We start from the raw sequence: 56253 nt of genomic DNA on the forward strand, positions 1-56253 counted from the left end.
CTGATTCCCCCGGGGGGCCCCGCTTCTATATGCTTATTGGCTAAGCCACTTCTTGAACAACAGCTTCGTCGTGTCGCGGTTGATCGCGGCGATCGACGTCGTCAGCGGAATGCCCTTCGGGCAAGATTGCACGCAGTTCTGCGAGTTGCCGCAGCCTTCGATGCCACCGTCATGCATGAGCGCTTCGAGACGCTCCTCCGCGTTCATTTCGCCCGTCGGATGCGCATTGAACAAGCGCACCTGCGAGATCGGCTGCGGGCCGATGAAGTCGTTCCGGTCGTTGACGTTCGGGCACGCCTCGAGGCATACGCCGCACGTCATGCACTTGGACAGCTCGTACGCCCATTGGCGCTTCGCTTCCGCCATCCGCGGACCCGGTCCGAGATCGTACGTGCCGTCGATCGGAATCCACGCCTTCACGCGCTTCAGCGCGTTGAACATGCTGCCGCGGTCGGTGACGAGGTCCCGCATGACCGGGAACGTCTTCATCGGCGCGAGGCGCACCGGCTGCTCGAGCTGGTCGATCAGCGCGGAGCACGCCTGACGCGGCTTGCCGTTAATGACCATCGAACAAGCGCCGCACACTTCCTCCAGGCAGTTCGACTCCCAGCACACCGGGGCCGTCATCTCGCCCTTCGCGTTCACCGGGTTGCGTTGCACTTCCATCAGCCCGCTGATGACGTTCATGTTCGGGCGGTACGGAACTTCGAATTCCTCCGTGTACGAAGGGGAATCCGGCGTATCTTGACGCGTCACGATAAACTTGACCGTCTTCTTGTCGTTCGCCACAGTCGTAGACATCGCGTTAGCACCCTTCCTTTTTTATTTTTTCTTATCCGAAGTATAGTCGCGCTTCCGCGGCGCGATGAGCGAAACGTCGATATCCTCGTAGGAAATCTCCGGGCCGTTCTTCGTGTACTTCGCGATCGTCGTCTTCATGAAGTTTTCGTCGTCGCGTTCCGGGAATTCCGGCTTGTAATGCGCGCCGCGGCTTTCGTTCCGCTGCAGGGCGCCCAGCGTCATGACGCGCGCGAGCTCGAACATGTTCCACAGCTGACGCGTGAACGACACCGCTTGGTTGCTCCACTTCGCCGTATCGTTGACGTTGATGTTCTGGTAACGCTGCATAAGCTCTTGGATTTTATTGTCCGTGTCCTGCAGCTTCTTGTTGAAGCGGACGACCGTCATGTTGTCGACCATCCACTCGCCGAGCTCCTTATGCAACACGTACGGGTTCTCGTTGCCCTTCGTCATGCCGAGGATCGACTCGTATTTCTCCGTTTGGCGCTTCTTCTCGGAGCTGTATACCCGCTCGTCCACGTCCGCCGAAGCTTTCTTCAAGCCTTTGATATATTCGACCGCTTTCGGACCCGCCATCATGCCGCCGTAAATCGCCGACAGAAGCGAGTTCGCGCCGAGACGGTTCGCGCCGTGGTACTGGTACTCGCACTCGCCCGCCGCGAAGAGGCCCGGAATGTTCGTCATTTGATTGTAGTCGACCCACATGCCGCCCATGGAGTAGTGAACCGCCGGGAAAATCTTCATCGGAATTTTCCGCGGGTCGTCGCCCATGAACTTCTCGTAAATTTCGATGATGCCCCCGAGCTTCACGTCCAGCTCCTTCGGATCCTTATGCGATAGGTCGAGGTACACCATGTTCTCGCCGTTGACGCCGAGCTTCAAGTCTACGCAAACATGGAAAATTTCGCGCGTCGCGATGTCCCGAGGCACGAGGTTGCCGTACGCCGGATACTTCTCCTCAAGGAAGTACCACGGTTTGCCGTCCTTGTCGTACGTCCAGATGCGCCCGCCTTCGCCGCGCGCCGACTCGGACATGAGGCGCAGCTTGTCGTCGCCCGGAATGGCCGTCGGGTGAATCTGAATGAACTCGCCGTTCGCGTAGTGAACGCCCTGCTGATACACGGCGCTCGCCGCGGTACCGGTGTTGATGACCGAGTTCGTCGACTTGCCGAAAATGATCCCCGGGCCGCCCGTCGCGAGAATAACCGCGTCCGCCTTAAACGTGTGCACTTCCATCGAGCGCAGATCCTGCGCGGAGATGCCGCGGCAGACGCCTTCTTCGTCGACGACCGCGCCGAGGAACTCCCAGTGCTCGTACTTCGTAACGAGGCCCGCCACTTCCCAGCGGCGCACTTGCTCGTCGAGCGCGTACAGCAGCTGTTGGCCCGTCGTCGCGCCCGCGAACGCCGTCCGGTGATGCTTCGTGCCGCCGAATCGACGGAAGTCGAGCAAGCCTTCCGGCGTCCGGTTGAACATAACGCCCATCCGGTCCATCAAGTGAATGATGCCCGGCGCGGCTTCGCACATCGCCTTGACCGGAGGCTGGTTCGCGAGGAAGTCGCCGCCGTAGATCGTATCGTCGAAGTGCTCCCACGGGGAGTCTCCTTCGCCCTTCGTATTGACCGCGCCGTTGATGCCGCCCTGCGCGCACACCGAGTGCGAGCGCTTGACCGGTACGAGCGAAAACAGGTCGACGTGCTGGCCTGCCTCCGCCGCTTTAATGGTTGCCATCAGGCCGGCGAGACCGCCGCCGACGACGATGATGTTTTGGTTCGCCATAATGTTACCGTTCACTCCTCGCCGATTTTATTGGTTTAACGCAGAGGCGATCGGCTCCGCGAAAGATTCGTCCAAGAATGCGTTAAGCGACAGAATAAACATGATGCTCATGAGCACGAAGAGACCCATCGTCGCGTACGACGAGAAGCGCTGCGCGCGAGGGCCGACCGTGATGCCCCAGGACACGAGGAAGGACCATAGACCATTGCAGAAGTGGAATACCGCCGCTACGATACAGACGATGTAAATCCAGTAGTAGACCGGGTTGGACGCGATCTCGTGCATGTGAACGCCGATGGCGTCCTGCTCGACCGTGCCGAGCGAAATCTGCACGCGTGTGTTCCAGATATGCCAGACGACGAAGACGAACGTCACCACGCCGGTGACGCGCTGCGCCGCGAACGCCCAGTTGCGAACGTAGCCGTAATTGCCGACGTTGTTGCGGGACTGGTACGCGACGTACAAGCCGTACACGCCATGATACAGCAGCGGCAGCCAGATGAGCGCGATCTCGAGCAAGAGCACGAGCGGCAAGCTGTGAATCCAATGAACATGTTCTAAGAACCGTTCTTGTCCGCCTTGGAACGCCGCGTAATTCGTGAGCAAGTGCTCTACGAAAAATCCTCCGAGCGGAAGCACGCCTAATAAGGAGTGGATCTTCCGGTGCAAATACGAATTTCCTTTCATGTTCCTTGTTCCTCCCTGATTGAAATCGCCGTTCCATCCCCTTGTGACAAACCGTACACAATTCTACTCTCGCGGGATAAGCCCGTCAATACGGTCGGCACCGTCCGTTCAAAAAAGTTTCACATTGTAAATGATACAACTCCGCCTCTTATAATGGAAGTGCCGATTTATTATAATGAATAATACCTATTCTGCATAAGCTCTCTATTGGAGGTGTCTATTCGATGTACGACCAGATGATCGCACTCGCCGCCGTCGTCGAGCATCGCAGCGTCAACAAAGCGTCGCAGGCGCTCAATATTAGCCAGCCGGCGCTCTCGCGCAAAATTTCGTCGCTCGAGGAGGATCTCGGCGTCAAGCTGTTTCATCGGCGCGGCAAGCGGCTCGAGCTGACGCGCGTCGGCCAGATCAGCTACGAATTCGCCGTCGAGATGCGCCAGCTGCAGGGACGGTTTCTTCAGACGCTCGGCGAATTCAACTCGGCCAACCGAGGCCGCCTGACGCTCGGCGCGAGCCTCACCACGCTGCAATCCACGCTGCCCGATCTTATCGCCGCGTTCACGCGCCACGCGCCCGACGTCGACATTCATGCCGTCACCGGCAAAACCCACGAGATCGTCACGCTCGTGAAGGAGAAGAAGTGCGACGTCGGCCTCGTCGCCTCCGCCGTCGACACTGCGGACACCGTCTGCGTGCCGCTGTTCGACGACCACCTGTCGCTCGTTCTGCCCGCCTTCCACCCGCTCGGCGCCAAGGCCGAGCTGTCGATCGGCGACTTGGAACGGCTGCCGATGATTTTATTTTCCCAAGGGACGTGGTACCGGGTGTTGACCGACGAGCTGCTCGCCGCGAGCGGCGTCGTGCCGGACGTCAAGATGGAGATCGATTCGTTCGAGGTGATCGTTCGCCTCGTCTCCGCCTGCAATCTCGCCACGCTGCTTCCGCAGTCGTATCTCCGCAGCAGCGTCGCCGCCGACGACGCGGTCGTCGTGCGGCACATTCCCGACATCGCCCACTTCACCCGAACGACGTCGCTGCTGTATTCGAAGCACGGTCCGCTGACGCCGGCGGCCGCTCAGCTGATCGAGCTCGCGCAGCAGACGAAGCTGTGGGGCTCGGCGACCACGCATGAATCGTTCCGTGCGCCTATGATAAAATAAAACGACGTCTATCTTTCAGTATGTACATAAATGTTGGGAGCGAAATCATGCCAATTTCGAAAATCGCAAAGTCGTTATGGATCGCTTCGGCGGTCGGACTCCTCGTCTTTCTTGCGACGAACGTCGTCCCGATGGCCGCGGGCGACGATCCGAGCGCGACGACGCACGTCGTCGATCGTTCGGAAGCCGAGCGGGTCGCGGAAGCGTATGTTCGGTCGCGGGTCGGGGACGCCGGCGCGGAGTTCCGTTCGTTCGCGATGTATGCCGCCGACCGGGACGTCTTCGGGTATTTCTACGAGGCCGAGACGATCGCGGACGTGCAGCGACGGTGGTCCGGGACGCTTCCGTTAGAGGCGTACCGCGTCGAAGTGGAAGACGTCGGGAGCGGGGCGAAGCACTGGGTCGACGTTAATCCGTACACCGGTAAGGCGACCGAATGGAGTCTGGCGATCGCCGGCGAACCGGTCGCCAGGGGCGAGCTGGAAGCGATCGGCCGACGGACGCTCGCGGACCTCGGCTGGACGGGCGCCGAGCCGGAGCTGCTCCGGGCGGACGAGGACGTCGGCGAGGCGGCCTACGCGCTCTCGGACCCGGCGTTCGGCGAAGCGTCCGCGGAGGTGTCCGTGCGGGCCGACGAGCTGGGAGCGACCGCCTTCACGGTGCGTTGGATCGTGCCCGAATCGTACGCTTCCCGCATCGCGGACCAAGACGCCAAGTCGTCCGCGCTCGGTCTGATCGGGCTGCTGCTCAGCGGCGTCCTGCAATTCGCCGCCTTCATCTATGCGCTCGCGCAGGCCGGCTCCGTCCGTTGGAATCGCGGCGTCTTGATGGCGCTCGTCTTCGGCGTGTTCTATTGCGCGATGAACGTGAACATGTACCCCGGCCTCAAGGCGACGATGCTCGATCTTCTGAACGGCGGAGACTACGCCGCCCTCTCCGAGCTGGACGGCGCCGGCGCGATCGCGGGCATGATCGGCGGACTCGTCGTTACCAACGCGCTGACGCTGGCCATGGCGATCGGCCTCTACTTCAGCGCCGTCGCCGGCGATACGCTCGCCGCGCGGCAGGGCTACCGGCTGTGGCCGCAGCCCGAAGACGCCGGATACGGCTCGCACGTCGCGAACGCGGTGAAGCTCGGTTACTTGTACGCGCCGATTCTGCTCGGCGTGCAGTCGATCCTGTTTTTGTTCGCGGAGCAAGGCTTCCGCACCTGGTACACGATCGACGCGCTCAGCTCGCCCAACAACATGGCGTATCCGCTGCTCGCGCCGCTGCTCGCCTGGTGCGCGGCCGTCTCCGAAGAAGCCGTGTATCGGCTCTTCGCCATTGCGGCGCTGAAGCGGCTGTTCGCCTGGCCGCTGTCTTGGGCGTTGAAGCCGCTCGGCGCGTCCAAGCGGACCGTGGGCGCCGTCGCGCTTGTCGGCGCCATCCTGATCAGCAGCATGGTCTGGGCGCTCGGACACGTCCAGTACCCGATTTATCCGTATTACACGCGATTCGCGGAGGTGACGGCGCTCGGCTTGCTGTTCGCCTTCATCTTTCTGAGGCACGGCTTCCTGGCCGCCGTCTTCGCGCACGCGGTCGTCGACTTGATCTGGTTCGGCATTTCCGTCGTCTCCTCCGCGCCGACGGCGGGCGGCTTCGCCGCTTTCGCCTTCTACCTGACGACGCCGGCGCTTATAGCACTCTACGTGAACAGTGGTGGGGGGGCCCGCCGGGCGGCGCGGGCCGGCTAGGCAAAACCCCCCTACGTTGCCCCCGGTCGCCGCTCGGCAACCGAGCGTCGACGGCGGAAGGGACAGGAGGTTTTACTTTTTCCGCCTTCGTTCTTGAACCCATGTCAAGATCGACAAGGCGAAGGCGGCGCCGACGATCGCGCATTGCATCATCCATGGCGACTCGATCATGGCGGCGGACTCCCAAGGGAAGACGACGTTCATCGGTACGCCGCTTTCCGGAACCGCATGCCGAACCAGACGGCAGCCCCGGCGGCGGCCGGCAGAACAAGAAACATCGGAACCCATAACACGTGCGGCAGCTGCTCCAACCCCGCTTTCAGATGCTCCGAGAAATTGTCCGCCATCGTTAACGAGACGAAGAACGCGGAACCCGCCGACAACCAGACCGCGGCGCCGCTGTTCGCGGCCGCGGTTAATTCCTGGATGCACAACGCGGCCGCGATCAAGTGGACCGCCATTTTCACGAACGACGTGCATAAGAAATACATAGCGCCAAGGGCGTTCAGATTTTCTAAAAATCCCGCCACGCTGGACAAGTTCAAAATCGTAAACGTAGGGAAGATCATCTCCATAAATAGATGCTCGCCCATCGCGGCGATCCCGAGCGCGTCGAACAAGACGATAATCATGCCGGCGGACAACGTCGCCGCGATGCCGACGGCCGGAAGCCGCCCCTTCTTGTTCAGCAGATGCCAGAAGACGGCCATCTCGATGCTCTCCCCGTACGTCTGCGTAATGCCGAGCGGCCATATCCCGGCGAACACCCTGCCCCAGCCTTCGCCGAGAATCGGAAGGAAATATTCCGTATGCACGCTCTTCGAAGCGATCAGCAGCACGGCCTCCAGCAAGCTGAACACCACAAGTAAGGGGAGCAGGACGCCGGCGATGCGGCCTAACACCTCCACCCCCGAAAACATTAAATACAACGCTACCGCTAAAATCGCCGGTAGAAAAAACCAGGGAGGCGTGGCCGGCAGCAGCGTCAGCGGCACGAGAAATTCCAAATCGGTCAAAATTCGAGCGGCGTCATAGATGAACAGGAGAGGGTACAGCCATGCCAGCGGAACGCCGAGCCAGGGACCGAAGCCGCGGCGAAACCATTGCACCAGAGAGACGTAGCCGGTCAACCGCGTAATGCCCGCGTAGCCCGCGATGAGGACGCTGCCTAGAAGGGCGGAGCCGGCGGCGGTGATCCATGCGTCCCGGCCCGCCCCCGCCTCGAAGCCGAAAATCACCGTCGTGCCTAACTGGAACAACACCATGATCGAAAATAATTGGTAACCGGTCATTGCCCCCCCTCCCACATGTCCACGTTTTTCCCTACCAGGCCTGTATTCAACACTTTCACGGTTACGGAGATGTCCGCGCGTACGTTCGGGAACGTCTCCCCCCACCGTTCCGCATACGCTTGGCGCCAACGCTGCGGATCGTTCCGGTACAAACTCTGTCCGAAGCCGACGATGTCCGTATGCAGTTGCTTCTGCGCTTTGTCTACCAGAGCGCGAAGGCGCTCCTCCAGGTCGCGTTCGAAGTAAGTCTCGACGGTATCCAAATGTCGTTCGACATCCATTTTCGACGCGTTCTCCGCAATATCCAACGTCGCCTCGGTTTCGATTCGGATCCGAACCCGGCCGTCTCGAACGGACGGACGAAAGCGCGTCGAGGCGGATTTGATTTCGGCGCTGATCTTCCCGCCGCCGTAACTTTCCGGGACCTGAATCGTGATCACGCCGTCCCTCACCTCGTTCCGAAGCCAGATGAGGCCTCTCGTCGCTTCGTCGCCGAGCATACCGACGAGGCGATCGCCTCGGAAGACAGCCGTCTTCACCGTCGCCCGGAGGTTCGAACTCTCTTTCTTCTCCGTCGACCGAATCCATTCGACGACGGGCGCATACGCTTCTTGCCCCTCCGCGTGCAACATCGCAAGAAACTCTACGAGCCGCACGTTCGTCCCGACCCCTCTCACGATTTCCTCTTCTAGGATTTCGGAGGACAACTTCTCGAATTTGGGCTTGAACCGCAAAATATCGGTCGGATGTTCGGCTACGAGGACAAAGCTGTTCATCTGCGACTGCCGATTGCGCTGGAAAACGTCGAGCAAGGGATCGATCCCTTCTTTCGCCAGCCGCTCGCCTAACACGAGGACGCGGTTATGCGAGAAATAGATCGTTCGCGGCAGCTTCGCTTGAATGTTGCGGAAGGCGTCCATCACCGTCTCGCCGTCGGCCGAGACGACCCACCCCGCCGTCGTCTCCATCTTGCTTTCGCCGCCGCCCCCGGCCATGGAGGACGTGCCCACCAGTCGCGGGACCGCGAGCAGCAGCGTCACTTCGATGGCGCCGTTATCCGCGCGGTCCACGGCCGTAGCGGTCACGATCCCGATATCGTTCACCTCTTGCCGTCCCCAGCATCCCGTGATGATCGGAAGCAGCAGCAACAGCAGCCACCGCCTCCGACCTCCCGGCGAAGACGTCGGAACGTTCGAATTCACGCGCATTCCCCCATTACGGCGCTTTCCGTCCCTTGTTCCAACCGATCCAAGACCTGCGCATGAGAACGTCCTTGATGCCTTCCAAGTTCAGCGGCGCCGCCGGGGATAAATAAGGGACGCCGAACGACTTCATCTTCGCAAGATGAATAAGGAGCGCCAGCAAAAACAAGACGATCCCGTACAACCCGAGGAGCCCCGCCACGATCATAAGCGGGAATCGCAGCAGCCGAACGGCCAAGCCGAAGCTGTACGAAGGAAAAATGAACGAAGCGATTCCGGTGAACGACACGACGATGACGAGCGAAGCGGACACGAGACCGGCTTGAACGGCGGCTTGGCCGATGACGAGAGCGCCGACGATGCTGACGGCTTGGCCGACGGGCCTCGGCAGCCGCACGCCCGCCTCCCGCAGTCCTTCGAAGGCCATCTCCATAATGAACGCTTCCACGATCGCGGGGAACGGCACAGCTTCCCTGGAGGAAGCGATACTGAGCAGCAGATTCGTAGGCAGCATCTCCTGATGCATGGTCGTGATGGCGATGTACAGCGAAGGGAACACCAAGGCGCTGAACGCCAGCCAATAGCGAAGCCAGCGCGTCGCCGACGCCACGATGTAATGTTGACTGTAATCCTCGGACGCTTGGAGCATCTCCAGGGCCAGACCGGGCGCCACCAAGCCGAACGGCGAATTGTCCACCAAAATCAATACGCGCCCTTCCGCCAAAGCGGCCGACGCCCGATCCGGACGTTCGGTCGCATGCAGTTGGGGAAATACGGTCTTCCGCCGCTCCTTGATCAGCTCTTCGACCGCTCCGCTTTCCAGGATCGCGTCCAGACGAATTTCATCCAGCCGCGACTTCACCTCTTCCACGAGGGCGGACGAGGCGATCCCTTCCAGATACAATACGGAAAGCGCGGTTTTCGTCAGCTTGCCGGCATGGCGCGATTCGATCTTCAGCGCGGGCGTCTTCAGCCTTCGTCGAATGAGCGAAATGTTCGTTTGCAAGCTCTCGGTAAAGCCGTCCCGCGATCCTCGAATGGCGGGTTCGCTCGCGGGCTCCTCGACGGACCGCGCGGGGTACGCCGCCAGCCCGATGAGCAGCGCGGGGTTCACTCCATCGACGAGCAGCATGACATAGCCGGCCAAGACCGACTCCGTCGCGCGTTCCCGGTCGCTTTGCACGACGATCTCTTCCGCGGGGAGCGCCTCGGACACGAGCCATTCGAGCCGGCGGTCCGGGTCGTGCGGGGAAGGCGCGACGGTTCGCATCAACGGCAGCAGCACGTTCCTCTCGATCCGCAGATCGCTCGACATCGCTTGGGTAAAGACGATCGTCGCTTCGATCCGCCCGCCCGCGCGGACGGATCTGAATATCACGTCTTCGCATCGATCGAACACTCGGCGGAAGTAGGCTACATTGTCGGCGTATGCATTCATCGGCGACAGGCGCCTCCTCTGTTCGGACCTGATCTTACCGTATACTTTTCCCATATTCGGCGATCGATCATGCAGAGGCGAACGAGAAAATGAAAAAGCAGGAGGCCGCCGTCGAGCGGTCCCCTGCTTCTTATTCCGCTTGCTGCTCCGATTCGGCTTCCGCTTCGAGCTCCGCTTCCGCCGCCGTCTCTTCTTCGGCCGGCGTCGGTCCGCGCAGCGCGTCCACGATGCTTTGCGCCAGCTTGTCGCCGAAGCCGAGCGGGCGGAACGCCTCCACGTCGGCTTCGCGCATCGCCTTCACGCTGCCGAAGTGCTTGAGCAGCTGCTTCTTCCGCTTCTCGCCGATGCCCGGAATGTCGTCCAGCTGAGAAGCGAACGACCGCTTCGACCGCGTATCCCGATGGAACGTAATCGCGAATCGGTGCACTTCCTCCTGAATGCGCTGCAGCAGGTAAAACTCCTGGCTGTCGCGACGCATCGGCACCGGCGTCGGCGGATCGCCAACCATCAGCTGCGCCGTCTTATGCTTCGCGTCCTTCACGAGGCCGCATACCGGCACGAACAAGCCAAGCTCGTTCTCGAGCACGTCGACGGCCGCCGCGATCTGTCCCTTGCCGCCGTCGACCACGATCAGGTCCGGCAGCGTCAACCCGTCGCGCAGCACGCGCTCGTAGCGGCGGCGGATGACCTCGCGCATCGTCGCGTAATCGTCGGGACCGACGACCGTCTTGATCTTATACTTGCGGTATTCCTTGCGGTCCGGCTTGCCGTCCGTGAAGACGACCATCGCCGACACCGGATCGGCCCCCTGGATGTTCGAGTTGTCGAACGCCTCGATGCGATGGATGCGATCCGCGCCGAGCCACTCGGCAAGCCCTTCCACCGCCTTGACGGTGCGCTCCTCGTCCCGCTCGATCAAGCGGAACTTCTCCTCGAGCGTCACGCGCGCGTTGTCGGCCGCCATCTCGAGCATCTTCTTCTTGTCGCCTCGCTGCGGCAGCAGCACCTTCACCTTCAGCCAAGACTCCAGCGCGGTCGCCAAGTCGCCGCCCGCATCGCCTTGTTCGCCTGCGGACTCCGCGGCCGCGCCCTCGACGCCGGCTTCCGCGCCGACCGCTCCTTCCGCAGGGGGACCCGGCAGCAGCACTTCCTTCGGCAGCGCCGGGTTGTCGCTGTAATATTGCGTCACGTACGTCATGAAATCGTCGTACGCCTCGCCGTAATAAGGGAACGCCGAAGCGCGGCGTTCGATCATTTTCCCTTGCCGCACGTACATGATCTGCACGCACATCCAGCCCTTGTCCACGGCGTACCCGAACACGTCGCGGTCCACGCCCGCGGCGGCCGTGATCGTCTGCTTCTCCATCAGCGCGTCGATCGCCGCGATCATGTCCCGCAGCTCCCGCGCCCGCTCGAAATTGAGCTCCTCCGCCGCGGCGGCCATCTTCTCCTGCAGCTCGTCCTTGATCGCGTCGTGCCCCCCGTTCAGGAAGCGCGTAATTTCCCCGACCATGCGCTCGTATTCCGCCTTCTCGACCGGGTACTCGCAGGGCGCCACGCATTGGCCGATATGATAGTACAAGCACACTTTATCCGGCAGCGTCTTGCACTTGCGCAGCGGATACAGCCGATCGAGCAGCTTCTTCGTCTGCTGGGCGGCGAACGCGTTCGGATACGGTCCGAAATATTTCGCCTTGTCTTTGACGACGCGCCGCGTCACTTCGAGCCGCGGATGCGCTTCGTTCGTGATTTTCAAATACGGGAACGACTTGTCGTCCTTCAGCAGCACGTTGTACTTCGGACTGTGCTTCTTGATCAGATTGCACTCGAGCAGCAGCGCCTCCACGTTGTTCGCGGTGACGATATATTCGAAGTCGACGATGTCCGCGACCAGACGGTGCGTCTTCGCCGAGTGGCTGCCCGTGAAGTACGAGCGGACCCGGTTTTTCAGCACCTTCGCCTTGCCGACGTAGATGATCGTGCCTTCGTTGTTTTTCATTAAATAGCAGCCCGGTTTGTCCGGAAGCAGCGCCAGCTTATGGCGGATCGCTTCGAGCTCCTTCTCCCGGTCCCGGTTCGTACCTTGTTCCATGCGGCCGTCCATCCTCTCCTGCGCACTCCTGTTCCCCTCATACGATTGTACACGAAATCGTCCGCCGAACAAACGGGTCCGCTCAGGAAAAAAACGGCGCGAAAAACCCTCCCCCGCATAAACGGGAGAGGGTTGTAGGAACCTTACATATGACGGCTGACGACGTTCTTCAGTGCGTCCTTCGACTGGAAGCCGACGACCTTGTCGACCGGCTCGCCGTTCTTGAACACGATCAGCGTCGGAATGCTCATCACGCCGAAGCGGCCCGCGGATTCCGGATTGTCGTCGACGTTTACCTTAGCGATCTTCAAGCTGCCCAACTCTTTATCGAGCTCTTCGAGCACCGGAGCGATCATCTTGCAAGGTCCGCACCAAGGCGCCCAGAAATCTACGAGCACCGTACCCGTTCCCTCGACCTCGGTCTTGAAGGAATCGTCGCTTACGTTCACGATTGCCATACGAATTTGTACCTCCCTCATGCGAGAATAAGTCAACATGCAAAGTATACCACATTTCTTGCCGCCGTCCTAACGCCGCCGGAACCTTCTTAGTATTGTCACATCCTTGACGCTTTACAATGGACGTTCGTTTTTCTATACTGTTGACATGGAATCTAAAGGGGGATGTAAGATGAACGACCCGAGACAGCACGTGAACGAAGAACCGCGCAACGACTTGCTCGACGTCGGCGTCGGCTTCCTGGGCATGTTCGGCCTCATGCTGGTCATCGCCGTCGCAGCCACGGTCATTCAAGTGATGACGCGCTAATCGACGATACAAACAACGAACGCCTGACGCTTCGCGAATGTCGCGAAGGTCGGGCGTTTTTTCGTTGCGATCCGTTTTACATTTCGGGAAAATGTCCCTTACGTCCCTCGCTGGTTGCGCCCCGCGACCTCGATCACCTCGACGAACGGACGGATCCGGTCCATGATGCGCTGTCCCCGGTACTCGTCCTCGCCCTCGCGCGTCGTAAAGCTTAAGTGGCGCTGCAGCCCGTTCAAATCGTGGTTCGACGTGTAGAACGTCGGCTTGCGGTTCATGCGGTAATTCAAAATCGTCCCGAGCACGTGATCGCGCGTCCAAGCGTTCAGATGCTCCGCGCCGATGTCGTCGAAGACGAGCAAATCGGTTTCCTTCAGCAGGTCGATCGTATCCTTCAGCTTCTGCGGATCGCCGAACATCGACTTCAAGTCCTCGACGAAGTCCGGGGTGTAGACGATCACGCCCGTCAGACCCAGCTTCGCCAGCTCGTATAGCAGGTAACTCGCCAGGAACGTCTTGCCCGTGCCGAAGTCGCCCATCAAATACAACCCGTTCGGCTGAAGCCCTTCGTCCTTCGTACGCAGCACGTATTTCATGACCGCTTCGACCGCCGACGCCCGCCGCATATCCCGCGAGATGATCTCCGCCGGAGAATATTCGCGATTGAGCGCCTTCTCGTCGACGTAGAAGCTTTGGATGCGGGATCGGACCGAATCCTGCGCGGACTTCGTCGACTGCAAGGAACAAGGCACCTTGTAATCCGCGATGCTCGCCTCCGCTCCGGCGCCGGTGACGACGAGCTTCGTGTAATGCCCCGGCATATCGTTAGGGCATCGTTCGAGCCCCGGGCAGCGGGCGCATTCTTTCGCTTCCTTCGCGTATTGATACAGCCGCGTCACGTTCTTCGTCAACGCCTCGCGCTCCAACTCCGGATGCCCCGCCACCCACTCGGCGACGACCGCGTCGTTGAGCACCTTCATCTGCTGCCGCTTCCAGTCCGCTTCCCCGATCCCCGACGCGGCCCCGAGCCATCTCCCCATGGACTCCATCCGCTACCTCTCCTCCCGACAAGTAAGTAAATTATCCGTTCGTCAGCCGCTTGGCCATCTCCATCATTCTCATGATATCTTCTTCGGTCGCCTCCGGCGTGTCCGAAGATTTCGCGACCGGAATGACCGGCTTCGCCGTCCCGGGCGGCCGCCCGCGGCGCGCCTGCGGCGCACGCTGCGGCGCCGCGCCGGCCCCCGCGCTCCCCGCTTCGCCGGTCCGGCCGGCCGCGCCGGCGCTAGCGCGCGACTGCTCCGCCTTCCGGAAATACGTGACCGCGTTCTCGAACGAGCGAATGCGCTTGCCCGCGACGTTCCCCGCGATCGCATCCAAATAATTGCGCTTCCAATCCAAGTCGTTCGCACGAATATAGTGGATCATGACGTTAAGCACTTCGTCGGGCAGCTGGTAGTTGACCTTCATCGTGAGGAACGCTTCCTCCACCGCGGTCGGCACGGCCGACGGCTGGAAGAACATCTTCAGCACGCGCGTGTACGGCGAATTCGCGAGCATCGCGTTATACTGCCGGACATCGCATTGCCCTTGGAACTGCTCCGGCACCTCGAGCCAATACGGCGCCGAGACGTCGCGCTCCGCGGCAAGCGCCGACGCCGCGGCCGACGCCTCGCTCTCGCGCGCGACCGCCTGTTTATGCGTCGTCCGCTCCTTGCGCATCGCCTGCTCGTTCGAGCCGCGGTACACTTCCGCCGCCCGCGCTTGGAACCGATCCGCGACCCATTCCCCGTTCGCGGCGAACATGCCGTCCTCGTCGAGCAGCGACACGGTCTGCTTGAGCGTCAGCTCGAACCGGCCGGCGTGGTAGTTCAGCTCCGCCAGCCGCGCCGGATCGGCGACGAGCCGCTCCATGGCGCGGCGATGCGCATGCGAGCGCGGAAAGCGCCGCAGCAGCTCGTCGCCTCGGAAGCCGTCGCGGCCGAATTCCCCGCCGGCTTGAGACGCGGGCGGCTCGACCAGCTCCGTCGGCTCCTCGGCCAAGGCTGCGGCGCCGACGGTCATCCGGAACACCTCGTAGAACGGCGCCGAGATGTCCTCGAGCGTCTCGTGATCGGCGGGTCGCGCCATGATGCCTCCGTCCGCCGCGAACGAGCGACGGACCGCCTCGGCCCCATTCGGCCCGAGCTTCTCCTGGAGCAGCAGCCACAGGTGGTGCACCCCGAAAAATTGATCCGGCCGAAGCGGCGGCTGCAGCCGGAACTCGTACGCCGCCACCTCGTCGCCGTCCATCCGGCGGAACGTTTGCAGCAGCCCGACCGCCTCGAGCTTCGCCGTCTCGTCGACGAGCTGCTTGCGGCCGCGCTCGTTCGGCGGCAGGCCGCAGGCGAGAAACAGCTGCCCGAGCGTGCCCGCGTCGCAATCTCCGACGGCGTCGGAGGCGAGCGCGGAATAAAGCGTAGTATATAAAGCGACGGCCGTCCCCCCGATCATCGGTTGGTATGCCGTCCATAAGAGCCGTGAATCCAAGGGGCTGAGCCCGAAGCGGCGCGAGACGACGTAGCGGTGATGCTCCGTCAGCTGCAACAGATTCGTTACTTTCAAGCGGCGCTCCCCTTCCTGTTCGACAAGTTTCGATAAACTCCATTGTAGCATAATTCCGCGCCCGCCGGGCGGGCAAATATAAAAGGCCCGCCGAAGAATCCGGCGGGCCCGACGAGCGGGGCACGGCGTTAACGCATGATGCCGTGATCGGCGAGGACGTCGTCCGGGATGCGGAGATCGTAATCCATCGCCTTCTTGATCAAGTTTTTGTCCACATGAGACTCCCCGTTCGAAGCGGCGCGCAGCTCGTGCTGCATGATCCACTTCGTCACGAGATCGTGGAACGTGTCCATTCCCTTCGTCGGCACGTGATGGCGGATGTCCGGAATGCGCGCGAGCGTCGAATCCGGCATCATCTGATGCAGCTCTATGCCGTGAGCGTAAGCCGAACGGTCTCGAGCTCCGTACACGAGCAGCGTCGGCGCCTGAATGCTGCCGAGTTGCCCCGTCACCGAAAATTTCATGCCCGCTTCGTAATATTGCTGCCAGTTCCGAACATCGCCGCGGATGGCCTCGTAATACAAATTGTGGAACGTCTCCGCCATGTCCGCGTTCGCCTTCGCGATCAAGAGCGCAAGGCTCGTCTTCATCCCGAGCTTCGCGAGCGCGGAGGCGGCGGCCAGCTGCCCCCTAACCGCCCAGTTGAACGGCTCGGCCATCGCGCCTAACAGGATACCGCCCCGGATGCGATCGGGGTAGGTCAGCATCGTCTGCATCGCGACTCCGGCTCCCGCCGAATAGCCGCATAGATACGCCTTCCGAATGTTCAAATGATCGAGCAGCGACTTGATGTCTTCCGCGATGAGCGCGTACGTGAGCGGCGTCTCCGAAGCCGGACTGAAACCATGGCCGCGAATGTCGAAGGTAACGACCTGGAACGGATCCGCCAGCTGCACCTCTTGGTACCGGAATACGGCCCGATTCAGCAGCGGCGGATGAATGAAGACGATCGGCGTGCCGCGGCCATGCACGTGGTAGTGCAGGATCGTCCCGTTGACGCTTGCTTTCGGCATGAGTCCACTTCCTTCCTTAGACGTAACTGGCCAGTATGAAGGTCATACCGTTACGATGCCCTGCGGAGGAGGACCCATACGCGACACATTTTCCCGATACGTTAGAACATCTTGAAGCCTCTCACGCGAAGCGTGCGGATCGTCACGCCGCTCACGTACGCGCCCGCCAGTCCTCCGGCGACGGCCAGCCAATCGATCATGCCGTACTCGAGCAAGCTGGCGAACGGATTGCCCGTTCCCCACCCGAAATACGCGAACAGCCCGACGATGAGCGCGAGGTACAAATATACCGTCAACCAGGTCGTCTTGAGCAGCATGTTAAGAATGAAGCCGATGCCGAACATGAGCACGAACGCCAACACCGCGATCACGATGACTTGGAAAATGTTAGTTACCATCCGAATTTCACAGCCTCCTGCGCGATTCCCGAATCTTTCAATAGTGTACCGCCCGCGTTCGGCCTCGTCAAACGACCCCGTTTGCCCCGGTCCTCCCGATTCGGTAAAATAAGGACAAACCTTAAGGAGAGTGACTTCATTCATGAGCGAAGCAGCACAAACGCTGGACGGCTGGTATGCCCTCCACGATTTTCGCCATATCGATTGGACCGTGTGGAAATCGCTGACGCCGGCCGAGCAGCGCCGGGCGGAGGACGAGCTGCGTACCTATATCGCCGAGTGCGCGCAAGCGGACGAGACGAAGACGGGCAGCTTCGCCTTCTATTCGATCGTCGGGCAGAAGGCCGACTTCGTGTTCGTCCACCTGCGGGAGACGCTCGAAGAGCTGAACGAGCTGGAAACCCGGTTCAATAAGACGTCGTTCGCCGACGTGACGATCCCTGCGCACAGCTACGTCTCGATCGTCGAGTTAAGCAACTACATGGCGAAGCCCGGCACCGATCCGATGGAAAGCCCGGAAATCGTCGCGCGCTTGAAGCCGTCGATGCCGAAGGCGAAGCACATCTGCTTCTACCCGATGAACAAGCGCCGTTCCGGCAGCGACAACTGGTATATGCTCTCGATGGAGGAGCGCCGCGAGATGATGCGCAGTCACGGCATGATCGGCCGCTCCTACGCCGGCAAGGTGAAGCAGATCATTACCGGCTCGGTCGGCTTCGACGATTGGGAATGGGGCGTCACGTTGTTCGCCGACGACGCGCTCCAGTTCAAGAAGCTCGTATACGAGATGCGGTTCGACGAAGTGTCCGCGCGGTTCGGCGAGTTCGGCGACTTCTACGTCGGCAACCTGACGGATGCGGACAAGTTCGCTCAGATGTTGAAATCTTAAAGTCCGGTTCATGCGCAAAAAACCACCCGCTTCCGAGCGCAACGCTCGTACCGCGGGTGGTTTTTTTAGGTTCAGTCCTCGTCGTCGTCCTCGCCTGAACGCAGTCGTTCGATCTGGCGCATAAACTCTTCGTCCCGCCGGTCCCGTTCCCGTCCCTTCTCCTTCAGCCGTTCGATGGCCGGTTGAATGAGCCGGTCGATCTCCTTCTGGATCGTCTGCGACAAGTCGTACCGCTGCTGCGATTCAAGGAAGTGGCCGACGTCCATTAACGCGTTGTACCGGTCCAGCTCGTCGCGCGTCAGCAATCCTCTCACTTGCACGCTGCAATGGCGCATCGTTAATTGAAATACCCCTTGCGCAGCACGAGCGGAATGCCGCCGATAATGTACAAGTAGCGAAGGTCGATGATTTTCTTCATCATGGCCGCGCTGCCGCCCTTCAGCTTGCGGCCCATCGCGATGCCGATCGCCTCGTTCTTGCCGAGCGACGCGACCGTGCCCTTGCTTTCGTATTTGAACGTCTTCAGCGACGAGTTGCGGATCGACGCGACAAGGTTATGCGCGAGCACGTCGGCTTGCTGAATGGCCATCTGCGCCGTCGGCGGATACGGACGTCCTTCTTCGTTCATGACGATCGAGCAATCCCCGATGACGTAGACGTCTTCATGACCCGGAATGCGCAAGTATTCGTCGACCTTGATCCGGCCCCGCATCGCTTCGAAGCCTGCTTCCTCGACCAGACGGTTGCCGCGGACGCCGCCCGTCCAGATGACGGTTTGCGTTTTGATTTCTTCGCCGTCGGCCAGCGTAATGCTATCCGGCGTGCATTCCTTCAGCGCGATGCCGATCTTGAACGTAACGCCCTTCTTCTGAAGCACTTCCATCGCGTATTGAACGAGCTCCGGATCGAAGCCCGGCAGCGCCGTAGGCGCCGCTTCGACGTTATAGATCTTCACGAGGTTCGGATCGACGTCGAATTCCTTGCACAGCTTCGGAATCCGGTCGGCGAGCTCGCCGATGAATTCGATGCCGGTGAAGCCCGCGCCGCCGACGACGAACGTTAAGTAATCTTTGCGATGCGGCTCCTTCTTGAAGCGCGCGAATTGGTATTCGATATGCTCGCGGATCAGGCGAACGCTGTTGATGCTTCGAATGAAATGAGCATGCTCCTTGAGTCCCGGGATGCCGAACGTCTCCGGTTCGCCGCCGAGACCGATCACCAAGTAATCGTAAGACAAGGTGCCGTCTTCCAAAATTACTTTCTTATCGTTCGGCCGAATTTGCACGACCGTGGACTTGACGAAGTCGATCTTAAATTCGTCGATCAGCTTCAGAATGCTAACCCGCGCATTCTGCGGATCGTCCGTACCGGCAGCCGGCATATGGAGATGCGTCGTGATGTAATGATAGTCGTGCTTGTTGACCAGAGTGACGTCCGCCTCGTTGTAGTTGAGCTCTTTCTGCAGTCGCAAAGCCGTGACGATGCCGCCGTATCCCGCTCCAAGGATAACGATGCGTGGGATTCTGCTCATGCTTTCTCCAATCCTTCCGGTTATATATATATTTTTGTTTTTGTGAAAAGCTATATATTTATTTGTGAAAAATTACACATAAACAAACGAAATTATAGGTTTGCATGGTAGGATGCCCATTATGGGAACACTTTATCGTGAGCGATCACCCCATATTACAAAACAAATCAAACTGTCAATATCTTGCCACAATATTGAAGAAAGTTCAAGCCTAAAATCGCGCTTGAATATGAACGAATTGTCACCGATTTTTCATCCGCGAAACGCGAAACAGGGTTTCATTCCGTAGAACTTCCTGTGTATAATGGTAACAAAATCTAATGATGTTAAGGATCATTACATCGGAGGTGCATCCTATGACGCGACAGCAGAACGAGAACGGAATCGTCGATATCGCGGTCATCGGCGGAGGTCCCGCCGGCTTGTTCGCGGCGTTCTACGCCGGTATGAGACAGGCGAGCTGCAAGATTATCGAGAGCATGCCGCAATTGGGCGGACAGCTAGCCGCGCTTTATCCCGAAAAATACATTTACGACGTCGCCGGCTTCCCGAAGGTCAGAGCGCAGGAGCTCGTGGACAATCTGATGCAGCAGATGAGCCATTTTCCGATCGAGCGGTGTCTCGAGGAGAAGGTCGTCCGCTTGACGAAGAAGAGCGAACGTCACTTCGTCATCGAGACGACGAAGGCGACCCACGAGGCGCGCGCGGTCGTCATTACGGCCGGCGTCGGCGCTTTCGAGCCGAGAAAGCTGGACCTGCCGGAAGCGGCTCAATATGAAGGCAAGAATCTTCATTACTTCGTCAGCAACCTGGAGAAATTCCGCGGGCGCCGCGTGCTCATCAGCGGCGGCGGCGACTCGGCCGTCGACTGGTCCCTCATGCTCGAGCCGATCGCCGAACAGGTGACCCTTATTCACCGCAGGGATAAGTTCCGGGCGCACGAGCACAGCGTAGAGTTGCTGATGAAGTCGAAAGTGGACGTTCGGACGCCGATCGAGATCGCCGGTCTGAACGGAGACGACGCGATTCGAAGCGTGACGCTGAAAGACGTGAAGACGGGCGCGGAGACGGAATTCGAGGTCGACGACGTGATCGTCAATTTCGGCTTCGTGTCGTCGCTCGGTCCGATCGCCGAATGGGGCTTCGACATTGCGGACGGCTCCATCCTCGTCGATACCCGCATGGAGACGTCGATCCCCGGCATCTTCGCCGCCGGCGACATTACGACGTACCCCGGTAAGCTGAAGCTGATCGCCGTCGGGTTCGGCGAAGCGCCGACCGCGATCAACAACGCCAAGGTGTACATCGATCCGAACGCGAAGCTGTCCCCGGGCCACAGCAGCAATATGAAGTTATAAATGAAAGTCTGATTTCCAAAAACGAAGGGCATCCTACCGATAAGCCGAAGGTCAGCTTAAGGGAGGGTGCCCTTATCTCTATGAACACGATATGTCCGGTGTGCAACGGGTTCGCCGACCTGCGGGCGGCATGTCCGACTTGCAAGCGGGAAGCCGAGGACGGCGGACGATTAGCCGATTATTATGATCCGTATTCGGCCTATCGACCGATCGACGAAGTGCGTCTGACGAACGGCTACCCCGACGTCGCGGCGCGGGAATGTCTTCATAAGGCGTATTGCGCGAACTGCGGCGCCGCCTTCGTCGCGGCTGTGCCGGAAAGCGAAGGATGAATGCAGGAAACGACGGACGATTCTAGTGCAGCGTATAAGAGGCGGCGTCGACTTCTAAGTTGCGTCGCTCGATTTCCTGCTCCAACAACTTGATAAAGTCTTGTTCGAGCTCCAGGTCGAGCGCTTTGAAATACGTCTCGATCAAGCTTTCGTTGCTTAATCCTCTCATTCGGATTCCCTCCCTTGCTTGGTTTCCTCATATGCTACCAGAGGAAGGAAATCCGAACAACCGTTCCGATATCCACAGATTATTGTGGACAGCATGTGCACAAGCTGTGACTAACCCCCCCGATCGGTGCTGTCCATTGTGTTTTATGTGGGCAACGATTTCGGTGGATATGTGGATAGTTTCGTGATAAATAAATTTAATCGGGCGATTCGCCTAATTCGAGGAATATAGGTACTCGCACAGGGCGCATTCCCCTCCTTCTCATACTATGGGTACGTACCCGAAACGATGAGGAGGTTGTACGATTGGCAGAATACTACGTTAATCCGAACGTGTCGCACATGCCGACGGCGAACATGGGGCCGACGGCGAACGCCGCCCCCGCGGCGAACGTTGCTCCGCTCCAAGCGCACGGGCCGGCGATGGTCTCACCCGCGTTCGCCAAGCCGGTATGTTCTCATGTCGGCGGAGATCGCCTGACCGCGGAAGCGATTCTCGTTCTCTTCATCCTGCTCGTCATCATCACGCGACTATGCCGCTGACAGCGCGACAAGGGCGCCGGAACTTTGGTCTCGTTCCAGGCGCCCTGGCGGGTCCTGCTATTCCCATACATAAGCTTGCCCTGCGGCGTCGTACGCCACGACGCGGTTTCTTCCCCCGGTCTTGGCCGCGTATAGCGCTCGGTCCGCTCGCTCCAGCACTTCCGACTCCGATCCCTCGCCGCTCGGCACGACTGACCCGATGCCGACGCTGATCGACACATGCGGGCCGTAGCTCGAATGCTCGTGCGCGATGCGCAACGCATCGACCGCCCGCCGCATTCGTTCCGCTACCTTCGCCCCGCCCTCGATCGTCGTGCCCGGCAGCAGCGCCGCGAATTCCTCGCCGCCGTACCGGGCGATGAAGTCGTCCGGCTTCTGTACGCACGCCTCCAGCGTCTCCGCGATCCGACGGAGGCAGGCGTCCCCGTTCAGATGGCCGTAGTTATCGTTGTATCGCTTAAAGTCGTCGACGTCGAGCAGCAGCACCGTCAACGGCTTCCCGCTGCGGGCGCAGGCGTCCCATTCGAACTTCAACTGCTCGTCGAGGCTTCTTCGGTTCGCGATTCCCGTCAAGCCGTCGATACCGGATAAGCGCTTCAACACCGTATTCGCTTCCTGCAGCTTCTTTTCGTTATTTTTGATTTCCGTAACGTCCTGGTACTTCCACAGATGAGCGTTGATCCGTCCTTCCTCGAATACCGGAGCGTAATCCAGCTGGAAGGTGCGGCCGTCGGCCATATCGACGTACATTCCCTTGGCCGGCGTCTTCCCTTCGGCCAGCTCGAACATCCGAAGCCGCGCCCCGGGATCGAAGAACGCCTCGCGATACCGCTCGAACAGCTTCGACTTCGCCACGCCCGCCAAGGCGTCCGGATGGGCCTCCTCGCCGAACATCGTCAGCAGCTCCCGATTCACGTAGATGATTCGTCCCTTCTCGTCCTCGACCAATAACCCGCTCGGAATATGATCGAGCAGCGTCCGCTGCAGGTTTACCGCGCTTCGAAGCTCGCATTCGCTCTTTCGAAGGCGCCGCTCGTTCTCGTACGCCCGTTCGAGGAACGACGAAAGCAAATACATGGCGATCCCCGCGGCGATCGACGTCAGCCAGACGTAGACTGCAACGGTCGCGAACAATCGCTTGTCGGGCACTCCCCATAAGAGAAGCAGCGTTACGAAAAAGGTGGACATGCCGTTCAGCAGCTGGAACTTGATGCCGGGAGACAGCTTGAAACGGGCGATCGCCGCGCAGCCGAGACCGACGACGAACATGGCGGCCGCGGCGTAGGCGGACGCCTCGCTCCAACCGAAAAACAATACGCGGGACGCGGACACCGTCGAGGCGGATACAAAACTACCGACCCAACCGCCGTAGAACGCGGAGAGAACGATCGTGACGTGGCGCAGATCGAGAAAGAGGTCGTACCCGACCGGAATGGTAAAGAACATCAACGAGCTGCCCAGGATGCCGTACATGGCTCCGATCCACAGGCTCCTTCGGAACCGCGACATCTCGCGCTCGGCGCTCCTGCGAAAGAAGAAGAAATGCAAAACGAACAAATAAGAGACGACGATCGATACGTTCATTACGATGTTTTGTATCAACGCGCGCGCCTCCCGCCCGGTTAATTTAGAATTTAATGGCATTTTATGAACAAAATTCGACAACTTTTTACAAATCCCTTTTTCTCCGAAAGTAAAATTTTACAGATTTTTTCTAATCATTTCATTATGCGTTATCCCGTTCGGCGAAAATAGAAAAAGCCATCCGCGCACGCTGCGCGAATGGCCCTCTAAGGCGGTTTCCCTTATTCTCGAAGCGCATTCTCTACATATAGCCGATATCGCTCGCGCGAAGCGTCTTGGGCTTCGGACACGCGTTTGGAGGCCGTCGATCGGTTATCGTAATGCGTATCGTAGATATAATCGTTCAGATCTCCATTCAAAAACCCTACCAATTTATTATACGCTTCGGAATAATTGCGAAGCGCATCCATGTACGCGTTTAAGGTCGACCCTACGACGTCCTTCTCTTCCGGATAGCTTTCGGTCATCCCGCGCGCGGCATCCATTAATCCATTGAATTCGGTCAGCGCCGCCGTTATGCTTCGACTTTGTTCGCCCCGAGGAAGGACCGGCTTGATCGGCGATAACATGATCCTCTCGTTGAGTAAGCGAAGCTCGTTGTCTATGCCGACGAGACGGTCTCCGAAATCCTCGATGCGCTTATACAAGCTTGCTTTATCTACATTCGCCTTCAGCGCCGGTCGCTCGACCGATTCCGGTTCGGGGACCGATACTTGCACCGTTTGCTTGTCGCCGTTCCAGACCGCTTCCACGCCCAACGCCTTCAACATATAAATCGGCACCATCGTACGCCCGTTGAGGTTCACCGCCGGCACATCCGCCGCCTGAATCGGTTGTCCGTCCATATGAATTTGGATAATAGGGTTCCCTTCGAACGTCCCGTTCACATTGGCGTAACTTGTGGCCGCCCCCGTCAAAACGAGGATTCCCCCTGCGACTCCAATCCATTTCCGCAAACCCATAGCCTCCTAGTAAAAGCATCTTGTAAGCTAGTATACACGTAACTAACGAACGTCGGAAGACGGTACGCGCTCGACTCGCAGCCCCATCATTTCTGATATAATCATAGAGGAGAAAATCACGAGGAAGAAAGGACCCCGATCTTATGCGTTCGAGCATCAAGCTTCTATTAGCCATATCGGTATTATCGGCTGGAATATACTCCGGAGCGGCCGTTCCCGAAGCGGAAGCCGCCGTACATTATCGCGACGTGAAATCGGAAGCCGCTTGGGCGCTGGCTCCCGTTGCCGAACTTGTACAACGCGGGATACTTACCGGGTACGACGACGGCTCCTTCCGTCCGAATCAGACCGTGTCCCGAATCGAGACGATTACGGGAATTGTACGGATGATGGGAAAACAGGACCAGGCGGCGCAAGCGGCAGCTACCGCGAAGGATCTTCAGTCGTCCGACGCGAAGCTCATTTTCGAGAAGTACGAATGGGCCGTCGGGTATATCGCCGTCGCCGAAAAGAGCGGCTTGTTCGAGGAAGACGCGGTCAACCCTGCGGCGGGCGCGGAACGATGGTGGACGACGATGGCGCTCGTACGGGCCATGGGACTCGAACGGGAGGCGAAGCGGAGCATGAATACGGAGCTAGAATTCAACGATAGCAGCGACATCCCAGCGGAGGCCGTCGGTTACGTCGCCGTCGCGCTGGAGAAGGGGCTCGCGACGGGATACGACGACGACACGTTCCGCCCCAAGAGGAAGGTAAGCCGCGCGGAGTTCGCCGCGTTGTTGGATCGCGCCGGCAACATCGTTCCGATCGCCACGTCCGACCACGTCGAATTAACGGCGACGGTAAGCGCCGTCCAGGGCAATCTAGTAACGCTCACGAAGGACGGCGGGACGAATACGTTCGACGTCGGGCAAGACGCGACGATCGTTCGCGAAGGAGAGCTCGTCGGACTCGGTTCGATACGAGCGGGGGATCAGGTCTCCGCCGTGCTTCGCGGCATGAAGCTTGTACATATGAATGTCGACGAAGCGGCGCTTGACGCATCGAAGGAAGATCGGGGCGTCATCGCCTCCCTCTCCCCCAGCCTCATCGCGATCGAAGCGAACGGGATCGTGACGCCATATCCCGTTGCCGATACCGTGACGATATTGCGCAACGCGCTGCCGGCGGATTGGAACGCATTGAAGGTCGGCGACGACGTTACCGTCGCGTTGACGGGCGGATCGGTCGCCCGCATCGAGGCTTCGAGCGCGGTCGCCCTGAACGGTCGAGCGACGGGAGTCGTATCGTCCGTTACCCCGACCCAGATCGCCATTACGGAAAACGGCCTCACGACCGCTTACCCCGTGAGCCGCGATTCGATCGTGGTCCTCAACAATTCGATCGGCGCATGGTCCGACGTGCAGCCGGGGGATCAAGTGACGGCGTTGATCTCGAACAATGAAGTGTATCACGTCAGCTTGACGAAGACGGCGGCCGTCTCGGGGGAATCGACCGGATTCGTTATTGCCGTATACGGCAAACAAATCGCCATCGCGTCGAACGGGCAAACGACCGTCTATCCGTACGACGATCGCATCAACGTGGTTCGCGCCGGCAAGACGGCCGCCATCGCCGATATTAAACCCGGCGACGAAGTGCGATTGTCGCTGGTGGACCGGAACATTATTTTGCTGTTCGTGACTACCCCTGTCGACGAAAAACCGTATTACACGATCGAAGGGACGTATCAAAGCCACTTGGAGTTCAACGGTTCGGTTACGGAAATTACGATTTCCGTCGTGCAAGGCGGCGTTCCGATCCCTCGAACGTATAAGGTCAAGTCGGATGCCAATGTATTGATCGAGACGGGGATTACGAACAAGCCGAATTTTCTAGTCAATTATACGAAGGTAGAGTTGACCGTGGCGAACAATGAGGTCGCCCTCGTCGTGAAGAAATAAGCGGCGCCGTTTCCCTTTCCCTTTGCAACCTGAAAAATCCCCTCCCGGCGACAACCGCGGTTGTCGACCGATGAGGGGATTTTTCAGCTATTCTTAACGGTGCGCGAGTTGCCTTAGCACTCGCCCGGCACGCCCGCCTCTTCCTTCGTCCGGAAGCTCGAGCCGCAGCCGCACGTCGCGATCGCGTTCGGATTATTCATCGTAAAGCCGCCGCCCATCGCAGACTCCTTGTAGTCGATCTGCAAGCCGCGCAAATATTTGACGCTATCCTTCTCCATGACGACCTTCAAGCCGTTCAGCTCGAGCGTGTCGTCGGCTTCGGACACCTCTTCGTCGATGCCCATGCCGTATGTGAAGCCGCTGCAGCCGCCCGTCTTCACGCCTAAGCGCAAATACGCGTCCGTCATTCCGTCCGCAGCCATCAATTGCTTGATCTTCTCCGATGCCAATTCGGAAATGTCGATCATTGGAAAGCACCTCCTTCCTTATAGTATACAACTCCGAACCCGAGCGCTCAAGGGAAGTACAAATTTGTGAAAAATGTCACATATTAAGCCCGTTTCCCTCTTCTCGATATTGCCGGGTCGAATCAACAGGTTTATAATAGATTGAGCTTTGCTAGAGTGCGGACATAAGGAGGAATCAACCCATGAGCACGCTCGTTGCGGGTATGGACAAGCGCATGGCCGCGATTGCGGAGAAAGTGCAGAACGGCGTACGGCTGTCCATCGAGGACGGCCTCTACTTATATGAAACGAACGACATATTGACCTTAGGTCAACTGGCGAATCAGGTCAATCAGCGCAAGAACGGCAACAAGGTGTACTTCATCGAAAACATGACCCTCTACTTCACCAACGTGTGCGAAGCGCATTGCGCGTTCTGCAACTATCGCCGCGACCCCGGCGAAGACGGGGCCTTCACGCTCTCGCCGGAGGAAGTGATCGCCTTCGCGGAACAGCATTACCACCCGGGCGTTCGCGAGTTCCACATCACCGGCGGCCATAACAATACGGTGCCGTTCCAGTATTACGTCGATTCCGTGCGCGCGCTCAAAACCCGTTTCCCGGACGTGACGGTGAAGGCGTACACGGGGGCGGAGATCGAGTTTTTCTCGAGACTGAGCGGCATGAGCTTTACGGACGTCCTCCTGACGCTGAAGGAAGCCGGCCTCGGCACGCTGACGGGCGGCGGCGCGGAAATATTGTCCGAGCGCTATCGCAAGAAGATGTCCGTCGACAAGGCGACGACCGACCAGTGGCTCGAGGTGCACCGCGCCGCGCATAAGATCGGCATGAAGACGCACGCCACGATGCTGTACGGCTCGATCGAGACGATCGAAGAGCGGATGCAGCATATGGCCTATTTGCGCGAGCTTCAGGACGAGACGAACGGCTTTATGGTGTTTATCCCGCTCGCGGTGCAGCCCAAGTCGCGCAGCGCCGGCATCAAGCGGCGAACGTCCGCGTTCGAGGATATGCGCATGATCGCGATATCGCGTCTCATGCTCGACAACTTCCCGCATATCAAGGCGTATTTCATCAATATCGGCACGCAGCTGACGCAGATGGCGCTGACGTTCGGCGCTTCCGACGTGCACGGCACGCTCGTGAAGGAGCGCATCAGCCACGCCGCGGGAGCGACGTCCGCCGAAGGCCTTACGCGCGAAGAGCTCGTCTGGTTGATCCAAGGCGCCGGCCGCACGGCCGTCGAACGGGATACGTTTTACAACGAAATCAAAGTGTATTAATTCGGGTATCACCGAAAACTATAGATATTCAAGTGTCCGCGTTACGGTCAAGAAAGGAAGCTATTCATGCGAAATATCGTTATTCTCGGCGGAGGCTACGGCGGATTCACCGTCGCCACCGAATTGCTGCAGGACCGTCTTCCGGACGATTGCCGCCTAACGTTGATCGACCGCATGCCCTTCCAAGGGTTGAAGACGGAATATTACGCCCTCGCGGCGGGTACCGTCTCGGATCTCGCGCTTCGCGTCGCCTTCCCGGTCGATCCCCGCCTCTTCATGAAATACGGCGAAGTGATCGCCGTCGATCTCGAAGCGAAGCGCGTATTGATGGAGAACGAAGACCCGATCGAATACGATCTCCTCGTCATCGCCCTCGGCTGCGTCGACAAGTATCACGGCATCCCCGGCGCGGAGGAGTTCTCGTGCAGCATTCAGACGTTCTCGTCGAGTCGGAGAACGTATCAACAAGTCAACGACGTGAAGCCGTACGGCCAAGTGTCGATCGTCGGCGGGGGGCTAAGCGGGGTCGAAGTCGCGGCCGAGCTGCGGGAAAGCCGCCCGGATCTGAACATCCGCATCCTCGACCGCGGACCGAGCGTGCTGTCGGCGTTCCCGGGCAAGGCGCAGGACTACGTCCGTTCCTGGTTCCTCGAGCACGACGTGGAGATGCGAGGCCATGTGGCCATCTCCCGTCTGGAGCAAGGCGTCATCTACGATCGGGACGCCGTGATCGACACGGACGTGACCGTATGGACCGCAGGCATTCAGCCGAGTCCGATCGTGCAGCGGCTGCCGGGCGCCAAGGATAACATCGGACGACTGGTGCTGACCGAACATTATTATCTCCCCGACGACGATAACGTCTTCGTCGTCGGCGATTGCGCGAGCCTGCCGTTCGCGCCGAGCGGACAAGCCGCGGAAGCGCAAGGCAAGCAGGTCGCGGAAATTATCCGCGCCCGGCTGCGCGGCGAAAGCGTACGGCTGAAGCAAATTAAGCTGAAGGGCGTTCTCGGCTCGCTCGGCAAGAAGGCCGGCTTCGGCGTCATGGGCCGCACGACGTTGATGGGCCGCGTACCGCGCCTCCTGAAGAGTGGCGTGCTCTGGATGTCCAAGGTGCATATCGGGTAAATTAATCGAGCGGCAGGTCGGCGAACGGGTCGATCTCCGCTTCGTTTAATTTTTGGACGATTTTCTCGTAGAGCGCCTCGGCGGTTTCGGCCGCGACGATTTCGCCGTCGACCAGAACGTACGGCTCCAGGTAGCACATGCCGCAGTTGCCGAGACAGCCGTATTCGATCGTCTCGACGTCGGGCCGCTCTTCTTCGAGCCGGCGCAAGATCGCATCCGTCCCGTGGTGCATGTTGTTCGTGCAAAATTCGACCAAGCGATTCATAAGAGGCCACGCTCCGTTTAACTTTCTTGCGTTTTGTAATATAATATAGGAGGAAAAGGAGATGATTTCAATGACGACGAACACCGATGAAAAAATGTACGACGAAGTGCTCGAGGTGTTGGATAAATTGCGTCCGTTCCTGCAGCGCGACGGCGGCGACGTAGAACTCGTGGAAATCGAGGACGGCATCGTGAAGCTTCGCTTGATGGGCGCATGCGGCAGCTGCCCGAGCTCGACGATCACGCTGAAAGCGGGCATCGAACGCGCCCTTACGGAAGAGATCGAAGGCGTTAAGGAAGTTATGCAAGTATTTTAACCCGATCTTATCTCAAGAAAACCTGACGGCCCTTGCGGCGCGTCAGGTTTTTTTTCGTTACGGGATGTAGTTTCGGATCGGATCGAAGCCTCCGGTCACCTCGATCACGTTGCCGGTCACGTAATCCGACGCCGGATCGCACAGGAACGCCACGACGCGCGCGACGTCTCCGCCCGCGCCCGGCCGCTGCCCCGGCGATTCCGGATCGGCGAGCCCGCGGACGTCCTCGATGCCCATCTCCTTATGCGCTCCGCGAATGTCCCCCGGGCATATCATGTTCACCGTGATGCCGGAAGCCGCCTCCTCGACGGCGAGCGTCTTCGTCAGAGAGACGAGACCGACCTTCGCCGCGGCGTAAGCCGCTCGGTGAGGCCAGCCTCTCGCTTCGGCGGCGCGACCGAAGCCGAAGTGCACGATGCGCCCCCACCTGCGCTCCCGCATGCCCGGAATGACGAGCCGGTCGAGCCGCATCGGGCCGAGCAGATTGCCCTGCATCAGCGCCTCGGCTTCTTCCTCCGCGTAGTCCGCGAAGCGCCGGCGCTCCCGGATGAACGGCCCGGCGTTGTTCACGAGGATGTCGACGCCGGCGCCCAGCTCGCGCTCGACGTCGGCGACGAGCCGTTGGGGCGCCGCCGGGTCGGCCACATCGGCGCGAATCGCGGCCGCTCGTACGCCCGCCGCCCGCAGCCGCTCGACGAGCTCCGCCGCGTCCGCCTCGCTTCGGACGTAGTTGACGGCGACGTTGCAGCCGAGCGCCGCCAGCTCGAGCGCCGTCATGCGTCCGAGTCCCCGGGCGCTCCCCGTGACGAGCGCCGTCCTGCCTGCGAGCGGCTTCCCCGTTCGCGATTCCATTCACGATCCCTCCCGCGGAGATAAGGTGTCGGCGCGTCTCGCTTACGCGCGCTTGTCGCAGTACTGCAGCACCGCGTGCAGCGACTCGCCGGCCATCGCGTAGCCCGCTTGCAGCATCGCCACGTTGCGGCGCAAATCCTCGATCGGCGTTCTCGGGTCGCGCGGACGAAGCCGCAGCCGTCCGTCTTCGTCGAGCAGCTCCGTGTTGATCGCATGCACCTCGTGGTTGCGCATCAACCGAAGATCCCGGACCGGCTCGCGGTATTTGTTCCGCGTCTCGTCGAGCCGCCGAAGCAGCTCGGGCTCGGCGCGCGCTTCGCGCATGCACCGAAGCACCGTAAAATACGAATACCGCTCCTTCACTCGCTCCGCGTGCAGTCCGAAGATGTCGTTCATGAACGAGCCGAGCTTGTCCAACACCGAGAAGACGCGGATGAACGCGTTCTTATAGAAATATAGATGCCTGCGGAAATCCGTTCGCTCCTCCGGTCCCATCTCTTCCATGTAATCGTGTTGCACCCGCTCGGCGAAGTGGATCGCGCAATGCACGCTCTGCTCCAGCTCGTCGAACGACGAAGCGAGGCTCTTCATCCAAGCGACCAGCGTCTGCGCCCGTCCGGCTTGTTCCCCGCCGCGGAGCTTGCCGTATTTGATCGCCAGCTCGTTCGTCAGCGCAAGAATGTCCCGCATCTGGGCGTCGTCGGTTCTCGGCGGCTCGTCGCACATTTTCCGAAGCATGCTCTTCCCATTCTCCCCTTCCTGCAGCGTTATGCCCGAAGGGCGTTCGGCGTCAGCGCCGATCCGCCCGTCCGGCTTCCCAAACCGTAATGCTTAAGTAGCTTAACACCGCGAACAACACCGATATGATCATCGTATGCAGCAGCGTCCCGAGCACATAGCTGTCCGTGCCCGCCAGCGCCATCAGCAGGCCGCCGCTAAGCACTTGCGCGACGACGAGGACGAGCGACCACATCGCCCCGTTCGAGATGTCCCGCCGCGACGCGTACGCGCGCCAGGTGTACAGCGCGAGCGCGAGGACGACCGCGAACAACAGGTAAGCGGCGGTCCGGTGGGTGAACGCGACCGCCGTCGCCCCTTCGAGCGCGGACGGGACGACTTGTCCGTTGCACAGCGGGAACCCCGCGCAGCCGCCGCCCGAGTCGGTGTGGCTCGTGTACGCCCCCGTATAGACGACGACGTACGAGTACAGTGTCGTCAACCATACCGCAAGACGAAACCCGCCGGACACCGGCCGGACCGCTTCGATCGACCGGTCGCCTCTAAAGTATGCTCTTACCGACGTGACTGTCAGCAGCGTAAGCGTGAAGGCGAGCAGCGAAATGCCGAAGTGCAGGGCGAGAATCGCGTCGGACTGCGGATTCATCACCTGCGCGGCGCCGAGTCCGGCTTGCAGCACCGTGAACAAGAGCGCGCCGGTCGAATACAGCCTCGGCGCGCGGCGAGGGACGCGAAGGAACACCGCGATCGCCGCCGCCAAGATCAACAGCCCGACGACGCCGCTGACGACCCTGTGGCTGTATTCGATAATCGACGTAATCGTATAATCCGGTACGAATTTGCCGTTGCACAGCGGCCAGTCGTCGCCGCAGCCGCGGCCGGACTCCGTCTGCGTGACCGTAGCGCCCATCAACAAGACGAGAAACATTCCGATACACGCCGCGAGCGCGAGCGCGCGAACCGCGCTTCCACCTTTTCTCATTATGCATAACTCCCGTAATCATAAGATTGGCAAAGCGTCCGCTTTGCGTTTTATCACTGCCAATTATATCGGTTCGACAGGCGAAACGCCATTTCCCGACTCTGAACTTTGTATGAACTCCCGCAAATTTGCCCGAATAGCGAACGATCCGGTACGTCGATCGGCGTTAAGCTTCCGCTTGACGAAACGTCAAAAAAGACCGCCCCAAGGGCAAAACAGCCCTCAAAGACGGTCTTCCTCTACAACCTAGCCGACCTTATCGGCCGGAGTTCGCGAGCTCGTCGGACACTTGCACGACGCGATCGAGGAACCCTTCGATCTCTTCGCGCGTCTTCCGCAGCTTGCTGATGAACGTAATCGTCTCGCGTCCTTCGTGGAACGCGACGAAGCTCGGAATGCCGAGAATGTTATAGCGCTCCCCGAGCTCCGGGAATGCGTCCCGGTCGACGACCAGGAACGTGATTTTGTCCGCGTACTTCTCGGCCACGTCCGGCATGAACGGGTCGATATACACGCAATCCTTGCACCAATCCGCCTTGAACAGCGCCACCGTCGGCTTCGAGGACGCGATGGTCTCGTCGAACGCCGCGACGCTATCGAGTTTCTTCAGCATATCGATCAAAACTCCTTCGTTATGGTTACGGTACCCGATGCCGGGTCCCAGCCCTTCTCCCCGCCGAGCGCCAGCGTGATGAATCCGATCGGCACGAACGTCGAGTTCGTCGATGCGATAATCTCCGGCGCTTCCGGCAGCGATTGCGCGACGCCGTTCACGGTGGCCGACGTAGAGCCGACCTTCATGACGATCTCGACGCCGTCGACGTCGTCCTTGATCGTAATCGTCGACGTCGCGCCGTCCCACGCCACCTTCGCGTCCAGCTGCTCGCTGACGTATCGGACCGGCACCATCGTCGTGCCCGCTCCTTTAATATATGGCGAAACGCCGTCCGGTACGCTCGCGTTCGCCCCCATCGTCATATCGAACGAATGGCGCGTCATTCGGAGATCGTTCTTCAAGATATCGTACAACAGCGAACCGCTCTCGACGTTGGCGAGCCGCTCCCGCGGTTTGACCTCGGTCGGGAACGTCGCCGTCGTCCCTTCGATCGGCTCCGCCTTCACGGCGCCGTTCACGTTCCACCACCGGCTCTCGACGTCGATGCGAATCGCGCCGACTCCGTCGGCGGCATCCGTCGCCGGCTCGAGATAGAGTCCTACGTCCATGCCGGTCGGCTTCGCCCCGTCGAGCAACAGCGCGAACGTCGCTCCGCTCTCCGGCGTCAGGTCGGAGCCGAACGCGCCTTCCGCTTCCAAGTCGGCCGCGAAGCCTTCGAGCGCCGTCGTGACTTGACCGTACAAGAACTCCACGGCGAGCCCTTTATTGTTCAGTGCGATCCTCAGAATCGGATCCGCGCTCTCCTTCGCCATCTCCGTAAGCGAAGGCTTCAATGCATCGTACAGCGTGCCGATGAACGCCTTCAGCCCTGCCTCGTCCTCGAGGATCGCGGATATCGCCGTCGAGACGAGCTCCGTCAGCTCTTCGACGCCGACTTCCGTCGTAACGGTCGCGAGCGACTTCGACTGCCCGTCGATCGTCGCCGTCGTCGATCCGAGCTTCGTGCGTTCCGGATTCGGCACATGGCTAAGCACGTACGTAACGATGTCCGATACCGCGTTCCGTCCGGCTTCCCCGGACAACGCCTCCGACAGCATGTCGCCGCCGAGCAGGCCGCTCGCGCCCGCTCCCGCGAATCCGTTCAGCTCCAGCTCGAACGGCTGGATCGCGCCCTCGACGTCGAGCACCATCGACGTTTCGTCCACGAACATGCGGAACGGAATGTCGCCCTTCGACAGCTCGATCGTTCCTTCCATCGAAGCCGTTCCTTGACTCTCTTGCAGCAGCTCCGTCACGACGATCGCGCCGCTGCCGAATACGTCCGCAAGCCGATCCGCCTCCGCGTTCCCCTTCGACTCCGCATCGATCTCCCATGCGAGCGATAACGTGCCTTCCGACGACTTCACGTCGAGCATGTCGGCGACCGCCTGATTCACGTCCACGCCGCCGACCGCTTCGCAGCCGATCAAGCCGAGCATCGAGCCTGCGGCCGCGATCGATAATAGTCCGCGCTTCCCGATCCGTTTCACGATCCATTCCCCCTATCGAGTTCCCGGTTTCTCCCAAAACCCTATCTATGATTATAGCTCGTTCAGGGGGAAAATGCATGACAAAACCTCGTCCCTCCGGAAAAAGTTCATGTCGCGCCGCGGCGATGGATACACTGTAGCAGGAGGCGAGCGAACATGCGAACGCGAGAAGAACCGTTATGGAAGACGCTGCTGCGGCGGATGACCGCCTGGCTCGGAGTCGGCGACGCGGAGACGGAGAGCGGTTCGCCCGTCGGCGAAGCCGTCCTCCGCGTCGACCCGAAGGAGCGCGAGCGGCTTCGGCGCCGGCTGGCCCGGCCGCCCGGCGCGTCGGCGGGACCGGACGGCGGGACGGCCCGGCTCGTCGAGCGGATCCTGAACGAGACGCGGGAACGCAACCGGGACAACGTGACGCGGACGAACGCATACCGGGAGTTTTACATCCGGCACCCCGAGGTGCACTGGGCGTTCCTGGCCCACATGGTGTCCCGCAACGGCGGCTGGAACATGACCGATCTGCAAGGCGAGCTGCTGCCTCGACTTCTCGCGACGGCGACGCGCGGCCGGCTGTTCGACATGCTGGAGGACGCCAATGCGTTCATCTTCGGCGACGCGTTCCCGCAGCTGCTTCTGTACGAGGAGAGCCGGAAGCGAGGCAAGCCTTGCTTCTCGCTGCTGCCCGCCTTCGGCGTGTCCCGCTTCATGCAGCCGGTGTGGGAGCGGTTCTGGGAGACGCGGGATTCGGCGCTGCTCACGACGGCGCTCATCGTGAACGAGCAGCATTATATCGAAGGCCGGATCATCCGCGACCCCAAGGTGCAGGAGCAGGTGCTGTCGTCGCTGCCGTTCCAGGCGCAGGCGGCGCTGCAGCTCAATCAGGTGTACATTCCTTACGGCGGCCGGGACGGCGATGGGCGCCAGCGGCTGGCAGGACTCATTTTAGAAAATTTCGGCGATCTCGCGGAACGGATCGAGGTCGGCAAGACGCTGTACGCGATGCTGTTCGGCATCCCCGCCGTCGCCGCCGGGGCGGAGGCGTTCGCGTCGAAGACGCCGCATACCGGCTCGCGGGCCGATTACTGGCCGGAGCTATACACGCGGCAAGCGGCCGGCCTGCCCGGCGGGCCGTACGAAGCGCGTCTGGACGGCCGGAAGCTGCGCCCCGGCGCCAAGCGCTTCTACAGCCCGCGGCTCGAGGCCGCGTGGAAAAGAAGACCGCTCCGGGAACCGGAGCGGTACGATTGGTTTCGCGACGCCGACGAAGCTTGCGCCTATTTGACGGACGCGCGGGCGGCGCCGCCGTACGAGATGGGCGCCGAAGCGTGCTACGGCCTGAACAAGCTCGAGCTCGCGGTGCTCGCCAAGGCGGCGCTGCGCTAGCGGACGAGGCGCAGCTTCCGCAGCGCCGGAGCGGCGCGGTCCCACAGCTTGCGCGCCTTCGGCGGCAGCCCTTCGGCGTCCGCCGCGACGAACGCGCCGGTGCGCAGCAGCAGCACCGGGTACAGCGCCGCCGTCGTCCCCGCCGCGAGCAGCGTCTGCAGCATGGCGTCCCAGAACGCGACGCCGAACGGATGGACGTACGCGTACGCGGCCCAGCCGACGGCCGCGCCGATCGCCGCCTGCAGCGCGACCGTCGCGGCGAACGGCGCCGCCCGGCGGCCGAACGCTTCGTAACGGATCAGCTTCCGCAGCGATCGCAGATTCAGCGCCATCGTGACGGCGAAGCAAAGCGCCGTGCCCGCGACGACGCCGTAAATCCCGATGAGCGGCGCAAGCGAGAGCGACAGCGCAAGCTTGACGACGATCCCGACGGCGATATGCTTCATCGGCAGCTCCGGCCGCCCGATCCCGAGCAGAATCGATCCGGAGATCATCATGACCACCTGGAACAGGACGGAGCACACCATCGCCACGATGACCCAGGAGCCTTCGGCGTCCTTGAAGAGGAACGTGTTCAGCGGAAACGCCGACGTCGCCATGACGACGACCGCCGGCACGCCGGATAAGTACGTCATCCGCAGCGCCAGCGACGTCTGTCGTTCGACCTCGGGCGTATCCCTCCGGACGAAGGCGGACGAGATGATCGGCAAGATCGACTGGCTCAGCGCGATCGCGAAGATGACCGGGATGCCCGCGAGCGACTGCGCCCGGCTCGTCAGCCAGCCCTGCATCTCTTGCGCGAGCGCGTCCCCGTACTCGGCGATGAGCAGCGGCTTCGTCGCGAGCGAGTCGATAAGATAGATGGTCGGCACCGCCAGCGCCGTAATCGACACCGGGATCGACAGCTTCAGAATCGCCTTGAAGATCGAGCGGAACGAAGAGGCGTCCGCGCTCGCGACCGCCGGATCCGCCGTCAACCCGGCCTCCGGAACGCCGGGCGCCGAAACGGCGACGACGGCGCCTCCGTCCCCGGCCGCCGCCGCCCGCGCCGGAGCGGGCTCGCGGCGCAGCTTCGCGCCGTAATACAGCATGACGGCCGCCGCCGCGACGGTGCCGAGCACGCCGCCGAAAGACGCCCCGGCCACCGCCCATACGATGCCGTAGCCGAGCTCCAATAAGAAATAAGCCAAGACGATCGAGGTGACGACGCGCAGGATCTGTTCCCAAATTTGGGACAGCCCGTTCGCCCCCATCCGTTGCCGCCCGTGGAAATATCCCCGCTCGACCGCGATCCAGGGAAACAAAATCAGAGCCGGCGCCAACGCCCGAATGGCGAGCGTCGCGTTCGGATCCTTATTAACCGCGGCGAGGGCCGGCGCCAATAAGAAGACGAGCGCAGCGGCGCCGACGCCCGCGACGAGGGCATACCGATTCGCCGCCCGGCGGATCGCCTCCCCTTCCTCCGGCCGGCCGAGCGCGTACTTCTCGGACACCAGCTTCGCGATCGCGCTCGGAAACCCGGCCGTCGCCAGCACAAGCAACCACATGTACACGTTATACGACGTCACGTACGTCGACATCCCCGCGTCGTCCAACAGCCGCTGCAGCGGAATGCGCTGCACGACGCCGAGGACGCGCGCAACGAGGGCCGCTCCGGCTAAAATCAACGTCCCTCTCAACAACATCTTCCCGCTCAACCTTCAACGCCTCGTTTCCTTGAACGCAAAACGACGGCCCCACAGGGCCGCCCGTTTCGCCTTGCATGTTGGATGGATTTCTCGTTATTCCTTCGGACCTACCGGCTCGAGCGGCTTCGCGTTGCCGTACACCGGCTTCGCGCCGTGGACGGGCGCCGCCCAGCGAACGCCGTTGCGGATGACGCGCAGCACTTCTTCGTTATGATACGTCGGGTACGTCTCGTGCCCCGGACGGAAGTAAAACACTTTGCCTTGCCCGCGTCGGTACGTGCAGCCGCTGCGGAACACTTCGCCGCCCGTGAACCACGAGACGAAGACGAGTTCTTCCGGCGCCGGAATGTCGAAGTGCTCGCCGTACATCTCTTCCGCCGGCAGCTCGATGTAAGCGCCGAGCCCTTCCGCGATCGGGTGCGACGGATCGACGACCCAGAGGCGCTCCTTGTCTTCCGCTTCGCGCCACTTCAAGTCGCAGGACGTGCCCATCAGCTTCTTGAAAATTTTCGAGAAATGGCCGGAGTGGAGCACGATCAGCCCCATGCCTTCCAAGACGCGCTTATGTACGCGGTCGACGATGTCGTCCTGTACTTCCCCGTGCGCCATATGCCCCCACCAGATCAAGACGTCCGTATCGGCCAATACCGCTTCGGTCAAGCCGTGCTCCGGCTGGTCCAACCACGCCGTGCGGATCTCCAATCCGTTCTCCGCGATGCCTTCGGCGATCGCGCCGTGGATGCCGTTCGGATAGATGCTTCTCACTTTTTCGTTCTTAAATTCGTGTCGGTTCTCGTTCCATACCGTTACTCGAATGCTCACGAAGAAAGCCACCTTTGCCCAGATATTTACTCGTTATTAGATTAAATGATCCACACGACAAACACAACAATCATAGCCGCTTGAAGAACGAACTTCGCGACGGTGCTCGTGAACAGGCCGACCAGCGCGCCGACCCCCGCCTTCATCGCGGGCAGCGGCTTCGTCCCGACGAGCAGCTCTCCGAGCACCGCGCCCAGGAACGGGCCGATCAGAAGACCGAACGCCGGGATGACGAACGGGCCGACGATCAAGCCGATCGTGCTGCCCCATACCGAGGCCCGCCCCCCGCCGAACTTCTTCACTCCGAGCGCGCCGACGGCATAGTCCGCCACCGTAATGACGACGACGACGATCGTCTGGATCGTCCAGAACCAAAACCCGAATTCCGACCAACCGAAGAAGAACCCGTACACGAAGAACGCTCCGTAAATCGCAAGCGCGCCCGGCAGCACCGGATACACTGCCCCCGCCATGCCGACGAGGAACAAAATAACGACCAACGACCAACCAAGGATGTCCATCTTTCGCTTCGCCTTCCCCTCTCCAGGTTAGAGCATGAAGGTTCGGATGACGTGCGCGACGCCGTCTTCGTCGTTCGTCAGCGTCACTTCGTCGGCGATTCTCTTCACCGCATCCTGCGCGTTCCCCATCGCCACGCCGAGGCCCGCCTCGCGGATCATCGCGACGTCGTTCAAGCTGTCCCCGCAGGCGACGATCTCGTGCATGCCGATGCCGAGCATCTCGCACACTTGACGGAGGCCCGAAGCCTTCGACACGCCGAGCGGATTCAGCTCGATGTTGCACGGATGCGAGTTCGTCGTCTCGAACGTTCCTACGCCCTTAATCGCTTCCGCGACGGACGCGAGCGCCGACGCGTCTTCCGTATAATATCCGAACTTCAGCCACTCCGTACCATACGGGTCTTCGATCCATTCGTTTCGGTTATACACCCGCTCTACGCTGTATCCCCAGTACCAAGTGTCGTACCGCAGCGCGATCTCCCGGAGCGCGGCTACTTCGGCCGCCGGCATCGTATGCCGGGCGCGAAGCTCGTTCGGCGATGCCCACACCTCTCCCCCGTTCACGAGCACCATCGGCGACGCGAGGCCGAGCTGCTCCGCATACGGCAGCGCGCTCGGATACCCCCGGCCCGTGGCGAAGCAGACGACGATCCCTTGGGCGATCGCCTCGCGGATCCAGCGCTCGTTTTCCCCGCTGATCTCGCTCTTCTCGTTCAACAGCGTCCCGTCCATATCGAGCGCCAACAGCTTGTAACTTTTCCCCATGGTTCCTCGCTCCCTTGCGGTCAATCGATTCCGTTCCATTGTAGCCGAAGACGAGGGGAATGCCAAAAAAAAGGTAGGCAACTCGCTCAAAAAAAGGTAAAGTAATGATAGATGTCATTTTCGACATATTACGACATATTTCATGTGGGTGTTAGACATGTTGGATGATCTTCTGATCAGTCTTGAAATCGGTATCTTCTCAACGATTCCGCAATCCTTCGCGGTACTCTTCTTTACGATGACCTTCTGGGGCATCCGAGCGGAGCGGCCTTGGCTTCGCATCGCGCAATATACCGCGGCGAACACGATCTCCTTTATGGTTTTCATGCTGCTTCCGGAAGCGCTTCGTCCGGGCAGTATGCTTTTTACTTCTGCCGCCCTATTTTACTTATTCCGCGATATCTCCCGACGGGATCGGGTGATCATGGCCTTCACCGCCGTGATTCTATATGCCAGCTTGGAAATTACGACGGCGTTCGCGGCCATCTCGCTCGGGCTCGCGCAGCAGTCCGATCTGGCGAACGATCCGCGCGTCATTATCCCTTATCTTCTATTAGGCAATACGATTATTGCGCTCGTCGCGGAGCTGCTGCGACGTTACCGACTATCGCCGGGGAAAGCCATTCGCCTCTTCTTCGACCAGAAGCAGAATCGATTGTTATTTTCCCTCGTACTGCTGTTCGCCGGGAACGTCGTCATTTCGTCGGCGGTGTTCTATTACACGATGTTGCGCCATCCGTTCGCAGCCTCTTATACGCTCGTCGCGACCTCGCTCGTCAGCGTAGTCATTCTAATCGTGACGATCCGCTCGATCATCGCCGTGAAAAACCTGGAAATCTTGAACACCCAAGAGACGTACGTCGACGAGATCGACAATCTGTTCACGACCATCCGCGGGCAGCGGCACGACTTCTTGAACCATGTCCAGGTGATCCAAGCGTTCGTTCGCCGGAAGAAGTTCGACGAGCTCGAACGGTACGTCTCCGAGCTCGTCGGCGAGATCGTCGAAATCAACGATCTCCTTCAGATCGGCCACCCGGCGCTCGCCGCGCTCGTCAAGTCGAAGATGGTGTACGCGCTCGATCGGAAGATCGATTTTCGGTATTCGTTCGAAGGGATGGATCGGATCGGACACGGGGTCGCCTCCGTCGACTACGTGAAGATCGCCGGCAACCTGCTCGACAATGCGTTGGACGAAGTGCTGAACAGCGATCCGGAGAACCGATGGATCGAGATCGCCGGTTGGACGGACGAGGAGAATTTCTATTTATCCGTCTCGAATCCGGCCTACTCCGTCACGGAAGAACAGAAGTCGAACATGTTCCGAAGCGGCTTCACGACGAAGAAGAAAGACGTCCATTCCGGCCTCGGCCTGTCGATCGTGAAAGAGCGGGTCGGCCATTACCGCGGCCAGCTCGACGTCGAGACCGCAGCGGATCACGTCCTGTCGTTCCGCGTCAAACTTCCGCTGCGGCTGCACACGATCGCGCCATAATCGCTTAATCCACGACAACAGGGCTGCTTCGAAAGTCGCGATCGACTTTCCGAAGCAGCCCTTTCGGTTTGCGGCAAGTTATGCGGCGCCGGCCACCCGCTTCGTACGTCTCGTTTTCCAAAGAAGTCCGTGGGTCGGCGACAGCAGCAGCGTCAAGACGAACAGTACGCCGGCGGCGGCCACCATCGTGCCGGTGATGGACGATTCGAGCCAAGCGGCCGCGAAGTAGCCGGCCAGGACGCTGGCGACGCCGTACAGAATCGCGTAAAGGATCATCGTCGACAGCTTCTCCGTCATCAGGTACGCGCTGGCCGGCGGGATGACGATCATGCCGAGCACGAGAATCGCGCCGACGCTCTCGAAGGAAGCGACCGTCGTCACGCTGACGAGGCCCATCAACGCGTAATGGAACAGCGCCGCCGGGATGCCGACCGCCGCCGCCATGAACGGATCGAAGGCGCACAGTTTGAATTGCTTGTAGAACGCGCCGATGCAGCCGACGATCAGGAGCAGCGCGAGGCCGAGCGCCCAGAGCGACTTCGGTCCGATGTCGACGCCGAACAACTCCAGCTTCGTCCATGGCACGTAGTTGATTTCGCCGAACAAGACGCAATCGAGGTCGAGGTCCACTTGATCGGCGTACAAGCTGACCAACACGACGCCGATCGAAAACATCGCGGTGAAGATGACGCCGATCGACGCGTCGGATTGCACGCCCTGCCGATGGAACCATTGGATGAGGAATACCGTCAGCAGTCCGACGGCCGTAGCGGCCAATAGCATCCAGAGCGAATCGCGCGAGCCGCTCATCAGGAAGGCGACGACGATGCCCGGCAGCACCGCGTGCGAGATCGCGTCGCCGATCATCGCCATCTTGCGCAGCATGAGGAACGACCCGACGATCGCGCACGAGACGGCGACGAGTATGCCCGTGGCGAGGATCACCCCTTCGTTCGAACTCATACGGACACTCCTTTCTCCGGCGCGCCGACGCGGCTCGCTTGCTCCCGCCGGACGTCGCGCTTCACCTTCGCTCGCTGCAGCCGCTTCGCGACGAGTCCGCGCCGCGGCGCGAACAGCACCGACAGAACGAAGATCGCCGTCGCCGCGAGCACGGCGAGCGGTCCCGTCGGGAGCTGGTTCGCGACCGTGCTGACGAGCGTGCCCAGCACCCCGCTAGCGGCGCCGAAGACGCCGGCGAGCACGACCATGACGCCGAGGCGGTCGGTCCAATAGCGCGCCGCCACCGCCGGCGTAATGAGCATCGCCGCCATCAAGACGACGCCCACCGCCTGGATGCCGACGACGACCGCTACGACGAGCAGCAGCATCAGGAATTGCTCCAGCGCGGCCGTCGGATACCCGATCATTCGCGCGAAGCCCGCGTCGAAGCTGATCAGCTTGAAGTGCTTGAAGAACAAGGCGCAGGCGGCGATCAGCACCAGAGCAAGCGCCGCCATCGTATACACGTCGGATTGAATCATCGCGGCCGCCTGCCCGAACAGGAACTTGTCGAGACCTGCTTGGCTGCCGCTGCCCGATTGCTGAATTCGCGTCAGCAGCATAATGCCGAGGCCGAAGAACGCGGAGAGCACGATCGCGAGCGCGGCATCCTGCTTGATGCGGCTGTGCCGGGTGATGAAGCCGATCCCGAACGTAGCGATCGCCCCCGCGATCGCTGCGCCGATCATGAAAAACCAAAGCGACTTGATCCCGGTCAGCATGAACGCGATGCAGACGCCCGGCAGCGCCGCATGCGACAGCGCGTCGCCCATCAAGCTCTGCTTGCGCAAGTACGCGAAGCTGCCGAGCACGCCGCTGCTTGTGCCGAGCAGCATCGTCGCGAGCAAAATCCAGCGGATGTTCGGATCCAACGCCAGTTCAAGAACGTTCATCGCCCGCTCACCTCGTTCCGACCAAGAACGGCGAGGATCGATCCCCGCCCAAGATCGCCAGTTTGCCTCCGTACGTATGCTGCAGCTTCACCGCCGTGAACACGTCCTCCGTCGGTCCGATGTCGATCAGCGTCTTATTCAGCAGCATGACCCAATCGAAGTATTCCGCCACCGTCGACAGGTCGTGGTGGACGACCAGCACCGTCTTGCCCTCTTGCTTCAACGCCGTCAACAGCGTGACGATCGCCTTCTCCGTCGCCGCGTCGACCCCGACGAACGGTTCATCCATGAAATACAGCTTCGCGTCCTGCGCGAGCGCCCGCGCGAGGAAGATCCGCTGCTGCTGTCCGCCGGACAGTTGACTGATTTGCCGGTCGGCGAACTCCGCCATGCCGACCTTCGCGAGCGCGTCCATCGCCGCCGCCCGTTCGCGGACGCCCGGACGCTGGAACCATCCGAGCCGTCCGTACGTCCCCATCGTAACGACGTCGAGGGCGTTCGTCGGGAAATCCCAATCGACCGATTCGCGCTGCGGCACGTAACCGACGAGCTTGCGCTGCTCCTTATACGGCCTGCCATAGATGCGCACTTCGCCGGCCGCGCTCGGATGAAGCCCGAGGATCGATTTAATAAGCGTCGACTTGCCGGCGCCGTTCGGCCCCACGATGCCGATCAGCTTGCCTTCCGGGATGGAAAACGTCACGTCCTCGACGACCGGCTTTTTCTGATACGCGATCGTGAGATGATTCACCTCTAACGGAGCTTGTGCGTGAGTCCTTGCCGTCATGCCGCTTCCCTCCTTATTGTAGCGCGGTAACGATCGTATCGACGTTATGGCGAACCATGCCGACGTACGTCCCCTCCTGCGTGCCTTCCTCGCCCATGGCGTCGGAATACAACGTTCCGCCTTCCTTCAAGTCGTGTCCGAGCTTCCTCGCGCCTTCGATGACGGCCGTAATCGAGCGGTTCGATACGCTCGTTTCCACGAAGACGGCTTTGATCTTCCGTTCCACCAGGAAATCCCGGAGATCCGTCACGTCCTTGCTGCCGGCTTCCGAAGCGGTGCTGATGCCTTGCAAGCCGCGAACCTCGATGTCATACGCTTTGCCGAAATACCCGAACGCGTCGTGCGCCGTCACCAACACGCGCTGCCCTTCGGGAATCGTCGCGATACGCTCCCTCGCGTACGCGTCCAGCGCCTCCAGCTCGGCCAGATACGCCTTCGCATTCACCTCGTACGTCCCGGCGTTGTTAGGATCGAGCTTCGCCAGCTCGTTCTTGACCGTCTCCACAGCCTGCATCCAGAGCTTCACGTCGAACCAAATATGCGGATCGTACACCTTCGTCCCGTCCGCGTCCGCGACTTCGATGAGCGACGAGGGATCGATGGATTCGCCGACCGCGATCGTAGGCTTCTGTTCGGCCATCTCCTCGAACACTTCCGTCATTTTCCCTTCCAAGTGCAGACCGTTATAGAAAATGATATCCGCATCCTCGAACTTCGCGATGTCCCCCTGCGACGCCTTATACAAGTGAGGGTCGACCCCGGACGGCATGATGCCGGCAACCTCGACGCGCTCGCCGCCGATATTCGTAACGATGTCGGTAATTTGCCCGATCGTCGTCGTCACCCGAACGGGCCCTTCCCCGTCGACGGCATTCGTCGGGGCCGCTCCGCAGCCCGCCAGCGCGGCGGCGATCGCAGCGGCGACCGCTCCCGTCACCGCTGCCCGTAACCTGTTCGTCCCTGCTTCTTTCCGCTTGCTTCCCATTGTTTCCACTCCTCATCGTTTGTGGGTCGTACCACTTATGTTGATTACAGTCCTAATTGTTTTATATGTCTATAAGTGTTGTACTTATTACTTTTTATTTATAATACACAAATGTGTTGCACATGTGCAACATTTATTTTTGCGAACCCTCCGCCGCTGTCGCACGCGATTGGCGCCGCGCATAAAGAAACCGCCCTCGGCCAATCGGCCGAGAGCGGTTCGCTCGCTTGCTGTTCCTATGCGGTTCCGGGTTACTCCGTCGGCGGCGTTACGTCCCGCTCGGTCGAATCGTCCGTCGGCGGCGTCCCCTCATCGACCGGCGACGTCGAATTCCGGCCTGCCGGCTTGCCGTCGAAGCCGATGTATTCGTGGTACGCTTCGAAAATTTTGGCCGCGATCGGCGCGGCGCCCCAGGCGCCGTAGCCGCCCCACGGCACGACGACCGCGACCGCGAGCTTCGGATCGTCCGCGGGCGCGAACGCGACGAATACGGAGTTCTCGATCTTGCCCGCCGCGGTATCCTGCTGCGACGTTCCCGTCTTCGACGCCACCTCGAACGGGAGGCGCCCGAACCATTGCGACAACGAATTGCTCTTCGTTACCGACTTCATGCCGTTATGCACGACGTCCCAATGCTTCGGATCGAACGTCTCCTCGTTCAAGACGACCGGTTCGATCGTCTCGACCGTATTGCCCTCGAAGTCAGTAATCTTGTCGACGAAATTCGGCTTCATCCGCTTGCCCCGGTTCGCCAACATCGCCGTATACTGCGCCAGCTGCAGCGTCGTATACCGGCCCTGCTGACCGAACGACGCCATGACCATGGCGTTCTGCACGCTGCCGCGAGTGTCCTTGCTGTTGTAGTCGAGCACGCCCGCGGTTTCCATCGGCAGCCCGCTGCCGGTCGGCACGCCGAGCCCGAACTTCTTCATATAATCGTCCCATACGTCGATGGGTCCGCCGTTTTCGCCGCCGTACTTCTCGTACAGCTTCTCTCCGATCATCGCCGCCATAAACGTATTCGAAGATACGCGAATCGCTTCCGCCGGCGTGATCTTGCCGTAAGCGTGGCCTTCCGAGTTCCCGATCGACGCCGAATCGTTCTTCCCGTAATAAAAGCGCCCCGTGTCGGTATACCGATCCGTGGACGAATAGAAGCCTTCGTTCAACCCGATCAGCACGGTGAGCGGCTTCAGCGTCGAGCCGAGCGGCACGATCGACGACGGGTAGCGGGCTCGGTTTTTCCCTTCCGGCACGTCCGGGTACACCGTCTTGATCGTCCCGTTCTGATAGAACGGCTCGATCGCCTGATACACCGACAGCGGCATCGTCGCCCCCGACCATACGTTAGAGTCGTAGTCCGGCATCGACGCCATCGCCACGATGTTGCCGGTGTCGACCTCCATCGCCACCGCATACCCGGCGAGCGCGTTCTTGCCCATCGACGGGTACTTCTCGGTCGATTTCTGCATATGCTCGATCTGATCCATGATCGATTGCTCCGCGATCAACTGTACGTCTTTGTCCAACGTCAAGTATAGAAAATCGCCCTTCGTCGGCGGGATCGTCGTCACGGGTCCGACGATCTGATCAAGACTGTTGACGGGGTAATTGCGGGCGCCGCTCTTGCCGCGCAGCGTCTCCTGATACAGAAACTCCAACCCGTCGAAGCCGACCTGCTCCATGCGCAAGTAATCCTTGGTGATCTCCGGGTCTTTGTAATAGTCGAGATATTGCGCTTTCTGGTTGTTCGAGCTGGAGAAGGGTTTCAAATACCCGATCAGCTGCGAAGCGATCGTGTTCGAGTCGTAATGGCGCACGCTCTCCTCGGTCACCTCGATGCCCGGGAACTGCTCGGGATGCGCCATCAGGTAGGCGATCTCCTCTTTCGTCAGACCGGACTTCACCCGTCTCGGCTCGAACATCGTATTGAACATCGTCTTCCGCTCGCCGGACCAATCATACCCGACGTCCATCGCTTCGAACACGTCCTCGACCTTCGGCGGCCCCTCCGGGTTATCGCCGTACCGCCGGAACAGGTCGGTCAGCGCCAGAGCGAGCGCTTGATGGTCCTCGAGCTTCTTCCCCGGCTCCATGCGGTAATACACCGATTGCGTCGAGGTCGAATACGCGATCGGATAACCGTTGCGATCGTAAATATTGCCGCGGATCGGCGGGATCAGCACGGTCCGCGTCGTCCGTTCCGACTCCTGCGCGGACAACGTCTTGCCTTCGACGAATTGGATGAACGCGAGTCTTACGATAAGTACGGAAAACAACAGAAAGACGGCGAAGAAAAATACGTTGATCCGAAACGTAAAATGACGCCGCTTGGCGATCTCGTTCTTCTGCGGATCGTCGTCGAGCGTAGTAAATCGGTTCATGCGAATCTCCTTTCCTCGAAACCTGCGGACGCGGCCGCCTCGATTATTGCTTCTGCTTCGCCTCGTTCAGGAACGCCTCGATCGTGGCGTCGATCTCGAACGTGCCGATCTTCACGCCCTTCCAGTAGACGATGACTTCGTTCGAGCCTTCCGCGCCTTCCACGCGTACCGACTCCGTAAACACGGCGAACGTCCCGTCGGCGTTCGATTCGTATTGCGCGTCGAACGCGCCCGACACGAGCGCCTGGAACGCCTGCACCTTCGCTTCTTCGAGCATCTGCCCGCTCATCGCGGTGAGCTCTTCTTTATAATTCGAGCCGTAGACGAGCACTCCGGCGACGATCGCCAGCACGAGCACCCACTTCAACACCGTCTTCACGACGCTCACGACGATCAAGAGCGCCACGACCGCCGCCAGAATGACCCACCATTTTTCCTGAACGAACGACAACCATTGCTCCGGCATTCCGTTTCCTCCCGCTTACGTCCCCTCGGACATCCTCATTAGTATTGTATGTTACATTATACATCATTTTGGTCTAGAGCGCCCCGGCAATCCATACATGTAGGAAAAAGACAAACCGTCCGGCAAGCGGACGCAACGGAGGGAAGGAAACCGTGAAGACCGTCATGTGGCTGTACTTGTTCATCTTCGTCGCCTTCTTCGATCTGCATGCGCAATTCCCGATGCTGACGCCGTACGCGATCTCGCTCGGCGCCGCTCCGTCGTTCATCGGGTTCATCATGGGCATCTACTCGCTTACGCATCTCCCGGGCAATCTGCTCGCCGGCTACAGCGTCGACCGGTTCGGCAGCAAGCCGTTCATCGTCCTCAGCTTAATCGGCGCCGGAGCGCTCTTAATCGCCCAAGGCCACGTCGCCGACCCATGGCAGCTGCTCGCCGTCCGTTCCGTCAGCGGCTTCGTGCTGGCGTTCCTGTCGCCGGCGTGCCTCGCGCTCCTTGCGAAGCTGGCGAGGGATCATGTCCACCAGAGCAAGCTGATGTCCGGCAACGGTCTCGTCCATACGCTCGCCTCTGTCGTTTCCCCCGCCGCCGGCGCCCTGCTCGTGGCGAAGGTCGGCTTCACGACCGCTTTCGTCGCGCTCGGTTGGGGTCTCATCGTCACGGGGATTTTGGCGGCGTTCGGCGTGAAGGAAGCGCCGGCGGCCTTGTCGAAGCCCATCGCTCCGAAGGTCGAAGAAGCCGGCGGCGCGGCCGCCCCCGCAGGGCGCTCCCGAAATTTGCCGTGGCTGTTCTACGGCGTGCCGCTGGCCTTATCGTGCTCGCAGGGCATTCTCTTCTTCGAGTTGCCGCTCTTATCCGAGTCCGCCGCGTCGGTCGTCGAAACCGGCGTGTTGTTCTCGATCGTCAGCGTCGGCGCGCTGATTACGCTCGCGATGGTATTCTTTAACCGCGTGCCCCCGCTTTATCGCACGATGTTCGGCGCTCTAGCGCTCGCCCTCGTCTTCTTCGGTCTCGCGATGCGGTGGCCCGTGCCGCTCCCCGTCTCCCTTCTCCTGATCGGAATGGCGAAGGGAGTCATCTTCCCGGCGATCGCGGCCCTGCTCGCGTCCGCGACCGCCCCGAGCAAATACGGCCGCGTCTTCTCCGTCTTATCGATCGCCTTCTCGCTCGGCGCGTTCATCGGGCCGATCGTCGCCGGACAAGTGCGCAACCATCTCTCGCCGTATTACATCGCCTTCGTCGCGTTGATGACGGCCCTCGCCCTGCTGCCTCCGCCGTTCAAGCGATCCGCCCCCGCTTCGGCGAAGACGTGATCGCGTATCGTTCGACATTTCCCGGGGAATGTATACAATAAATTTAAGGTACATGACTTGGAACGATGTCGAATGCGCCGGGAGGGAACCATGGATTTCGTGATCATCGTAGAAGGAAAGAACGATCGCAGCCGCCTCGCGCGTCTCATGTCCCCCGACGTGCCGATCCTATGCACCTTCGGTACGCCCGGATCGAAGAAGCTGCAAGAGCTCGTCAAAAAGGTCGGCGATCGGATGGTGTATATTTATACGGATAACGACGCTTCCGGCAAACGAATTCGCGGCATGCTGCGAGACCTGTTCCCCGACGCGGAGCAGCTCTATACGAAGTCCGGGTACGCCGGGGTGGAAGGTACGCCCGACGAGCATTTGATCCGACAATTGGAAAAGGCCGGGCTCGAGGAATACATCGTGTATCCCGAGCCCGACCTTCTTATCTGACGCTAAGGGTCTGTCGAATTAACTGTTAATGAGCTTCATCATGTCTTTGGCGACGATTTCGTCGTTCAGATCGTCTCCGTTGTATCGCATGCGGATTTGATTGTTCTGGTCGATCATAATGACGGTGTTCGAATGCATGAAAAACCCCGTCTCCTTATCCTGCTCGTAGTAGATGCCGTAATCCTCGGCGATCGACTTCGTCTCCTCGATGTCTCCTCGAAGGAACTTCCAGCCGCTCGGATCCGCGTTCATGTTCGAAGCGTATTTCGTCAAGTTCTCGACCGTATCCCGCTCCGGGTCGATCGTGATTTGGAGGATTTGCGCCTTCGTGCCGAACACGCCCTCCTCTACCAATCGATCCTGCACCCGCGACAGCATATGACTCGTCGGCGGGCACACGTCCGGGCAATTCCCGAAGAAGAAATACAGCAGCTTCACTTGACCGGTCGTCGTCTCCATCGTCACCGGCTGCCCTGTCGTGTCGTTCAAGGTGAACGGCGACGCCGGGCCCTGTTGCGGGAACGGAGGTTCCTTCTCTCCGCCGAAATACACATACCCGATCGCCGCGAGCAGCACGACCGAGACGGCGACCATCGTCGCCTTATACCAATGCTTGCGCCAAAACCCCACGTAAACCGTTCCTCCTCGTTATGCCGGCAGATGCGGCGTGTCCGCGACCATCAACAGAAACACGAACACCAGATAGTAAAGCGAGTACTTGAAAGCGCCCATCGACCACTTGTTGTCGTCTTTCGCGGCGAACCCCTTGAGACACTGCCATGTCCAGATCGTAAGCAGCGCCAAGCCGCCGATCAGGAACACGATCCCGACGTAATTCAGCGTATACAACAGCACCGTCGTCGGGTAGAGCGCGATCAAGTAAGGCACCATTTGCCACTTCGTCCGCAGTACGCCCTTCACGACCGGCAGCACCTTATACCCTGCCTTCTGGTATTCGTCGCGCTTGCGAATGCCGAGCGCCCAGAAGTGGGGCGGCTGCCAGAAGAACATCAAGCCGAACAGCAGGATCGCGCCGAGATCGACCGCGTTCGTCACCGCGCAATAGCCGATGACCGGCGGAACCGCCCCGGAGATGCCGCCTACGGATGTGCTCCATGTCGACGTCGGCTTCAGCCAATACGTGTAGATGATCACGTAGGCGATATGGCCGACGATGCCGAGCAGCGCCGTCAGCGGGTTCACGAGGAAATACAGCGCCGCGAGCCCCGCGATGCCGAGCGCGGTCCCGTATACGATCGCTCCGTTCAACGAAATCTTGCCCGTCGGGATGGCGCGCTTCTTCGTTCGCTCCATCTTCTGGTCGTGTTCCCGGTCGAGCACGTTGTTGAACACGCAGCCCGAGCCCATGATCAGCGCCGAGCCTATGAGCATGAACGCCAGATCGAACCAATCGATGCTCCACCTCGAGGCGACCCAGAAGCCGCCGAACGCGGTAATGAGATTGGTCATGATCATGCGCGGTTTCGCCAAGTTATAGTAGTCTCTCCAGGAGGCGCGTGTCGTCGGCGTCGCCGTCTCATCCGCGCGAGTGGCCGAGGCTTCGTTCATTATCGGTTGATCCACGTCTGGCCGTCCTCCTTAGTGATTAAAATCATACCTTATGATACCGGAGCCGCATCTCTTTCGCAACGATTCGCGCGGACCGTTCAACAATTTGTCGGTTTTTGCGTAGACACGCACGCCCTCGGCGAATGCCTAATACATTATACGGTAGAGCTTCCGCTGCTTAACGATCCGACGCGAAGGATGTGAGAACAAATCCAAGATGGCTGTCATTAAGGCGAACAGCGAACAAGTGAAGCTGCTTGCGAGGCTGATGCGAGCCGAAGCCGAGGGCGAAGGCGAGCTCGGCATGCTGATGGTCGGCAACGTCGGCGTGAACCGCGTCCGGGCCGATTGCCTAGATTTCCAGAACATCCGCAACCTCCAGGACATGGTGTACCAGCGTCCGGGCGGATTCGAAGCGACGATCAAAGGTTACTTCTATCAAGCCGCGCGCGAACGGGATATCCGCCTCGCCCGGCGAGCCGTCAACGGGGAACGCACGCACCCCGCCTCGAACGCGCTATGGTTCTTCCGGCCTACGGGCGACTGCCCGGCGCAGTGGTACGACCAAGCGAACAGCGGGCGCTTCAAAGCGCACTGCTTCTTTATTCCGTCGGGCGCCGATTGCCCGCGCGTGTACGGCACGATGTAAGATCATTTACTTAAGAGAGGATTGTGTTATCCCGTATGATCATGAACCGTCAGCAATTCCCGGTCGCCCCGCAGGGCACCGCTCCGTTCTCGTACCAAGGCGCTCCCGCGTACCCGACCTATCCGCCCGCTTCGGCGCAGACGACTTCGCCGCCTCCGACGCCGAGCGGCGCGATGATTCCTACCGGGGGGATGGGCACGCCGGGCGCGGGCCAGCCGATTTTCGAAGAATCGTATATCGAAAACATCCTTCGCCTCAATCTCGGCAAGATGGCCACCGTCTACATGACGTTCGAAAACAACAGCCAATGGAACGCGAAAATTTTCAAAGGCCGTCTCGAAGCCGCGGGGCGCGACCACATCATCCTCAGCGACCCGGCGACCGGCATGCGTTACCTGCTGTTGATGATCAACCTCGACTACGTCACCTTCGAGGGCGAACTGAACTACGAGTATCCGGGGTTTTCGACCGGTACCGGTCGTTAAACGAGAAGGAGCCTCCCCGCATGGGAAGGCTCCTTTTGGTTGAAGCTATGGGTCGGGAACGTGTATGCTCGAACCAGAGACAAGGAGGGAGACACCGAATGGATACCGCAACTCACTTCGCGTTCGGCTTCGGTCTCGCCGGCCTCGCCCAGATCGATCCGAACGTGGCCGCCGACGCCTGGGCGACCGCTGCGGTCATGATCGGCACCGTGGCTGGCTCGCAGGCGCCGGACTTCGACACGGTCATCCGCTTCCGCGGCAACGAACTGTACGTGCGCCATCACCGGGGCATGTCGCACTCGATACCGGCGTGGTTTTTCTGGACCGCGCTCATCAGTACGGCCGTCTGGCTCGCGATTCCGACCGTCCCGTACCTGACCCTGGCCGCCTGGGTGTTCGCGGCGGTATTGCTGCACGTCGCGACGGACATGTTCAACACCTACGGCACGCAGGCGTTCCGTCCGGTTACCCGGCGTTGGATCGCCTGGAACATTATCCACATCTTCGATCCGTTCCTGTTCGGCGCTCATCTCCTGGCGCTGGCGCTGTGGGCGCTCGGCGCCGTTCCGGCCGTCGTCTTGTTCCCGACGCTGTACGGGGTTCTGCTGTTGTATTACGCCTGGCGAACGGCCGTCCACGTCCTAACGGAGCGAACGCTGCCGAAGCGCGATCCGACGGGACGCGAGGGCGACGAGTATACGGCCATCCCGACGGTGAACTGGAGCGTATGGAACGTCGTCCGCAAAAATCGGGAAGGCAACTATACGATCGGCGTGTGGAGGGGCGGCCGGCTGAAGTGGACCGACGAGTATGTCTGCGAGTCGTCGCCGCTCATCGAGAAGTCCAAGCGACATCCCGCCGTCGCCGCGTTCCTGTCGTTCAGCTCTCACCCCTGCCCTCATGAAGAACGGCGCGGCGGCGACACGATCGTCCGCTGGTTGGACGCCAGATACCAGCATCGAAAACAGTATCCATTCCTTGCCGTCGTAAAGTACAATGCTAACAAGGAGCCCGTCTTCAGCTACGTCGGCTGGATCAGCGAGGAGAAGCTCGAACGCAAGCTGCAGGACGCTCCGTCAAAACCGATGCTCGTCGGCACCAGGTAGGTGATTTTCTATGAGCAAGCCGCTTTCCCTGTTGTTCGCTTCCCTCAGCCTCGTCTGCCTCATCGCGGCCGGGGCCTCGCTCAGCTATTTCCGCACCGGCTGGGCGCTCTTCTTCCTGCTCGCGAGCTTCGCCGTCACCGGGGCCGGCATGGCGCTGAAGCGACGGCTGCAGCGGAAGTGATCCGCCGCCGCCGTCGGCCTCCCCCTCGTTACGGGAGCACGAAGCCCATGCGTTCCATCGCCCGGCGCAGCGTCGCGTCGGCGACTGCGGACGCCTTCTCCGCGCCGCGCTTCAGCATCGTTTGCAATTCTCCTGAAGCGCGAATGTCGCGGTATCGCGTCTGGATCGGCTCCAGCACCTCCACGACCGCTTCCGCCAATTCCTTCTTGAACGCTCCGTAGCCTTGCCCCTCGTATTGCTTCTCGAGCTCCTTGATCGTCTTGCCCGAGAAGACGGAGTAAATTTCCAACAAGTTGCTGACCTCCGGCTTGTTCGCGCGGTCGAACACGATCTCGCGGCCGGAATCGGTCGTCGCTCGGCTGAATTTCTTGCGGATGACGTCCGGCTCGTCGAGCAGCGAGATGAAGGCGCCGGGATTCGGATCGCTCTTGCTCATCTTCTTCGTGCCGTCGAGCAGCGACATGATGCGCGCGCCGACCTCGGTGTAATGGCCTTCCGGCACCACGAACGTATCGCCGAACCGCCCGTTGAATCGATTCGCGAGATCGCGCGTCAGCTCGAGATGCTGCGTCTGATCGTCGCCGACCGGGACCAGGTCCGTATCGTACAACAAGATGTCCGCCGCCATGAGCGACGGGTAGACGAACAAGCCCGTGCCGATCGAATCCTTGCCGGCCGATTTATCCTTGAACTGCGTCATCCGCTCGAGCTCGCCCATATACGTCAGCGTCGTCATCATCCAGCCGAGCATCGCGTGCGCCGGCACCTGCGACTGCAGGAACAGCGTGGCCGAATCCGGATCGATGCCGCAGGCGAGATATACGGCCGCGAGCGACTCCGTCTGCTCCCGCAATTTCTCCGGATCCTGCGGCACCGTGATCGCATGCATATCGACGACCATGAAGTAGCTGTCGTACTCGTGCTGCATGTCGACGAACTGCCGGATCGCTCCGATATAATTGCCGATCGTCATGAGCCCGCTGGGCTGTATGCCCGAGAGCACCCGTTTCTTTTTCATCCTTCGACACCCTCCTCGATTTTTCCGAAAATGAACGCAAAAAAGGCCCCGTCCGCAAGGGACGTGAGCCGTGGTGCCACCCTTCTTCGCCGAAACGGCAAGCTGCGCTTGCGCCTTCGGCCTTGCGAGCTCGATATCGGGAGCCGTCCGCTTCCCCTAGCGCGCCGTTACGCGCGGTTCGGTTCCGTTCTCGGGGACCCATTCCCATCGCCGTTCAAGTCCGGCTTCTCAGCAATCCGCCGGCTCTCTGCGCTTGAACTTGCGCCATGGTACTTGTTCCCGTCATCGATTCGTAAGTTTGGGTTTCGATTTTCCACATTATAACGAAAAGGCGCCCGCCGCACAAGACCCCCGCGTCATTCGCCGTTCGCTCGGCGCAGCCGCTCCGTCCACTCCCTTACGAGCCTCACGGTGTCCGGCTGCAGCGGACGGTAATCGAGCGGCTCCGCGAACGCGAGGAACGCCTCTCCGAGGCGCCGGAGCGCATGTCGATAGTCCGCCAGCGGGATCCGGTACTCGCCCAGCACGCGAGCGCCCGACGGCGACTGATCGAGCTCCGTCCAGACGACCTCGCCGGCTTCGTGGCGGACGGCGAACGGCATCGCACGGCAATCCGGGTCGCCGCAGCCGCAGACGAAGAACGGCATCCGCTCCCAAGCGACCGCCGCGTCCGCGAACCGGTCCGGCCGCATCTCCTCGAACGCGCTCGCGAGCAGCGCCGGCAGGCCGACGTCGACGCAGAGCGGCTCTTCGACGAGCGTCTCCCCTTCGGCGACGACGCGCACGTCCGCCTGCACGATCTGCAGTTCTTCGTTATGCGTCAAGCCTTCGTACCGAATGTCGAACACGCGCAGCCGCCCCCTTATGTCGCCGTGTAAAAATTACCAGTTTTTCGCATGCGTATAATGTTTGTTTTGGCTCATACTACCTTCCAAGAGGGAGGTGATCACTCATGGGTACAGGTTCTAAAAGCTCCAACACGTTGGTCGTGCCTCAAGCGAACCAAGCTTTGGAACAACTGAAGTATGAAGTCGCTCAGGAACTCGGCATCTCGATTCCTCAAGACGGCTACTACGGTTACATGGCGACCCGCGACACCGGTGCGATCGGGGGTCACATTACTCGCCGCCTCGTGCAAATCGCCGAGCAGTCCTTGGCCGGCCAAAGCCAATCCCGCCGCTAATCCGGCGGAAGTACTTACGAGGGAAAGTGACTATGGAGACATAGTCACTTTTTTTCTTGGCGATTCGGAGCGTATATCCTTCGGATATAACCGACCTACGATACACGGCCGACCGTTTACCCTTGTTCTTCCGTATACTTGATCACTTGCTGCACGACCGACAACGGAATGTTCAAGTCGACGTGCACGTCCCATAACGTGCGATTCGGATGAGTCCGCAAGTAGTCTCTGATTTCCCCGTACGTATCCGCGAACCATTTGGTACACTCCGCGCAAAATTGCGACTTTTGCCGTACATACAACGTTCCGCAGCGTCCGCAGTTTTGCAGATCCACTCGTCCATCCACCTCCGATGATATCGCCCGCCGGATCTTTACAGCGCCAAGAAATCCTCGACGTCCTTCTTCATTAACGCCACCGAACGTTCCCAGAAGTCCGGTTTCGTCAAATCGACGTTCAGATGTTTCTTCGCGAGCGATTCGACGCTCATGCGTCCGGTATCTTGAAGCAGCGCGACGTACCGATCCTCGAAATTCGCGCCTTCTCCCGAGGCCGTCGCATAGATGCCCGTGCTGAACAAATAGCCGAACGTATATGGAAAATTATAAAACGGAACTTCCGTAATGTAAAAGTGTAACTTGGACGCCCAGAAATGCGGGTGATACGA

General features: G+C 60.4%; 61 protein-coding genes (1 of these 61 running past the window's edge). 20 read left to right on the forward strand and 41 right to left on the reverse strand.

Annotated elements, in window-relative coordinates; translation table 11 throughout:
- Window positions 1–33: 33 nt before the first annotated feature.
- From sdhB to RIN49_RS23960, 3 genes are read right to left on the reverse strand one after another with little or no spacing between them, the layout of a single operon-like run.
- Complete coding sequence (gene sdhB / locus RIN49_RS23950; RefSeq protein ID WP_309122672.1) at window positions 34–801, reverse strand: succinate dehydrogenase iron-sulfur subunit; 768 nt, start codon at window positions 799–801, stop codon at window positions 34–36.
- Between the two features lie 21 nt (window positions 802–822).
- The gene (gene sdhA, locus RIN49_RS23955) at window positions 823–2580 is read right to left on the reverse strand and encodes a succinate dehydrogenase flavoprotein subunit (protein WP_309122673.1); all 1758 of its coding nucleotides are present in this window, start codon (window positions 2578–2580) and stop codon (window positions 823–825) included.
- A gap of 27 nt (window positions 2581–2607) precedes the next feature.
- Window positions 2608–3267: a succinate dehydrogenase cytochrome b558 subunit gene (locus tag RIN49_RS23960; protein ID WP_309122674.1), complete on the reverse strand. Its 660-nt coding sequence runs from the start codon at window positions 3265–3267 to the stop codon at window positions 2608–2610.
- Window positions 3268–3491: 224 nt separating this feature from the next.
- Between RIN49_RS23960 and RIN49_RS23965 the strand changes: the two genes are divergently transcribed.
- Complete coding sequence (locus RIN49_RS23965; protein WP_309122675.1) at window positions 3492–4427, forward strand: LysR family transcriptional regulator; 936 nt, start codon at window positions 3492–3494, stop codon at window positions 4425–4427.
- A 47-nt stretch (window positions 4428–4474) separates the two neighbouring features.
- The gene (locus RIN49_RS23970) at window positions 4475–6163 is read left to right on the forward strand and encodes a CPBP family intramembrane glutamic endopeptidase (RefSeq protein ID WP_309122676.1); all 1689 of its coding nucleotides are present in this window, start codon (window positions 4475–4477) and stop codon (window positions 6161–6163) included.
- Between the two features lie 72 nt (window positions 6164–6235).
- Here RIN49_RS23970 and RIN49_RS23975 read toward each other — a convergent pair whose 3' ends face one another.
- The 6 genes from RIN49_RS23975 to trxA all read right to left on the reverse strand — a co-directional run bounded on the left by RIN49_RS23975 (window position 6236) and on the right by trxA (window position 12645).
- Window positions 6236–6367: a hypothetical protein gene (locus RIN49_RS23975; RefSeq protein ID WP_309122677.1), complete on the reverse strand. Its 132-nt coding sequence runs from the start codon at window positions 6365–6367 to the stop codon at window positions 6236–6238.
- Window positions 6364–7455, reverse strand: coding sequence for a GerAB/ArcD/ProY family transporter (locus RIN49_RS23980; protein ID WP_309122678.1), 1092 nt, complete (start codon window positions 7453–7455; stop codon window positions 6364–6366). Before RIN49_RS23980 ends, RIN49_RS23975 begins: the two co-directional genes overlap by 4 nt.
- Window positions 7452–8657 (reverse strand): Ger(x)C family spore germination protein, encoded by a 1206-nt coding sequence (locus RIN49_RS23985; RefSeq protein WP_309122679.1) that lies wholly within the window; start codon window positions 8655–8657, stop codon window positions 7452–7454. The genes RIN49_RS23980 and RIN49_RS23985 overlap by 4 nt, the downstream gene beginning before the upstream one ends.
- A gap of 13 nt (window positions 8658–8670) precedes the next feature.
- On the reverse strand, window positions 8671–10095 hold the full coding sequence (locus tag RIN49_RS23990; RefSeq protein ID WP_309122680.1) for a spore germination protein: 1425 nt from the start codon (window positions 10093–10095) through the stop codon (window positions 8671–8673).
- A gap of 130 nt (window positions 10096–10225) precedes the next feature.
- Window positions 10226–12187 carry an excinuclease ABC subunit UvrC gene (gene uvrC / locus RIN49_RS23995; RefSeq protein WP_309122681.1) on the reverse strand — a complete coding sequence of 654 codons (1962 nt, stop codon included), beginning with the start codon at window positions 12185–12187 and terminating at the stop codon, window positions 10226–10228.
- A gap of 143 nt (window positions 12188–12330) precedes the next feature.
- Entirely contained in the window at window positions 12331–12645 is a 315-nt protein-coding gene (trxA, locus tag RIN49_RS24000; protein ID WP_238392339.1) for a thioredoxin, read from the reverse strand.
- 172 nt (window positions 12646–12817) lie between these two features.
- Between trxA and RIN49_RS24005 the strand changes: the two genes are divergently transcribed.
- Entirely contained in the window at window positions 12818–12955 is a 138-nt protein-coding gene (locus RIN49_RS24005) for a YqzM family protein (protein ID WP_238392338.1), read from the forward strand.
- A 98-nt stretch (window positions 12956–13053) separates the two neighbouring features.
- On the opposite strand, the gene zapE is transcribed toward RIN49_RS24005, so the two are convergent.
- From zapE to RIN49_RS24025, 4 genes are all read right to left on the reverse strand, one after another.
- Window positions 13054–14001: an AFG1/ZapE family ATPase gene (zapE, locus tag RIN49_RS24010; protein WP_309122682.1), complete on the reverse strand. Its 948-nt coding sequence runs from the start codon at window positions 13999–14001 to the stop codon at window positions 13054–13056.
- A gap of 31 nt (window positions 14002–14032) precedes the next feature.
- Complete coding sequence (locus RIN49_RS24015; protein ID WP_309122683.1) at window positions 14033–15556, reverse strand: replication initiation and membrane attachment family protein; 1524 nt, start codon at window positions 15554–15556, stop codon at window positions 14033–14035.
- Window positions 15557–15684: 128 nt separating this feature from the next.
- Window positions 15685–16569 (reverse strand): alpha/beta fold hydrolase, encoded by an 885-nt coding sequence (locus RIN49_RS24020; RefSeq protein ID WP_309122684.1) that lies wholly within the window; start codon window positions 16567–16569, stop codon window positions 15685–15687.
- A gap of 101 nt (window positions 16570–16670) precedes the next feature.
- Window positions 16671–16967: a YuiB family protein gene (locus RIN49_RS24025; RefSeq protein WP_309122685.1), complete on the reverse strand. Its 297-nt coding sequence runs from the start codon at window positions 16965–16967 to the stop codon at window positions 16671–16673.
- Window positions 16968–17109: 142 nt separating this feature from the next.
- On the opposite strand from RIN49_RS24025, the gene hemQ reads away from it, so the two are divergent.
- Entirely contained in the window at window positions 17110–17856 is a 747-nt protein-coding gene (gene hemQ / locus RIN49_RS24030; protein ID WP_309122686.1) for a hydrogen peroxide-dependent heme synthase, read from the forward strand.
- A 71-nt stretch (window positions 17857–17927) separates the two neighbouring features.
- Here the strand turns inward: hemQ and RIN49_RS24035 are convergent, their stop codons facing one another.
- The gene (locus RIN49_RS24035; protein WP_309122687.1) at window positions 17928–18191 is read right to left on the reverse strand and encodes a hypothetical protein; all 264 of its coding nucleotides are present in this window, start codon (window positions 18189–18191) and stop codon (window positions 17928–17930) included.
- 2 nt (window positions 18192–18193) lie between these two features.
- Complete coding sequence (locus tag RIN49_RS24040) at window positions 18194–19387, reverse strand: NAD(P)/FAD-dependent oxidoreductase (RefSeq protein ID WP_309122688.1); 1194 nt, start codon at window positions 19385–19387, stop codon at window positions 18194–18196.
- Between the two features lie 356 nt (window positions 19388–19743).
- On the opposite strand from RIN49_RS24040, the gene RIN49_RS24045 reads away from it, so the two are divergent.
- Window positions 19744–20745: an NAD(P)/FAD-dependent oxidoreductase gene (locus RIN49_RS24045; protein WP_309122689.1), complete on the forward strand. Its 1002-nt coding sequence runs from the start codon at window positions 19744–19746 to the stop codon at window positions 20743–20745.
- Window positions 20746–20825: 80 nt separating this feature from the next.
- Window positions 20826–21077, forward strand: coding sequence for a hypothetical protein (locus tag RIN49_RS24050; protein ID WP_309122690.1), 252 nt, complete (start codon window positions 20826–20828; stop codon window positions 21075–21077).
- A gap of 22 nt (window positions 21078–21099) precedes the next feature.
- Here the strand turns inward: RIN49_RS24050 and RIN49_RS24055 are convergent, their stop codons facing one another.
- Complete coding sequence (locus RIN49_RS24055) at window positions 21100–21246, reverse strand: sporulation histidine kinase inhibitor Sda (protein WP_309122691.1); 147 nt, start codon at window positions 21244–21246, stop codon at window positions 21100–21102.
- 305 nt (window positions 21247–21551) lie between these two features.
- Between RIN49_RS24055 and RIN49_RS24060 the strand changes: the two genes are divergently transcribed.
- Window positions 21552–21788, forward strand: coding sequence for a hypothetical protein (locus RIN49_RS24060; protein WP_309122692.1), 237 nt, complete (start codon window positions 21552–21554; stop codon window positions 21786–21788).
- Window positions 21789–21845: 57 nt separating this feature from the next.
- On the opposite strand, the gene RIN49_RS24065 is transcribed toward RIN49_RS24060, so the two are convergent.
- Window positions 21846–23390: a diguanylate cyclase domain-containing protein gene (locus RIN49_RS24065; RefSeq protein WP_309122693.1), complete on the reverse strand. Its 1545-nt coding sequence runs from the start codon at window positions 23388–23390 to the stop codon at window positions 21846–21848.
- Window positions 23391–23593: 203 nt separating this feature from the next.
- The gene (locus RIN49_RS24070) at window positions 23594–24328 is read right to left on the reverse strand and encodes a stalk domain-containing protein (protein ID WP_309122694.1); all 735 of its coding nucleotides are present in this window, start codon (window positions 24326–24328) and stop codon (window positions 23594–23596) included.
- Between the two features lie 149 nt (window positions 24329–24477).
- On the opposite strand from RIN49_RS24070, the gene RIN49_RS24075 reads away from it, so the two are divergent.
- Entirely contained in the window at window positions 24478–26277 is a 1800-nt protein-coding gene (locus tag RIN49_RS24075; RefSeq protein ID WP_309122695.1) for an S-layer homology domain-containing protein, read from the forward strand.
- Window positions 26278–26390: 113 nt separating this feature from the next.
- On the opposite strand, the gene RIN49_RS24080 is transcribed toward RIN49_RS24075, so the two are convergent.
- A complete protein-coding gene (locus RIN49_RS24080) occupies window positions 26391–26744 on the reverse strand; it encodes a HesB/IscA family protein (protein WP_309122696.1) in 354 nt (117 codons plus the stop codon).
- A 182-nt stretch (window positions 26745–26926) separates the two neighbouring features.
- On the opposite strand from RIN49_RS24080, the gene mqnE reads away from it, so the two are divergent.
- Both mqnE and RIN49_RS24090 read left to right on the forward strand, forming a co-directional pair.
- Window positions 26927–28027, forward strand: coding sequence for an aminofutalosine synthase MqnE (gene mqnE / locus RIN49_RS24085; protein WP_309122697.1), 1101 nt, complete (start codon window positions 26927–26929; stop codon window positions 28025–28027).
- A gap of 66 nt (window positions 28028–28093) precedes the next feature.
- Window positions 28094–29155 carry an NAD(P)/FAD-dependent oxidoreductase gene (locus RIN49_RS24090; RefSeq protein WP_309122698.1) on the forward strand — a complete coding sequence of 354 codons (1062 nt, stop codon included), beginning with the start codon at window positions 28094–28096 and terminating at the stop codon, window positions 29153–29155.
- A gap of 1 nt (window position 29156) precedes the next feature.
- Here the strand turns inward: RIN49_RS24090 and RIN49_RS24095 are convergent, their stop codons facing one another.
- Window positions 29157–29420: a YuzB family protein gene (locus tag RIN49_RS24095; RefSeq protein ID WP_309122699.1), complete on the reverse strand. Its 264-nt coding sequence runs from the start codon at window positions 29418–29420 to the stop codon at window positions 29157–29159.
- Between the two features lie 70 nt (window positions 29421–29490).
- Between RIN49_RS24095 and RIN49_RS24100 the strand changes: the two genes are divergently transcribed.
- Window positions 29491–29736 carry a NifU family protein gene (locus tag RIN49_RS24100; protein WP_138193078.1) on the forward strand — a complete coding sequence of 82 codons (246 nt, stop codon included), beginning with the start codon at window positions 29491–29493 and terminating at the stop codon, window positions 29734–29736.
- Between the two features lie 57 nt (window positions 29737–29793).
- On the opposite strand, the gene RIN49_RS24105 is transcribed toward RIN49_RS24100, so the two are convergent.
- From RIN49_RS24105 to RIN49_RS24125, 5 genes are all read right to left on the reverse strand, one after another.
- Entirely contained in the window at window positions 29794–30588 is a 795-nt protein-coding gene (locus RIN49_RS24105) for an SDR family oxidoreductase (RefSeq protein ID WP_309122700.1), read from the reverse strand.
- A gap of 42 nt (window positions 30589–30630) precedes the next feature.
- Window positions 30631–31326, reverse strand: coding sequence for a Cthe_2314 family HEPN domain-containing protein (locus tag RIN49_RS24110; RefSeq protein WP_309122701.1), 696 nt, complete (start codon window positions 31324–31326; stop codon window positions 30631–30633).
- Between the two features lie 52 nt (window positions 31327–31378).
- The gene (locus tag RIN49_RS24115; protein ID WP_309122702.1) at window positions 31379–32308 is read right to left on the reverse strand and encodes a COX15/CtaA family protein; all 930 of its coding nucleotides are present in this window, start codon (window positions 32306–32308) and stop codon (window positions 31379–31381) included.
- Window positions 32309–32564: 256 nt separating this feature from the next.
- Window positions 32565–32918: a thioredoxin family protein gene (locus RIN49_RS24120; protein WP_309122734.1), complete on the reverse strand. Its 354-nt coding sequence runs from the start codon at window positions 32916–32918 to the stop codon at window positions 32565–32567.
- A gap of 8 nt (window positions 32919–32926) precedes the next feature.
- Window positions 32927–34453: a copper amine oxidase N-terminal domain-containing protein gene (locus tag RIN49_RS24125; protein WP_309122703.1), complete on the reverse strand. Its 1527-nt coding sequence runs from the start codon at window positions 34451–34453 to the stop codon at window positions 32927–32929.
- 156 nt (window positions 34454–34609) lie between these two features.
- Here RIN49_RS24125 and RIN49_RS24130 point away from each other — a divergent pair, with 156 nt between their 5' ends.
- The gene (locus tag RIN49_RS24130; protein ID WP_309122704.1) at window positions 34610–35833 is read left to right on the forward strand and encodes a DUF2515 family protein; all 1224 of its coding nucleotides are present in this window, start codon (window positions 34610–34612) and stop codon (window positions 35831–35833) included.
- Here RIN49_RS24130 and RIN49_RS24135 read toward each other — a convergent pair.
- The 4 genes from RIN49_RS24135 to RIN49_RS24150 form a co-directional block, all read right to left on the reverse strand.
- Entirely contained in the window at window positions 35830–37530 is a 1701-nt protein-coding gene (locus RIN49_RS24135) for a putative polysaccharide biosynthesis protein (RefSeq protein WP_309122705.1), read from the reverse strand. The genes RIN49_RS24130 and RIN49_RS24135 overlap by 4 nt on opposite strands.
- A gap of 84 nt (window positions 37531–37614) precedes the next feature.
- Window positions 37615–38343, reverse strand: a complete 729-nt coding sequence (locus tag RIN49_RS24140) for a ThuA domain-containing protein (protein WP_309122706.1) — start codon at window positions 38341–38343, stop codon at window positions 37615–37617.
- 41 nt (window positions 38344–38384) lie between these two features.
- Window positions 38385–38864 (reverse strand): DUF456 domain-containing protein, encoded by a 480-nt coding sequence (locus RIN49_RS24145; protein ID WP_309122707.1) that lies wholly within the window; start codon window positions 38862–38864, stop codon window positions 38385–38387.
- Window positions 38865–38891: 27 nt separating this feature from the next.
- Window positions 38892–39629, reverse strand: coding sequence for a Cof-type HAD-IIB family hydrolase (locus RIN49_RS24150; protein WP_309122708.1), 738 nt, complete (start codon window positions 39627–39629; stop codon window positions 38892–38894).
- A gap of 157 nt (window positions 39630–39786) precedes the next feature.
- On the opposite strand from RIN49_RS24150, the gene RIN49_RS24155 reads away from it, so the two are divergent.
- Entirely contained in the window at window positions 39787–41124 is a 1338-nt protein-coding gene (locus RIN49_RS24155) for a sensor histidine kinase (protein WP_309122709.1), read from the forward strand.
- A gap of 78 nt (window positions 41125–41202) precedes the next feature.
- Here RIN49_RS24155 and RIN49_RS24160 read toward each other — a convergent pair whose 3' ends face one another.
- From RIN49_RS24160 to RIN49_RS24185, 6 genes are all read right to left on the reverse strand, one after another.
- Window positions 41203–42087: a metal ABC transporter permease gene (locus RIN49_RS24160; RefSeq protein WP_309122710.1), complete on the reverse strand. Its 885-nt coding sequence runs from the start codon at window positions 42085–42087 to the stop codon at window positions 41203–41205.
- Window positions 42084–43019 carry a metal ABC transporter permease gene (locus RIN49_RS24165; RefSeq protein WP_309122711.1) on the reverse strand — a complete coding sequence of 312 codons (936 nt, stop codon included), beginning with the start codon at window positions 43017–43019 and terminating at the stop codon, window positions 42084–42086. The genes RIN49_RS24160 and RIN49_RS24165 overlap by 4 nt, the downstream gene beginning before the upstream one ends.
- A gap of 7 nt (window positions 43020–43026) precedes the next feature.
- Window positions 43027–43806: a metal ABC transporter ATP-binding protein gene (locus RIN49_RS24170; RefSeq protein ID WP_309122712.1), complete on the reverse strand. Its 780-nt coding sequence runs from the start codon at window positions 43804–43806 to the stop codon at window positions 43027–43029.
- A gap of 13 nt (window positions 43807–43819) precedes the next feature.
- Window positions 43820–44791, reverse strand: coding sequence for a metal ABC transporter solute-binding protein, Zn/Mn family (locus tag RIN49_RS24175; protein WP_309122713.1), 972 nt, complete (start codon window positions 44789–44791; stop codon window positions 43820–43822).
- A gap of 251 nt (window positions 44792–45042) precedes the next feature.
- On the reverse strand, window positions 45043–47175 hold the full coding sequence (locus RIN49_RS24180; RefSeq protein WP_309122714.1) for a peptidoglycan D,D-transpeptidase FtsI family protein: 2133 nt from the start codon (window positions 47173–47175) through the stop codon (window positions 45043–45045).
- A 43-nt stretch (window positions 47176–47218) separates the two neighbouring features.
- Window positions 47219–47641, reverse strand: coding sequence for a hypothetical protein (locus tag RIN49_RS24185; protein ID WP_309122715.1), 423 nt, complete (start codon window positions 47639–47641; stop codon window positions 47219–47221).
- A gap of 152 nt (window positions 47642–47793) precedes the next feature.
- Between RIN49_RS24185 and RIN49_RS24190 the strand changes: the two genes are divergently transcribed.
- Both RIN49_RS24190 and RIN49_RS24195 read left to right on the forward strand, forming a co-directional pair.
- Window positions 47794–48954 carry an MFS transporter gene (locus RIN49_RS24190; protein WP_309122716.1) on the forward strand — a complete coding sequence of 387 codons (1161 nt, stop codon included), beginning with the start codon at window positions 47794–47796 and terminating at the stop codon, window positions 48952–48954.
- 90 nt (window positions 48955–49044) lie between these two features.
- Entirely contained in the window at window positions 49045–49395 is a 351-nt protein-coding gene (locus tag RIN49_RS24195; RefSeq protein ID WP_309122717.1) for a DNA primase, read from the forward strand.
- Between the two features lie 18 nt (window positions 49396–49413).
- Here RIN49_RS24195 and RIN49_RS24200 read toward each other — a convergent pair whose 3' ends face one another.
- Together RIN49_RS24200 and cyoE are read right to left on the reverse strand one after the other, a co-directional pair.
- Window positions 49414–50025, reverse strand: coding sequence for an SCO family protein (locus tag RIN49_RS24200; protein ID WP_309122718.1), 612 nt, complete (start codon window positions 50023–50025; stop codon window positions 49414–49416).
- An 18-nt stretch (window positions 50026–50043) separates the two neighbouring features.
- Entirely contained in the window at window positions 50044–50979 is a 936-nt protein-coding gene (cyoE, locus tag RIN49_RS24205) for a heme o synthase (RefSeq protein WP_309122719.1), read from the reverse strand.
- A gap of 202 nt (window positions 50980–51181) precedes the next feature.
- Between cyoE and RIN49_RS24210 the strand changes: the two genes are divergently transcribed.
- The 4 genes from RIN49_RS24210 to RIN49_RS24225 all read left to right on the forward strand — a co-directional run bounded on the left by RIN49_RS24210 (window position 51182) and on the right by RIN49_RS24225 (window position 53385).
- Window positions 51182–51613: a cell wall hydrolase gene (locus RIN49_RS24210; protein WP_309122720.1), complete on the forward strand. Its 432-nt coding sequence runs from the start codon at window positions 51182–51184 to the stop codon at window positions 51611–51613.
- Window positions 51614–51648: 35 nt separating this feature from the next.
- Entirely contained in the window at window positions 51649–52098 is a 450-nt protein-coding gene (gerQ, locus tag RIN49_RS24215) for a spore coat protein GerQ (RefSeq protein WP_309122721.1), read from the forward strand.
- Window positions 52099–52196: 98 nt separating this feature from the next.
- Window positions 52197–53204, forward strand: coding sequence for a metal-dependent hydrolase (locus RIN49_RS24220; RefSeq protein ID WP_309122722.1), 1008 nt, complete (start codon window positions 52197–52199; stop codon window positions 53202–53204).
- 10 nt (window positions 53205–53214) lie between these two features.
- The gene (locus RIN49_RS24225; RefSeq protein ID WP_309122723.1) at window positions 53215–53385 is read left to right on the forward strand and encodes a hypothetical protein; all 171 of its coding nucleotides are present in this window, start codon (window positions 53215–53217) and stop codon (window positions 53383–53385) included.
- A gap of 28 nt (window positions 53386–53413) precedes the next feature.
- Here the strand turns inward: RIN49_RS24225 and trpS are convergent, their stop codons facing one another.
- Entirely contained in the window at window positions 53414–54403 is a 990-nt protein-coding gene (gene trpS, locus RIN49_RS24230) for a tryptophan--tRNA ligase (RefSeq protein ID WP_309122724.1), read from the reverse strand.
- 356 nt (window positions 54404–54759) lie between these two features.
- Window positions 54760–55251, reverse strand: coding sequence for a hypothetical protein (locus RIN49_RS24235; protein WP_309122725.1), 492 nt, complete (start codon window positions 55249–55251; stop codon window positions 54760–54762).
- A gap of 104 nt (window positions 55252–55355) precedes the next feature.
- Between RIN49_RS24235 and RIN49_RS24240 the strand changes: the two genes are divergently transcribed.
- Window positions 55356–55586 carry an alpha/beta-type small acid-soluble spore protein gene (locus tag RIN49_RS24240; protein WP_309122726.1) on the forward strand — a complete coding sequence of 77 codons (231 nt, stop codon included), beginning with the start codon at window positions 55356–55358 and terminating at the stop codon, window positions 55584–55586.
- 116 nt (window positions 55587–55702) lie between these two features.
- On the opposite strand, the gene RIN49_RS24245 is transcribed toward RIN49_RS24240, so the two are convergent.
- Both RIN49_RS24245 and RIN49_RS24250 read right to left on the reverse strand, forming a co-directional pair.
- Entirely contained in the window at window positions 55703–55921 is a 219-nt protein-coding gene (locus RIN49_RS24245) for a hypothetical protein (protein WP_309122727.1), read from the reverse strand.
- 38 nt (window positions 55922–55959) lie between these two features.
- Window positions 55960–56253: the end of a M3 family oligoendopeptidase gene (locus tag RIN49_RS24250; protein WP_309122728.1), read on the reverse strand. 1497 nt of this gene lie beyond the right edge of the window; 294 of the gene's 1791 nt are visible here — the last part of the coding sequence; its start codon lies off the right edge, out of view — the gene reads right to left on this strand; it ends in the stop codon at window positions 55960–55962.

It is taken from the genome of Paenibacillus sp. (genome assembly GCF_031177825.1).
Classification (GTDB): Bacteria; Bacillota; Bacilli; order Paenibacillales; family YIM-B00363; genus Paenibacillus_AE.

Coding starts and splice junctions, on each gene's coding strand:
- RIN49_RS24005 (WP_238392338.1), top strand. CDS start 12,818: ATGAACGACCCGAGACAGCACGTGAACGAAGAACCGCGCAACGACTTG.
- RIN49_RS24020 (WP_309122684.1), bottom strand. CDS start 16,569: ATGCCGAAAGCAAGCGTCAACGGGACGATCCTGCACTACCACGTGCAT.
- uvrC (WP_309122681.1), bottom strand. CDS start 12,187: ATGGAACAAGGTACGAACCGGGACCGGGAGAAGGAGCTCGAAGCGATC.
- RIN49_RS23970 (WP_309122676.1), top strand. CDS start 4,475: ATGCCAATTTCGAAAATCGCAAAGTCGTTATGGATCGCTTCGGCGGTC.
- RIN49_RS24225 (WP_309122723.1), top strand. CDS start 53,215: ATGAGCAAGCCGCTTTCCCTGTTGTTCGCTTCCCTCAGCCTCGTCTGC.
- RIN49_RS24080 (WP_309122696.1), bottom strand. CDS start 26,744: ATGATCGACATTTCCGAATTGGCATCGGAGAAGATCAAGCAATTGATG.
- RIN49_RS24055 (WP_309122691.1), bottom strand. CDS start 21,246: ATGAGAGGATTAAGCAACGAAAGCTTGATCGAGACGTATTTCAAAGCG.
- mqnE (WP_309122697.1), top strand. CDS start 26,927: ATGAGCACGCTCGTTGCGGGTATGGACAAGCGCATGGCCGCGATTGCG.
- RIN49_RS24035 (WP_309122687.1), bottom strand. CDS start 18,191: ATGCGCCATTGCAGCGTGCAAGTGAGAGGATTGCTGACGCGCGACGAG.
- RIN49_RS24220 (WP_309122722.1), top strand. CDS start 52,197: ATGGATACCGCAACTCACTTCGCGTTCGGCTTCGGTCTCGCCGGCCTC.
- RIN49_RS24150 (WP_309122708.1), bottom strand. CDS start 39,629: ATGGGGAAAAGTTACAAGCTGTTGGCGCTCGATATGGACGGGACGCTG.
- RIN49_RS24195 (WP_309122717.1), top strand. CDS start 49,045: ATGGATTTCGTGATCATCGTAGAAGGAAAGAACGATCGCAGCCGCCTC.
- hemQ (WP_309122686.1), top strand. CDS start 17,110: ATGAGCGAAGCAGCACAAACGCTGGACGGCTGGTATGCCCTCCACGAT.
- RIN49_RS24090 (WP_309122698.1), top strand. CDS start 28,094: ATGCGAAATATCGTTATTCTCGGCGGAGGCTACGGCGGATTCACCGTC.
- RIN49_RS24095 (WP_309122699.1), bottom strand. CDS start 29,420: ATGAATCGCTTGGTCGAATTTTGCACGAACAACATGCACCACGGGACG.
- RIN49_RS23975 (WP_309122677.1), bottom strand. CDS start 6,367: ATGAACGTCGTCTTCCCTTGGGAGTCCGCCGCCATGATCGAGTCGCCA.
- RIN49_RS24165 (WP_309122711.1), bottom strand. CDS start 43,019: ATGAACGTTCTTGAACTGGCGTTGGATCCGAACATCCGCTGGATTTTG.
- zapE (WP_309122682.1), bottom strand. CDS start 14,001: ATGGAGTCCATGGGGAGATGGCTCGGGGCCGCGTCGGGGATCGGGGAA.
- RIN49_RS24025 (WP_309122685.1), bottom strand. CDS start 16,967: ATGGTAACTAACATTTTCCAAGTCATCGTGATCGCGGTGTTGGCGTTC.
- RIN49_RS23990 (WP_309122680.1), bottom strand. CDS start 10,095: ATGAATGCATACGCCGACAATGTAGCCTACTTCCGCCGAGTGTTCGAT.
- RIN49_RS24155 (WP_309122709.1), top strand. CDS start 39,787: ATGTTGGATGATCTTCTGATCAGTCTTGAAATCGGTATCTTCTCAACG.
- RIN49_RS24045 (WP_309122689.1), top strand. CDS start 19,744: ATGACGCGACAGCAGAACGAGAACGGAATCGTCGATATCGCGGTCATC.
- RIN49_RS24170 (WP_309122712.1), bottom strand. CDS start 43,806: ATGACGGCAAGGACTCACGCACAAGCTCCGTTAGAGGTGAATCATCTC.
- RIN49_RS24075 (WP_309122695.1), top strand. CDS start 24,478: ATGCGTTCGAGCATCAAGCTTCTATTAGCCATATCGGTATTATCGGCT.
- gerQ (WP_309122721.1), top strand. CDS start 51,649: ATGATCATGAACCGTCAGCAATTCCCGGTCGCCCCGCAGGGCACCGCT.
- RIN49_RS24115 (WP_309122702.1), bottom strand. CDS start 32,308: ATGAGAAAAGGTGGAAGCGCGGTTCGCGCGCTCGCGCTCGCGGCGTGT.
- RIN49_RS24185 (WP_309122715.1), bottom strand. CDS start 47,641: ATGCCGGAGCAATGGTTGTCGTTCGTTCAGGAAAAATGGTGGGTCATT.
- RIN49_RS24105 (WP_309122700.1), bottom strand. CDS start 30,588: ATGGAATCGCGAACGGGGAAGCCGCTCGCAGGCAGGACGGCGCTCGTC.
- RIN49_RS24100 (WP_138193078.1), top strand. CDS start 29,491: ATGACGACGAACACCGATGAAAAAATGTACGACGAAGTGCTCGAGGTG.
- RIN49_RS24050 (WP_309122690.1), top strand. CDS start 20,826: ATGAACACGATATGTCCGGTGTGCAACGGGTTCGCCGACCTGCGGGCG.
- RIN49_RS24145 (WP_309122707.1), bottom strand. CDS start 38,864: ATGGACATCCTTGGTTGGTCGTTGGTCGTTATTTTGTTCCTCGTCGGC.
- RIN49_RS24160 (WP_309122710.1), bottom strand. CDS start 42,087: ATGAGTTCGAACGAAGGGGTGATCCTCGCCACGGGCATACTCGTCGCC.
- trxA (WP_238392339.1), bottom strand. CDS start 12,645: ATGGCAATCGTGAACGTAAGCGACGATTCCTTCAAGACCGAGGTCGAG.
- RIN49_RS24210 (WP_309122720.1), top strand. CDS start 51,182: ATGGCTGTCATTAAGGCGAACAGCGAACAAGTGAAGCTGCTTGCGAGG.
- RIN49_RS24175 (WP_309122713.1), bottom strand. CDS start 44,791: ATGGGAAGCAAGCGGAAAGAAGCAGGGACGAACAGGTTACGGGCAGCG.
- RIN49_RS23965 (WP_309122675.1), top strand. CDS start 3,492: ATGTACGACCAGATGATCGCACTCGCCGCCGTCGTCGAGCATCGCAGC.
- trpS (WP_309122724.1), bottom strand. CDS start 54,403: ATGAAAAAGAAACGGGTGCTCTCGGGCATACAGCCCAGCGGGCTCATG.
- RIN49_RS24240 (WP_309122726.1), top strand. CDS start 55,356: ATGGGTACAGGTTCTAAAAGCTCCAACACGTTGGTCGTGCCTCAAGCG.
- RIN49_RS23960 (WP_309122674.1), bottom strand. CDS start 3,267: ATGAAAGGAAATTCGTATTTGCACCGGAAGATCCACTCCTTATTAGGC.
- RIN49_RS24110 (WP_309122701.1), bottom strand. CDS start 31,326: ATGCTTCGGAAAATGTGCGACGAGCCGCCGAGAACCGACGACGCCCAG.
- sdhA (WP_309122673.1), bottom strand. CDS start 2,580: ATGGCGAACCAAAACATCATCGTCGTCGGCGGCGGTCTCGCCGGCCTG.
- sdhB (WP_309122672.1), bottom strand. CDS start 801: ATGTCTACGACTGTGGCGAACGACAAGAAGACGGTCAAGTTTATCGTG.
- RIN49_RS24040 (WP_309122688.1), bottom strand. CDS start 19,387: ATGAGCAGAATCCCACGCATCGTTATCCTTGGAGCGGGATACGGCGGC.
- RIN49_RS24180 (WP_309122714.1), bottom strand. CDS start 47,175: ATGAACCGATTTACTACGCTCGACGACGATCCGCAGAAGAACGAGATC.
- RIN49_RS24130 (WP_309122704.1), top strand. CDS start 34,610: ATGCGAACGCGAGAAGAACCGTTATGGAAGACGCTGCTGCGGCGGATG.
- RIN49_RS23980 (WP_309122678.1), bottom strand. CDS start 7,455: ATGACCGGTTACCAATTATTTTCGATCATGGTGTTGTTCCAGTTAGGC.